At 71.2% G+C, this 54898-nt stretch carries 59 protein-coding genes and 1 pseudogene (2 of these 60 only partly in view); 40 read left to right on the top strand and 20 right to left on the bottom strand.

Annotation, left to right across the window (positions count from 1 at the left end):
* Nucleotides 1–851: the 5' portion of an Lrp/AsnC family transcriptional regulator gene (locus QRX50_RS45750; protein WP_285969291.1), read on the bottom strand. It extends 139 nt beyond the left edge of the window; the window shows 851 of its 990 coding nt (coding positions 1–851); it begins with the start codon at nt 849–851; its stop codon lies beyond the left edge, outside the window.
* Between the two features lie 97 nt (nt 852–948).
* Here QRX50_RS45750 and QRX50_RS45745 point away from each other — a divergent pair, with 97 nt between their 5' ends.
* Complete coding sequence (locus tag QRX50_RS45745) at nt 949–2289, top strand: MFS transporter (RefSeq protein WP_285969290.1); 1341 nt, start codon at nt 949–951, stop codon at nt 2287–2289.
* Here the strand turns inward: QRX50_RS45745 and QRX50_RS45740 are convergent.
* Complete coding sequence (locus QRX50_RS45740) at nt 2244–3353, bottom strand: type VII secretion protein EccE (protein WP_285969289.1); 1110 nt, start codon at nt 3351–3353, stop codon at nt 2244–2246. The genes QRX50_RS45745 and QRX50_RS45740 overlap by 46 nt on opposite strands.
* 145 nt (nt 3354–3498) lie before the next feature.
* On the opposite strand from QRX50_RS45740, the gene eccB reads away from it, so the two are divergent.
* The 3 genes from eccB to QRX50_RS45725 are packed head-to-tail and all read left to right on the top strand — an operon-like array spanning nt 3499 to nt 6279.
* Entirely contained in the window at nt 3499–4920 is a 1422-nt protein-coding gene (gene eccB / locus QRX50_RS45735) for a type VII secretion protein EccB (RefSeq protein WP_285969288.1), read from the top strand.
* 14 nt (nt 4921–4934) lie between these two features.
* The gene (locus tag QRX50_RS45730; protein WP_285969287.1) at nt 4935–5618 is read left to right on the top strand and encodes a response regulator transcription factor; all 684 of its coding nucleotides are present in this window, start codon (nt 4935–4937) and stop codon (nt 5616–5618) included.
* Between the two features lies 1 nt (nt 5619).
* Nucleotides 5620–6279: a response regulator gene (locus tag QRX50_RS45725; RefSeq protein ID WP_285969286.1), complete on the top strand. Its 660-nt coding sequence runs from the start codon at nt 5620–5622 to the stop codon at nt 6277–6279.
* Nucleotides 6280–6714: 435 nt separating this feature from the next.
* Here QRX50_RS45725 and QRX50_RS45720 read toward each other — a convergent pair whose 3' ends face one another.
* Nucleotides 6715–7509, bottom strand: coding sequence for a carbon-nitrogen hydrolase family protein (locus QRX50_RS45720; protein ID WP_285974735.1), 795 nt, complete (start codon nt 7507–7509; stop codon nt 6715–6717).
* An 84-nt stretch (nt 7510–7593) separates the two neighbouring features.
* On the opposite strand from QRX50_RS45720, the gene hisD reads away from it, so the two are divergent.
* From hisD to hisB, 3 genes are read left to right on the top strand one after another with little or no spacing between them, the layout of a single operon-like run.
* Complete coding sequence (hisD, locus tag QRX50_RS45715; RefSeq protein ID WP_285969285.1) at nt 7594–8919, top strand: histidinol dehydrogenase; 1326 nt, start codon at nt 7594–7596, stop codon at nt 8917–8919.
* A complete protein-coding gene (locus QRX50_RS45710; protein ID WP_285969284.1) occupies nt 8916–10034 on the top strand; it encodes a histidinol-phosphate transaminase in 1119 nt (372 codons plus the stop codon). Before hisD ends, QRX50_RS45710 begins: the two co-directional genes overlap by 4 nt.
* The gene (gene hisB / locus QRX50_RS45705; RefSeq protein ID WP_285969283.1) at nt 10031–10630 is read left to right on the top strand and encodes an imidazoleglycerol-phosphate dehydratase HisB; all 600 of its coding nucleotides are present in this window, start codon (nt 10031–10033) and stop codon (nt 10628–10630) included. The genes QRX50_RS45710 and hisB overlap by 4 nt, the downstream gene beginning before the upstream one ends.
* 31 nt (nt 10631–10661) lie before the next feature.
* Here the strand turns inward: hisB and QRX50_RS45700 are convergent, their stop codons facing one another.
* Nucleotides 10662–11165, bottom strand: coding sequence for a GNAT family N-acetyltransferase (locus QRX50_RS45700; protein WP_285969282.1), 504 nt, complete (start codon nt 11163–11165; stop codon nt 10662–10664).
* A 161-nt stretch (nt 11166–11326) separates the two neighbouring features.
* Between QRX50_RS45700 and QRX50_RS45695 the strand changes: the two genes are divergently transcribed.
* A complete protein-coding gene (locus QRX50_RS45695) occupies nt 11327–11485 on the top strand; it encodes a hypothetical protein (RefSeq protein WP_285969281.1) in 159 nt (52 codons plus the stop codon).
* Between the two features lie 27 nt (nt 11486–11512).
* Here QRX50_RS45695 and QRX50_RS45690 read toward each other — a convergent pair whose 3' ends face one another.
* Nucleotides 11513–13705 carry an MMPL family transporter gene (locus QRX50_RS45690; protein WP_285969280.1) on the bottom strand — a complete coding sequence of 731 codons (2193 nt, stop codon included), beginning with the start codon at nt 13703–13705 and terminating at the stop codon, nt 11513–11515.
* A gap of 207 nt (nt 13706–13912) precedes the next feature.
* Here QRX50_RS45690 and QRX50_RS45685 point away from each other — a divergent pair, with 207 nt between their 5' ends.
* The 4 genes from QRX50_RS45685 to QRX50_RS45670 all read left to right on the top strand — a co-directional run bounded on the left by QRX50_RS45685 (nt 13913) and on the right by QRX50_RS45670 (nt 16645).
* Nucleotides 13913–14488, top strand: a complete 576-nt coding sequence (locus QRX50_RS45685; protein ID WP_285969279.1) for a TetR/AcrR family transcriptional regulator — start codon at nt 13913–13915, stop codon at nt 14486–14488.
* A gap of 47 nt (nt 14489–14535) precedes the next feature.
* Complete coding sequence (locus QRX50_RS45680) at nt 14536–14931, top strand: transposase (RefSeq protein WP_285969278.1); 396 nt, start codon at nt 14536–14538, stop codon at nt 14929–14931.
* A 235-nt stretch (nt 14932–15166) separates the two neighbouring features.
* Nucleotides 15167–15433, top strand: a complete 267-nt coding sequence (locus QRX50_RS45675) for a transposase (protein ID WP_285969277.1) — start codon at nt 15167–15169, stop codon at nt 15431–15433.
* A gap of 87 nt (nt 15434–15520) precedes the next feature.
* Nucleotides 15521–16645 (top strand): IS701 family transposase, encoded by a 1125-nt coding sequence (locus tag QRX50_RS45670; protein ID WP_434533376.1) that lies wholly within the window; start codon nt 15521–15523, stop codon nt 16643–16645.
* A gap of 169 nt (nt 16646–16814) precedes the next feature.
* Here the strand turns inward: QRX50_RS45670 and QRX50_RS45665 are convergent, their stop codons facing one another.
* Both QRX50_RS45665 and soxR read right to left on the bottom strand, forming a co-directional pair.
* Nucleotides 16815–17360, bottom strand: coding sequence for an RNA 2'-phosphotransferase (locus QRX50_RS45665; RefSeq protein ID WP_285969276.1), 546 nt, complete (start codon nt 17358–17360; stop codon nt 16815–16817).
* 44 nt (nt 17361–17404) lie between these two features.
* The gene (soxR, locus tag QRX50_RS45660) at nt 17405–17866 is read right to left on the bottom strand and encodes a redox-sensitive transcriptional activator SoxR (RefSeq protein ID WP_220238007.1); all 462 of its coding nucleotides are present in this window, start codon (nt 17864–17866) and stop codon (nt 17405–17407) included.
* A gap of 54 nt (nt 17867–17920) precedes the next feature.
* Between soxR and QRX50_RS45655 the strand changes: the two genes are divergently transcribed.
* Together QRX50_RS45655 and QRX50_RS45650 are read left to right on the top strand one after the other, a co-directional pair.
* Complete coding sequence (locus tag QRX50_RS45655; protein ID WP_285969275.1) at nt 17921–18607, top strand: thiamine pyrophosphate-binding protein; 687 nt, start codon at nt 17921–17923, stop codon at nt 18605–18607.
* A gap of 5 nt (nt 18608–18612) precedes the next feature.
* The gene (locus QRX50_RS45650) at nt 18613–19512 is read left to right on the top strand and encodes a transketolase family protein (protein WP_285969274.1); all 900 of its coding nucleotides are present in this window, start codon (nt 18613–18615) and stop codon (nt 19510–19512) included.
* 51 nt (nt 19513–19563) lie between these two features.
* Here QRX50_RS45650 and QRX50_RS45645 read toward each other — a convergent pair whose 3' ends face one another.
* Both QRX50_RS45645 and QRX50_RS45640 read right to left on the bottom strand, forming a co-directional pair.
* The gene (locus QRX50_RS45645; RefSeq protein WP_285969273.1) at nt 19564–20736 is read right to left on the bottom strand and encodes an acyl-CoA dehydrogenase family protein; all 1173 of its coding nucleotides are present in this window, start codon (nt 20734–20736) and stop codon (nt 19564–19566) included.
* 44 nt (nt 20737–20780) lie between these two features.
* Complete coding sequence (locus tag QRX50_RS45640) at nt 20781–20975, bottom strand: hypothetical protein (RefSeq protein ID WP_285969272.1); 195 nt, start codon at nt 20973–20975, stop codon at nt 20781–20783.
* A gap of 140 nt (nt 20976–21115) precedes the next feature.
* On the opposite strand from QRX50_RS45640, the gene QRX50_RS45635 reads away from it, so the two are divergent.
* The 3 genes from QRX50_RS45635 to priA all read left to right on the top strand — a co-directional run bounded on the left by QRX50_RS45635 (nt 21116) and on the right by priA (nt 23488).
* On the top strand, nt 21116–22009 hold the full coding sequence (locus QRX50_RS45635) for a hypothetical protein (RefSeq protein WP_285969271.1): 894 nt from the start codon (nt 21116–21118) through the stop codon (nt 22007–22009).
* Between the two features lie 42 nt (nt 22010–22051).
* Nucleotides 22052–22672: an imidazole glycerol phosphate synthase subunit HisH gene (gene hisH, locus QRX50_RS45630; RefSeq protein ID WP_285974734.1), complete on the top strand. Its 621-nt coding sequence runs from the start codon at nt 22052–22054 to the stop codon at nt 22670–22672.
* An 84-nt stretch (nt 22673–22756) separates the two neighbouring features.
* Nucleotides 22757–23488: a bifunctional 1-(5-phosphoribosyl)-5-((5-phosphoribosylamino)methylideneamino)imidazole-4-carboxamide isomerase/phosphoribosylanthranilate isomerase PriA gene (gene priA, locus QRX50_RS45625; RefSeq protein ID WP_285969270.1), complete on the top strand. Its 732-nt coding sequence runs from the start codon at nt 22757–22759 to the stop codon at nt 23486–23488.
* A gap of 452 nt (nt 23489–23940) precedes the next feature.
* Here the strand turns inward: priA and QRX50_RS45620 are convergent, their stop codons facing one another.
* From QRX50_RS45620 to QRX50_RS45610, 3 genes are read right to left on the bottom strand one after another with little or no spacing between them, the layout of a single operon-like run.
* A complete protein-coding gene (locus QRX50_RS45620) occupies nt 23941–24327 on the bottom strand; it encodes a PPOX class F420-dependent oxidoreductase (RefSeq protein WP_285969269.1) in 387 nt (128 codons plus the stop codon).
* Between the two features lie 19 nt (nt 24328–24346).
* On the bottom strand, nt 24347–25276 hold the full coding sequence (locus QRX50_RS45615) for a hypothetical protein (RefSeq protein WP_285969268.1): 930 nt from the start codon (nt 25274–25276) through the stop codon (nt 24347–24349).
* Nucleotides 25273–25782 carry a SigE family RNA polymerase sigma factor gene (locus QRX50_RS45610; RefSeq protein WP_285969267.1) on the bottom strand — a complete coding sequence of 170 codons (510 nt, stop codon included), beginning with the start codon at nt 25780–25782 and terminating at the stop codon, nt 25273–25275. Before QRX50_RS45610 ends, QRX50_RS45615 begins: the two co-directional genes overlap by 4 nt.
* Nucleotides 25783–25860: 78 nt before the next feature.
* Here QRX50_RS45610 and QRX50_RS45605 point away from each other — a divergent pair, with 78 nt between their 5' ends.
* The 9 genes and pseudogenes from QRX50_RS45605 to QRX50_RS45570 all read left to right on the top strand — a co-directional run bounded on the left by QRX50_RS45605 (nt 25861) and on the right by QRX50_RS45570 (nt 31704).
* Nucleotides 25861–26301 (top strand): GbsR/MarR family transcriptional regulator, encoded by a 441-nt coding sequence (locus QRX50_RS45605; protein ID WP_285969266.1) that lies wholly within the window; start codon nt 25861–25863, stop codon nt 26299–26301.
* A pseudogene (locus tag QRX50_RS50185) lies at nt 26298–26549 on the top strand (FAD-dependent oxidoreductase); the annotation flags it as partial. The gene QRX50_RS45605 and the pseudogene QRX50_RS50185, both read left to right, overlap by 4 nt.
* A gap of 200 nt (nt 26550–26749) precedes the next feature.
* Entirely contained in the window at nt 26750–27406 is a 657-nt protein-coding gene (locus QRX50_RS50180) for an FAD-dependent monooxygenase (RefSeq protein ID WP_353074197.1), read from the top strand.
* A 58-nt stretch (nt 27407–27464) separates the two neighbouring features.
* Nucleotides 27465–28238, top strand: coding sequence for an imidazole glycerol phosphate synthase subunit HisF (hisF, locus tag QRX50_RS45595; RefSeq protein ID WP_285969264.1), 774 nt, complete (start codon nt 27465–27467; stop codon nt 28236–28238).
* Entirely contained in the window at nt 28235–28600 is a 366-nt protein-coding gene (gene hisI, locus QRX50_RS45590; protein ID WP_285969263.1) for a phosphoribosyl-AMP cyclohydrolase, read from the top strand. The genes hisF and hisI overlap by 4 nt, the downstream gene beginning before the upstream one ends.
* On the top strand, nt 28597–28959 hold the full coding sequence (locus QRX50_RS45585) for a DUF1304 domain-containing protein (RefSeq protein WP_285969262.1): 363 nt from the start codon (nt 28597–28599) through the stop codon (nt 28957–28959). The genes hisI and QRX50_RS45585 overlap by 4 nt, the downstream gene beginning before the upstream one ends.
* Before the next feature lie 51 nt (nt 28960–29010).
* A complete protein-coding gene (locus tag QRX50_RS45580; protein ID WP_285969261.1) occupies nt 29011–29772 on the top strand; it encodes a DUF3592 domain-containing protein in 762 nt (253 codons plus the stop codon).
* A gap of 72 nt (nt 29773–29844) precedes the next feature.
* Nucleotides 29845–30582 (top strand): DUF3592 domain-containing protein, encoded by a 738-nt coding sequence (locus QRX50_RS45575; protein WP_285969260.1) that lies wholly within the window; start codon nt 29845–29847, stop codon nt 30580–30582.
* A gap of 123 nt (nt 30583–30705) precedes the next feature.
* Nucleotides 30706–31704, top strand: a complete 999-nt coding sequence (locus QRX50_RS45570) for a DUF3592 domain-containing protein (protein ID WP_285969259.1) — start codon at nt 30706–30708, stop codon at nt 31702–31704.
* On the opposite strand, the gene QRX50_RS45565 is transcribed toward QRX50_RS45570, so the two are convergent.
* Nucleotides 31701–32309, bottom strand: a complete 609-nt coding sequence (locus QRX50_RS45565; RefSeq protein ID WP_285969258.1) for a TetR/AcrR family transcriptional regulator — start codon at nt 32307–32309, stop codon at nt 31701–31703. The two genes, QRX50_RS45570 and QRX50_RS45565, sit on opposite strands and share 4 nt — an antisense overlap.
* A gap of 96 nt (nt 32310–32405) precedes the next feature.
* Here QRX50_RS45565 and QRX50_RS45560 point away from each other — a divergent pair, with 96 nt between their 5' ends.
* The 7 genes from QRX50_RS45560 to QRX50_RS45530 all read left to right on the top strand — a co-directional run bounded on the left by QRX50_RS45560 (nt 32406) and on the right by QRX50_RS45530 (nt 38637).
* Nucleotides 32406–33968, top strand: coding sequence for an anthranilate synthase component I (locus QRX50_RS45560; RefSeq protein WP_285969257.1), 1563 nt, complete (start codon nt 32406–32408; stop codon nt 33966–33968).
* 367 nt (nt 33969–34335) lie between these two features.
* Nucleotides 34336–34848, top strand: a complete 513-nt coding sequence (locus tag QRX50_RS45555) for a Trp biosynthesis-associated membrane protein (RefSeq protein WP_285974733.1) — start codon at nt 34336–34338, stop codon at nt 34846–34848.
* 154 nt (nt 34849–35002) lie between these two features.
* Nucleotides 35003–35812: an indole-3-glycerol phosphate synthase TrpC gene (trpC, locus tag QRX50_RS45550; protein WP_285969256.1), complete on the top strand. Its 810-nt coding sequence runs from the start codon at nt 35003–35005 to the stop codon at nt 35810–35812.
* Complete coding sequence (gene trpB, locus QRX50_RS45545) at nt 35809–37029, top strand: tryptophan synthase subunit beta (protein ID WP_285969255.1); 1221 nt, start codon at nt 35809–35811, stop codon at nt 37027–37029. Before trpC ends, trpB begins: the two co-directional genes overlap by 4 nt.
* A complete protein-coding gene (gene trpA / locus QRX50_RS45540) occupies nt 37026–37820 on the top strand; it encodes a tryptophan synthase subunit alpha (protein WP_285969254.1) in 795 nt (264 codons plus the stop codon). Before trpB ends, trpA begins: the two co-directional genes overlap by 4 nt.
* A gap of 145 nt (nt 37821–37965) precedes the next feature.
* Nucleotides 37966–38325 carry a peptidoglycan recognition protein family protein gene (locus QRX50_RS45535; protein WP_285969253.1) on the top strand — a complete coding sequence of 120 codons (360 nt, stop codon included), beginning with the start codon at nt 37966–37968 and terminating at the stop codon, nt 38323–38325.
* 3 nt (nt 38326–38328) lie between these two features.
* Nucleotides 38329–38637, top strand: coding sequence for a peptidoglycan recognition protein family protein (locus QRX50_RS45530; protein ID WP_285969252.1), 309 nt, complete (start codon nt 38329–38331; stop codon nt 38635–38637).
* A gap of 2 nt (nt 38638–38639) precedes the next feature.
* On the opposite strand, the gene QRX50_RS45525 is transcribed toward QRX50_RS45530, so the two are convergent.
* The gene (locus tag QRX50_RS45525) at nt 38640–40004 is read right to left on the bottom strand and encodes a type I glutamate--ammonia ligase (RefSeq protein WP_285969251.1); all 1365 of its coding nucleotides are present in this window, start codon (nt 40002–40004) and stop codon (nt 38640–38642) included.
* Between the two features lie 89 nt (nt 40005–40093).
* Here QRX50_RS45525 and QRX50_RS45520 point away from each other — a divergent pair, with 89 nt between their 5' ends.
* Nucleotides 40094–41533, top strand: a complete 1440-nt coding sequence (locus QRX50_RS45520) for an APC family permease (protein WP_285969250.1) — start codon at nt 40094–40096, stop codon at nt 41531–41533.
* 121 nt (nt 41534–41654) lie between these two features.
* Here QRX50_RS45520 and QRX50_RS45515 read toward each other — a convergent pair whose 3' ends face one another.
* The gene (locus QRX50_RS45515; protein WP_285969249.1) at nt 41655–41885 is read right to left on the bottom strand and encodes a hypothetical protein; all 231 of its coding nucleotides are present in this window, start codon (nt 41883–41885) and stop codon (nt 41655–41657) included.
* 69 nt (nt 41886–41954) lie between these two features.
* Entirely contained in the window at nt 41955–42302 is a 348-nt protein-coding gene (locus tag QRX50_RS45510) for a helix-turn-helix domain-containing protein (RefSeq protein WP_285969248.1), read from the bottom strand.
* A gap of 67 nt (nt 42303–42369) precedes the next feature.
* Between QRX50_RS45510 and QRX50_RS45505 the strand changes: the two genes are divergently transcribed.
* The 5 genes from QRX50_RS45505 (at nt 42370) to lgt (ending at nt 47013) form a co-directional block, all read left to right on the top strand.
* A complete protein-coding gene (locus tag QRX50_RS45505; RefSeq protein WP_285969247.1) occupies nt 42370–43296 on the top strand; it encodes a helix-turn-helix domain-containing protein in 927 nt (308 codons plus the stop codon).
* A 68-nt stretch (nt 43297–43364) separates the two neighbouring features.
* Nucleotides 43365–43472 carry a DUF397 domain-containing protein gene (locus tag QRX50_RS50175; protein WP_353074060.1) on the top strand — a complete coding sequence of 36 codons (108 nt, stop codon included), beginning with the start codon at nt 43365–43367 and terminating at the stop codon, nt 43470–43472.
* 82 nt (nt 43473–43554) lie between these two features.
* Nucleotides 43555–44685, top strand: a complete 1131-nt coding sequence (locus QRX50_RS45495; RefSeq protein WP_285969245.1) for an amidohydrolase family protein — start codon at nt 43555–43557, stop codon at nt 44683–44685.
* Nucleotides 44682–45857, top strand: coding sequence for a M20 metallopeptidase family protein (locus QRX50_RS45490; RefSeq protein ID WP_285969244.1), 1176 nt, complete (start codon nt 44682–44684; stop codon nt 45855–45857). The genes QRX50_RS45495 and QRX50_RS45490 overlap by 4 nt, the downstream gene beginning before the upstream one ends.
* Before the next feature lie 91 nt (nt 45858–45948).
* On the top strand, nt 45949–47013 hold the full coding sequence (gene lgt / locus QRX50_RS45485) for a prolipoprotein diacylglyceryl transferase (protein ID WP_285969243.1): 1065 nt from the start codon (nt 45949–45951) through the stop codon (nt 47011–47013).
* A 261-nt stretch (nt 47014–47274) separates the two neighbouring features.
* Here the strand turns inward: lgt and QRX50_RS45480 are convergent, their stop codons facing one another.
* The 4 genes from QRX50_RS45480 to QRX50_RS45465 form a co-directional block, all read right to left on the bottom strand.
* Complete coding sequence (locus QRX50_RS45480) at nt 47275–48093, bottom strand: hypothetical protein (RefSeq protein ID WP_285969242.1); 819 nt, start codon at nt 48091–48093, stop codon at nt 47275–47277.
* A gap of 14 nt (nt 48094–48107) precedes the next feature.
* Nucleotides 48108–49502 (bottom strand): hypothetical protein, encoded by a 1395-nt coding sequence (locus QRX50_RS45475; RefSeq protein ID WP_285969241.1) that lies wholly within the window; start codon nt 49500–49502, stop codon nt 48108–48110.
* A 41-nt stretch (nt 49503–49543) separates the two neighbouring features.
* On the bottom strand, nt 49544–49882 hold the full coding sequence (locus QRX50_RS45470) for a hypothetical protein (protein WP_285969240.1): 339 nt from the start codon (nt 49880–49882) through the stop codon (nt 49544–49546).
* Between the two features lie 142 nt (nt 49883–50024).
* Nucleotides 50025–50819: an SDR family oxidoreductase gene (locus tag QRX50_RS45465; RefSeq protein WP_285969239.1), complete on the bottom strand. Its 795-nt coding sequence runs from the start codon at nt 50817–50819 to the stop codon at nt 50025–50027.
* A gap of 373 nt (nt 50820–51192) precedes the next feature.
* Between QRX50_RS45465 and gltB the strand changes: the two genes are divergently transcribed.
* Nucleotides 51193–54898 carry the 5' portion of a glutamate synthase large subunit gene (gene gltB / locus QRX50_RS45460; protein WP_285969238.1) on the top strand. The gene runs 836 nt beyond the window's last position, so the window shows 3706 of its 4542 coding nt (coding positions 1–3706); it begins with the start codon at nt 51193–51195; the stop codon falls past the right edge of the window.

Below are 54898 nucleotides of genomic sequence, written 5' to 3'. Positions count from 1 at the left end.
TATCGGTGCAGGTCGGACGCGTCGGTGCAGAGGGCGTGGGCGAGCAGATTGGTGGGACCGGTCGTCGCGGCGACGACCGCGAGCTCGCGGTGCCCGGCGAGCGTCGTGCCCACCGCGTCGAGGTCCGCCGGCGCGACGGCCATCCACAGCAGCGCCTGCGTGGTGGCGCCGAAGAGTCCCGCGTCGATCTCGACGTCGAAGAACAACGCGCCGGCCGCCCGCAGGTCCGCGAGCCGCCGCGCGACGACGGCGGGGGAGCGGCCGGTGGCGGCCGACAGCTCGGCCTGGCCCGCGCGCCCGTCCTGGCCGAGTGCGGTGAACAGCGGTCCGTCGGCTTCGGTGAGCGGGACCGGGCTGGGACTGACCTTTCGGGCCAGCCGCGCTTGCTGCTCCTCGGTGAGCCCGTCGACGCGGCCCTGCCACGCGGACGGGCCGCCGAGGTAGGTGCGGAGCATCCGGTGCGCCGAGACGCCGGTGATGCCCGCCGTGCGCGGGATGTCGCGCAGCAGCAGGGAATGGTCGCGGTCGGTCGAGGTGACGACGACCGTGCAGATCTCGGTGCCGCCGCCGGCGAGCTTCACCCACGTCGTGTCCCTGCGGCGCGCGAGCGCGGTGGCGACGCGCTGGGCCACCCCGGGCACCACCGTCAGCCGCACGAGCCACTGCGCCTGCCCGGTGCGATGCGGGTCGGCGAGCCCGACCACGCGCAGGCCCGCCTCGGCGCGCAGCCGCCGGTAGCGGCGCGCGACGGTCTGCGTCGAGACGCCCAGCACCGCGCCGATCCGGGCGAACGGCGCGCGGCCGTCGAGCTGGAGGGCGTGGACGAGAGCGCGGTCGAGGTCGTCGAGCATGGAGCGATTCTGCGCTCGGTCGGGCCTGGGTGGAATCTTTGTCCACAAATCGGCTTGTGGCTGGAACGTCGTCCCGGCCTTTCGCAAGCTCGGTGACATGCCGAACCACCACCGCTGGGCCGCGCTCGCCGTCCTGCTCGTCGCCGAGGCGATGAACCTGCTCGACGCCACGATCGTCCAGGTCGCCGCACCCGCGATCCACGCCGAGCTGGGCGGCCCGGCGACCACGATCTCCTGGTACAGCGCGGCGTACACGCTGCCGTTCGCACTGCTGCTCGTGACCGGCGGCCGCCTCGGCGACATCGCGGGCCGGCGCCGGGTGTTCCGGATCGGCGTGGCCGTGTTCACGCTCGCGCCGGCGGCCTGTGCGCTCGTGCCTTCGCCGGTGCTGCTGCTGGTGTTCCGCGCGATCCAGGGCGCCGCGGCCGCGCTGGTGATCCCGCAGACGATCGGCCTCATCCGCGCGATGTTCGACGCCCCGGACCGTGCCAAGGTGCTCGGCGCGATCGGTCCCGTGATGGGCCTCGCCGCCGTGTGCGGCCCGGTTCTCGGCGGCGTCCTCACGCAGGCCTGGTCGTGGCGCGCGGTGTTCCTCGTGACGGTGCCGCTGGGGCTCGCGGTGTTCTTCGCCGCGGGGCTGCTTCTCGAAGACCGGGCTTCGGCGCGGCCGCGCCTGGACCTCGTGGGCACCGCGCTCGTCGCGGTGGGTGCGGGCCTGGTGGTCTACCCGCTCGTGGCCGGCTGGCACGTCGGGATCTTCGCGGGTGGCTTGGTGTTGCTCGTGGTGTTCGGCTTCCACCAGCGTTGGCGTCGCGACCGCAGCCCGCTGATCGAAGCCGGCCTCTTCCGCGACGCGGGTTTCTCCGCCGCGCTGCTCACGTCGGTGCCGTTCTTCGCGGTGATGAACGGCCTGATGCAGGTCGTCGTGCTCCACCTCCAGGTCCCCGAACACGCCGGCGCCCGCAGGGCCGGTCTGACGCTGCTGCCGTGGTCGGCCGGTCTCGCGGTGTCCTCGTGGGTCGCGGGCACCTACCTCGTGCCCCGCTTCGGTGGCCGGTTGCTGTTCGCCGGCCTCGCCCTCCTGGCGGCCGGCGTGACCGGTCTGGCCGCGGCGTTCGCGGCGGGTCGGTCACCGCTGGTGCCCCTCGCCGTGGGCGGGTTGGGGATCGGGCTGTTCACCGTGCCGTTCTTCACCGTGGCGCTCCACCGCGTGCGGCCCGAGGAAACAGGGTCGGCCGCGGGCCTGCTCAACGCGGTGCAGCAACTGGGCGCCACGCTCGGCGTTGCGTCGCTCGGCAGCGTGTTCTTCGCCGAGGGCGCGCCCACCGCGTGCTGGGTCGCGGTGGCACTGCTGGCCGCCGCGGCGGTGACCGGCTTCGGGATGGCCCACGATCAGGTCAGCGCGAGCGGCAACGTCCGCCGTACCGCCGCCTCGTGACCCCCGTGCAGCGGAACGGCCGAAACCCCTTGCACCACCGGCGTTACCGCACCCGAGCGGGCCCCAACGCGCAAGGTCACGTCGATGCGTTCGCGGCCGCCCGGGGTGCGGCGCAGGGTGGCGGATGTGGCGGTGAACGCGGCGTCCGGCACGGAGAGGCCGAGGATGTGGGCCAGGCCGCGGGTCGAGCGGGGGCGGTAGCAGGACTGGGTGGCGCCGGACCAGGACCAGGCGCGCCAGCCGTCGCCGTCGGTTTCCAGGGGTACGGGGGAGGCGGGGACGCCGAGGGCCACGCGCAGTTCCGCGGTCAGCTCGCCGGCTTCGAGCACAGTGGACGGATAGCCCGCCTCGGCCAGCGCGACCATGAGGCTCAGCGCCGCGCTCGCCGTGCTGCGCAGTGCGCCGAGTTCGCCGCCGCCGCGGGCGAGGGCGGCGATGGGGGCGTCTTCGGGGCGGTAGCGGACGGCGAGCCAGCGCGCGCGGTAGACCTGCGCGCCGCGGGGCACGGCCCAAATGAGCAGCTGCACGGCGGCGAGCGGGATGTCGGTGCCGTGGAAGGACTTGCGCAGGATGGTGAGCAGCGCCTCGGCCGGGGGCTCGCTCGCACCGGGCGTGAGGCGGACGATGGCGCTCCAGTCGCCGTCCACCTCGGCGACGCCGAAGCGGTTGCCGGCGCGGTCCACGTGCTGGCGCACCCGCACGGGCCCGGCGACGCGGTGCAGCGGATCGGGACTGTCGCGGCGGCTGTCGTGGCGCCGCAGCCGGTAGCCGAGCCACGCGCCGGCCCACGCGGCGAAGTGGCGGCCCCCGACGCGCACCGACGTGGTCAGGACCAGCACCCCCGCGACCGCGGCCACGGCGATCCGCACGGGCGGCGCGACCCCGTCGACCAGGAACACCAGCAGCACCGCGATCCCCGCGAGCTCCCACAGCGCGGCCTGCAGCGGCCGGACCGGCAGCAGCCACGGCAACGCGGCGGTGCCGGTCCGCGAAGCCGGCACGGTCACGGCCGTCGGTCCGGACGGTGCCTGCGCGGGCGGCGCCGGCGGTGCTGACACGGACACAGGCGTCCCCTTCCCCGGGCGGTACCGGCGACGCTAGCGCCCCACACACCGGGGCGTGGGCGTAAAAATTACCCTCGTCGTCCGCGTCCGGGCGCTCCTACGCTCGCGCCCGGAAGAGGCGCGAAGGGCAGGGGGCCGGGGCACCGTGTGGACGCAGCGGGACCAGATCCAGGCCTACCAGTTCCTCCGGCGCAGGCTCGTCTCCGCGCTCGTGGCCGCCGACGCCAACCACCCCGTCTCGCCCAGCCGCCGGCTTGTTCTCGGCACGGTGCTGGGCCTGGCCGCCGCGCTGCTCGTGACGGCCGTGTTCGGTGTGATCGGCCTGCTCAACCCCTCGGGCGGCAAAGACTGGCTGGCCGGCGGGCACGTGATCGTCGAGGAGGGCACGGGCGCGCGGTTCGTGCTCGGCGCCGACGGCGCGGTGCACCCGGTGCTCAACTACGCCTCGGCCCGCCTGCTCGCGGGCGGCAACGGCGACGCGACCGTGTCCGTGTCCTCCACCGACCTCGGCACCGCCCCGCGCGGCACGGAGATCGGCATCTCCGGCGCCCCCGACTCGCTGCCCGCCACGACCGCGTTGGTCTCGGCCCCGTGGACCAGCTGCAGCCGCACGACGCAGGACGCGCCCGCGTCGGCCGAGCCCCTCGTGGCGGTGGTGCTCGGCGCACCGGCCGCGGGGACGGACCTGCCACGCGGCTCGGGCGTGATCGTCCGGCTGCCGGCGGGCCAGCGCTATCTCGTCGCGGACGGGCGCCGCTACCAGCTCAGCGACGAGGCCGCGGCCGCGTTGCAGTTCGACAGCTACCCGACCATCGCCGTGTCGTCGCGGTGGATCGACACCGTGCCCGCCGGACGCGACCTCGGCGAGATCGCCGTGCCCGGCGCCGGCGGCCCCGGTCCGCGCGTCGGCGGCGTGAACACCCGCGTGGGCGAGGTCCTCGGCGTGGTCGACGCGATGGCCGGCGCCGGCGACGCCACGTCGTACTACCTCGTGCACTCCGACGGCCTCGAGCCCGTCGGCCAGACGGAGGCGAGCCTGCTCGTCACCACGCCCGGCAACGAGTCCGCGTACGAGGGCAACCCGTCGCCGGTGCGCGTGCGCGCGGCCGACGTCGCTGCGGTGCCGAAGGTCGCGGCTTCGCGGGCCGGCGGCGCGGACCCGGCCGCCTACCCGGACCGGATCCCCGGCAAGGCGGCGATCACCGGCTCGTCGGTGACGCTGTGCGCGCAGGGCGGGCGGATCTTCGTCTCCGCCGACGTCCCGGTGCCGCCAGGCGGGCGCGCGCTGCCCGTCACGACGCGGCGCGACGCCCGCGTGGCCGACGAGGTGTTCGTGCCGCCCTCAGGTGGCGCCGTGGCTTCCGACACCGGTTCCGGCACGACCTACCTGGTCACGGACCTGGGGCGAAAATATCCGGTCACGACCGCCCCGGCGCTCGCCTCGCTCGGTTACGGTTCCGTGGCCAGGCAAGCGCTCGCGAGCGGTCTCCTGGCACTGGTGCCGACGGGACCCGCGCTGGATCCGGCCACGGCCGGGCAGCCGGTGCCGTCGGGTGGAACGGGGTGAGCGAGTCGGTGCACATGACAGAGGAACGGCCACGCGCCGAAGACACGCAGTCCACCCGGATCCGGGTGGCGGTGATCGAAGACCACCCGCTCTACCGGCGGTCGCTGGAGCGCGTGCTCGCCGAGTCGCCGGACATCGAGCTGGGGGCGGTCGTCGACTCCGTCGCGCGCTTCCACGTGGAACGCCAGCCGCCGGGCTCGGTCGTGCTGCTCGACCTCGGGCTGCCGGGGGTCGCGGGCGCCGCCGCCGTGCTGGAGGTGTGCGAGCTCGGGCACCACGTGCTCGTGGTCTCGGCGCAGGCCGAGTCGGAGCAGGTGCTCGCCGCGATTTCCGCCGGGGCCAAGGGGTTCCTGTCCAAGGACGTGGATGTCGACGAGCTGCTCACGGCGATTCGAGCGGTCGCCGAGGGTGGTTCGTACGTGTCGGCCGTGGTCGCCGGGATGATCATCAAGGACAACACCGAACGGCCGGTGGCGCGGCCCGAGATGGAGCTCTCGCCCCGCGAGGAGCAGGTCCTGCGCTTGGTCGCGGCGGGCGAGCGGGACATCGACATCGCCGCCATCCTCGACATCGGCGTCCGCACCGTGCGCGGCTACCTCGACCGCATCCGCGACAAAACGGGCGAACGCCGCCGGCCGGGCCTGGTGAAGGAAGCCATCCGGCGAGGCCTGGTGGGCGGCGCGGGAAGGACTTCGTGACATGACCGACGCTGGGGGAGCCTCGGAGGGTGCCGCCGATCTGATTCGCGTCGGCGTGATCGAAGACCACCCGCTCTACCGCGACGCCGTCGCCCGCGTGCTCACGGAGGCCCCGGACATCGAGCTCGGCGCCGTCGCCGACTCCGTTGCCCGCTTCGCCGTGCAAGAGCAGCCCGCCGGCAGCGTGGTCGTCCTCGACCTCAAACTCCGCGGCGTCCAGGACGCGGCCGCCGTCCTCGAGGTCGGCCACATGGGCCACAAGGTCCTCGTCGTCTCCGCCCACGCCGAACAACCCGAAGTCCTCGGCGCCATGCAAGCCGGCGCCAAGGGCTTCCTCTCCAAGGACGTCGACGGCGACGAACTCCTGCGCGCCATCCGCACCATCGCCCAGGACAACGCCTACGTCTCACCCACCCTGGCCGGCATGATCATCCAGGACAGCGAAGACCGCCACGCGGGCCCCAAGATCGTCCTGTCGGAACGCGAAAAGCAGGTGCTCCGCCTCGTCGCCGCCGGCGAACGCGACGTCGACGTAGCCGAGATCCTCAACATCAGCGTCCGCACCGTCCGCTCCTACCTGGACCGCATCCGCGACAAAACGGGCGAACGCCGCCGCGCCGGCTTCGTCCGCGTAGCCATCCGCGAAGGCCTACTCCGCTAGCCGCCCCCGCCCCGCCTCCCGGCCCCGCCCACCCCACCCCAATGCGGCGTTGGTTGCGTTCAACGCACCGAACGCCACATTGGGTGCGCCCAGCGCACCGAACGCCACATTGGGGCGCTTTGGCCCCATCCAAGCGCCGCCCACCTGCTCAACTTACGACGCATCCAGGCCGCGTAGGCCTGCGCAACCGCCGCCTACCCACCTGCGGAACCTGCACCCAGTCCCGCCCCGGCACCCCGATCCGAAGCCTTTTTGCAGGCGGCGAGCCGTGTCAAGGCACGCTTTCCCGCCTTGACAGCGGTTCACCGGCCGTCGACACAATCCAGCTTCGGGGTGCACGCCTGCCGCAACACGCCCCCGCGAGGACCGCATCACCCGACAACCCCACCGCAACACGCCCCGCGAGGACCGAGCCCCCAGCCCCCAAAACAGACCTCACAACCTCCGATTAGCCAACGCCCCAGTAGCCCCCCGAGCCTTCCCCGCCACCCCCGGATCCAGCTCCACCACCACCATCTCCGGTCCATCCCCCAACTCCACCAGCACCCGCCCAAACCCGTCCGCCACCACGGAATGCCCAATCCCCGTCGGCGCCTTCGGGTTCACCTCGATCCCGGACACAGCAGGATCAGCCTGCCCACACCCCACAACCCAACACCCGGAATCCAACGCCCGCGCCCGCACCAGCACCCGCCACTGATCCAGCTTCCCCTCACCCGCACCCCACGACGTCGGAACCAGCACGATGTCCGCACCGTCATCCGCCAGCCGCCGGAACAGCTCCGGAAACCGCATGTCGTAACACGTCGCGACCCCGAACACCGTGCCCTCGACCTCAAAGGTCACCGGCACCTCCCCCGGCGCCACCGTGTCCGACTCCGCGAACCCGAACGCGTCGTACAGATGGATCTTGTCGTACCCCAGCCGCTGCCCGAGCCCGGTGATCAGCAGCGTGTTGCGGACCCGCCCGTCGTCGGCCGGCGTGAACATCCCCGCCACGATCAACACGTCATGATCCGAAGCGATCGCCGACACCGCCGAGGCCCACGGCCCGTCCAGCGGCTGCGCGACCGGCGCCAGGGGCCGGCCGAAGCGCGCCATCGTCGCCTCGGGGAACACGACGATCCGGGCGCCGTCCGCCGCGGCGGCCTCGACGCCGGAGCGAACCAGTTTCAGGTTGTCCTCCGGATCGTCGCCCGAGTTCAGCTGGCACAACGCGATCCGCGGCACGGCGTTCTCCCTCATCGTGGGACGGCAGGTCACCACCGAGTATCCCTGCCCGGACGCCGAGAGCCACCTCGTACCCTGGTCACCATGCTGAACCGCACCGACCTGCGTGGGCAGGTCCCGACCGCCGCCGAACTGCGCGCCGCCCTGCCGCGCGCCGAATACGACGTGGACGCGGCGCTGCATCACGTTCGGCCGGTGGTGGAGGCGGTCCGCGACCGCGGTGTGGAGGCCGTCCTCGAGTACACCGAGCGGTTCGACAAGGTCCGGCCCGCCTCGGTGCGCGTGCCCGGGGGCGAGCTCACCAAGGCCCTCGAAGCGCTGGACCCGCAGGTGCGCGCCGCGCTCGAGGAGTCGATCACGCGCGCCCGCAAGGTGCACGCCGACCAGCGCCGCCAGGACGTGACCACGCAGGTGGTCCCCGGTGGCACCGTCACCGAGCGCTGGGTGCCGGTGGAGCGCGTGGGGCTGTACGCGCCGGGCGGGCTGGCCGTGTACCCGTCCACCGTGGTCATGAACGTCGTCCCCGCGCAGCTCGCGGGGGTGCGCTCGCTGGTGGTCTGTTCGCCCCCGCAGGCGGCCTTCGGCGGCCTGCCGCACCCGACGATCCTCGCGGCCGCCGCGCTGCTGGGCGTCGACGAGGTGTGGGCAGTCGGCGGCGCGCAGGCCGTGGCGCTGCTCGCGTACGGCGGCACGGACACCGACGGCGCCGAGCTCGCGCCCGTGGACATCGTCACCGGTCCGGGCAACATCTACCTCACCGCCGCCAAGCGCATGGTGCGCGGCGTGATCGGCATCGACTCCGAAGCCGGGCCCACCGAGATCGCGATCCTCGCCGACGAGACGGCCGACCCGGTCCACGTGGCGGCCGACCTGATCAGCCAGGCCGAACACGACCCGCTCGCGGCCAGTGTGCTGGTCACCACGTCGGAGGAACTGGCCGACGCCGTGGACAAGCAGCTCGCCGAGCGCGTCGCGGCCACCAAGCACAGCGAACGGGTCGGGCAGGCGCTGGGCGGCAAGCAGTCGGGGATCATCCTGGTGTCCACTGTGGACGACGGCCTGCGCGTGGTCGACGCCTACGCCGCCGAGCACCTCGAGATCCAGACCGCCCACGCCCGGGAGGTCGCCGGCCGCGTGCGCAACGCGGGCGCGGTGTTCGTCGGAGCCTACGCTCCGGTGTCGCTGGGCGACTACTGCGCCGGCTCCAACCACGTGCTGCCCACCGGCGGCTTCGCGCGCCACTCCTCGGGCCTGTCGGTGCAGAGCTTCCTCAAGGGCATCCACGTGGTCGACTACAGCGAGGACGCGCTGCGCGAGGTCGCCGGCCGCGTCGTCGCGCTGGCCGACGCCGAGGACCTGCCCGCCCACGGCGAGGCCGTGACCGCGCGGTTCGCGGGGGAGGGCCGATGACCGAGGAGACCCCGGCCGTGCCCGGCGCCGAAGTGACCCTCGACGCCCTGCCGCTGCGCGAGGACCTGCGCGGCAAGAGCCCGTACGGCGCGCCGCAGCTCGACGTGCCCGTGCGGCTCAACACCAACGAGAACCCGTATCCGCCGCCACCCGAGCTGGTGGCCGACGTGGCCGAGGCCGTGCGCGCCGAAGCCGCTTCGCTGCACCGCTATCCGGACCGCGACGCCGTCGCGCTGCGCACCGAGCTCGCCGACTACCTCACGGTGTCGACGCGCGTGGTGCTGTCGGAGGCGAACGTGTGGGCCGCCAATGGGTCCAACGAGATCCTGCAGCAGATCCTGCAGGCCTTCGGCGGGCCGGGCCGCAGCGCGCTCGGCTTCGAACCGTCGTACTCGATGCACCCGATCATCTCTTCCGGCACACGCACGGAGTGGGTGCCGGTGCCGCGCCGGCCCGACTTCACGCTCGACACCGCGCGCGCCGCCGAGCTGGTGGCCGAGCGGCAGCCGGACATCGTGTTCGTGACGAGCCCGAACAACCCCACGGGCGGGTCGATCCCGCTGGAGCAGCTGCGCGGGGTCCTCGAAGCCGCGCCGGGCATCGTCGTCGTGGACGAGGCCTACGCCGAGTTCTCCTCGCAGCCCAGCGCGGTCCAGCTGATCGCCGAGTACCCGGCGAAGCTGATCGTCTCGCGCACGATGAGCAAGGCGTTCGCCTTCGCCGGCGGACGGCTGGGTTACCTCGCGGCCGCGCCGGCCATCGTCGACGCCCTGCAGCTCGTGCGCCTGCCCTACCACCTGTCCAAGCTCACGCAGGCGTCCGCGCGCGCCGCCCTGCGCCACGCCGACGCCACGCTCGCCACCGTCCACAAGCTCTCCGCCGAACGCGACCGCGTGGTGGAAGCCTTGCTGGGCCTCGGGTTCACGCCGGTGCCGAGCGACGCGAACTTCGTCCTCTTCGGACCGTTCGCCGATGCGAAGGCGAGCTGGCAGTCCTACCTGGACCACGGCGTGCTGATCCGCGACGTCGGCATCGAAGGCCACCTGCGCGTGACCATCGGCACCCCGGAAGAGAACGACGCGTTCCTCGAGGCGAGTAAGGAAGTACCGCGATGACCCGCATCGGCAAGGTGGAACGCACGACCAAGGAGTCGTCGATCCTGGTCCAGCTGGACCTCGACGGCACCGGCCAGGTCGAGATCTCCACCGGCGTGCCGTTCTACGACCACATGCTCACGGCGTTCGGCGTGCACGGTTCGTTGAACCTCAAGGTCGAGGCCACCGGCGACCTCCACATCGACGCGCACCACACCGTCGAGGACACCGCCATCGTCCTGGGGCAGGCGCTGCGCCAGGCCCTGGGCGACAAGAGCGGCATCCGCCGCTTCGGCGACGCGTGGATCCCCATGGACGAAACCCTGGCCCACGCGGCGATCGACGTCTCGGGCCGGCCGTACTGCGTGCACGTGGGCGAGCCGGAGCAGTTCAACACCTTCACGATCGGCAACAACTACCCGTTCGTGCTCACGCGCCACGTGTTCGACTCGCTGTCGTTCCACGCGCAGATCGCGCTGCACGTGCGCGTGATCCACGGCCGCGACCCGCACCACATCGCGGAGGCGGAGTACAAGGCCGTCGCGCGGGCTCTGCGCGCGGCTACGGAACCCGACCCGCGCGCGGGCGGGATCCCCTCCACCAAGGGCGTTCTGTAGGAAAGCTCGCCGAGGTCGGGACACCGCCTGACTAGATCTCGAGGTGCGAGTCGACTCCGCCATCGTGCAGGTCGACATTCGCGCCGACGGATTTCATCAGGCGTTGTGCCGCCTTGTTGTCCGTGGTGGTCGAAGCGACGTACCGGCCGCCGCCGCCTTCGCGGGCCGCGTCGATCAGGGTCTCGGTGACCCACTTGCCGATCCCGCGGCCCCGGGCCCAGCGGGCAACCCAGACCTGGGCCTCGATCTCGACCGATTTGCCACGGTGGACGGGGTGCAGCCGCGCGCCGCCGACGATGGTGCTGCCGACCTGGATGGTCCAAGCGGTGGTGGTCGCCGTCTCCGGGTCGAGCGAAACCCGTCGGTGGAACACCAGGAACGCCTCGCGCCGCTCAGGGGTCCAGCCCGGTGGGCCGTCCATCGGCGGCAGCACCTCAAGTGGGTCGGCGCCCTCGACCGCGACGTCGAGCAGCCGGACCAACGCCTCCTCGTCGAGAGGGGTCAGGACGATCTCCGAATCGGGCGTTCCGCTCACCCGGAGAGCTTGCCACGTCGAGGCGCCGGACGCGACGGTCGGCCCAGGTCTGTAACAGCGAGGGAGACGTGCGTCACGTACTCGGCGTGCCCGCGCACCGGCACTGAGAGCGCCGCTGCCCAGTCCCGGCCGGGCGACGGCGGTGTGGCACGCTGAGCCACGTGAGCAAAGAGGTTGTCGCCATCCTGCTGCTGGCCCTCGCGGGCTTCCTGGCCGGTGGCGTCTACTCCACGTGGAAGACGGCGAAGTTCATCGCCGTGGCGCTGGGTGTCGCGGCACTGCTGGCGATCGGCGGTGCCGTCGCCTGGCTGGTCGGCTGAGCGACCCGCCAGGCGGACGGCACGGCCTCACACTCGAGCGGGCTCGCGCTCGTCGTCACTGCGGCTGCCGGGCGCTTCGAGCGCCGTGGCCAGGCCCTCACCTTCCACGTCGACGTTCGGCAGCACCCTGTGCAGGCCGCGCGGCAGCCACCAGGCGTGGCGCCCGAGCAGCGACATCACGGCCGGCACGATCGTCATCCGGATCACGAACGCGTCCACCAGCACACCGAACGCGAGCGCGAACCCGATCGACTGGATCAGCGTCGACTCCGCCAGCACGAAGCCCGCGAACACGCTGATCATGATCAGGGCCGCGGCCGTGACCACACGCGAGCCGTGGCGGAAGCCGGTGACCATGGCTTCGGCCGGGTCGGCGCCGTGCACGTGCTCCTCGCGCATCCGCGTCACCAGGAACACCTGGTAGTCCATCGCGAGTCCGAAGAGGACACCGATGAGCAGGATCGGCAGCATGCTCATGATCGGCCCGGTCGACGCGACGCCGAGCAGGTCGGTCAGCCAGCCCCACTGGAACACCGCGACCGCGGCGCCGAACGTCGCGACCACCGAGCCGAGGAAGCCGAGCGTCGCCTTCAGCGGCACCACGATCGAGCGGAACACCAGCATCAGCAGGATGAACGCGAGGCCGACGATCAGCGCGAGGTAGGGGATCATCGCGTCGGACAGCTTCTCGGACACGTCGCTGTTCGCGGCCGTCTGGCCGGTCACGGCGAGGCTCGCACCCGTGGTCTCGTGCAGCGGCTCGGACTGCGCGCGGATCGCCGCCACCAGGTTCTCGGTCTGTTTGCTGCTCGGCCCGCTCTTCGGGATCACGGTCAGCAGCGCGGTGTCCCCGTCGGCGTTCACGCGTGGCGGTGTGACCCCGGCGACGTCGGGCAGCGTGCCGATGCCCGCGACGGCCTGCTTCAGCGCCTCGGGGTCGTGGTTCACACCGGTGTCGACGACGACGAGCAGCGGGCCGTTGGCGCCGGCGCCGAAGCTCTCGCTCACGAGGTCGTAGGCCTTGCGCTGCGTGGAATCCGGCGGCGCGGTGCTGTCGTTGGGCAGGCCGAGCTGCATGCTCAGCGCCGGGATCGCCACCACGACGAGGCCGGCGAGCGCGGTGAGCAGCACGGGCCAGCGGTGCCGGGCGACGAACCGCGCCCAGCGCTCGCCGTGCGAAGCCCTGTCCGTCTTGCGGCGCAAGCGAATGCGGCCGCCCAGCACCCGGGTACCGGCGAAACCGAGAATGGCCGGCAGCAGCGTGAGCGCGATGAGTACGGCGATCGCGACGGTCGCGGCCGCGGCGATGCCCATCTGGCCGAGGAACGGGATGCCGACCACGGTGAGCCCGGCCAGCGCGATGATCACGGTGAGCCCGGCGAACACCACGGCGGACCCGGCCGTGCCCGCGGCCCGGCCCGCGGCCTCCTCGGGTTCTCGCCCGATGCTGAGCTCGTGCCGGTAGCGGGAGACGATGAACAACGCGTAGTCGATGCCCACGGCGAGCCCGATCATCAGGGCCAGCACCGGAGTGTTGGAGTTCAGCTCGAGCGAGCCCGAGGCCAGCATGATGCCCGCCATGCCGATGCCGACGCCGATCAGCGCGGTGAGCAACGGGATGCCGGCGGCCAGCAGTGACCCGAACGTGATGATCAGCACGACGGCCGCCACGGCCACGCCGAGGCCCTCGGTGGCGCCGGTGGCGGGCATCGCCTGCACCGCGTCGCCGCCGAACTCGACTTCGAAACCGCGCTGCTTGGCCCCGTTCGCGCTCTCGAGCAGCGCCTGGCGGTCGCTGTTCGTGAGCTCGAAGCCCTTGACCTGGTAACTCACCTGGGCGAGCGCCACGCGGCCGTCCGGTGAGATCGACTTCGCCTGGAACGGGTCGGCCACGCTCGCGACCTTCGGGGCCGTCTTGAGGCTCGCCACCGTCGACTCGACCGCGGCCTTGCCGGCGGCGTCGGTCACGGTGTGGCCCTGCGGGGCCGCGATCACGACCCGCGCGGTCGCGCCACCGGCCGCCGCCTGCGGAAACTTCGCCTGGAGCTGGTCGATCGCCTGCTGGGACTCGGTCCCGGGAATCGTCACCGAGTCCGAGAGCTGGCCGGACAGTGTGAGCGCACCGACGCCCAGCGCCACGAGCACGGCCGCCCACACGGCCGAGACGAGGGCGCCGCGCCGGAACGACAATCGGCCGAGCCGGTACAGAAATGTCGCCACGAGTGTTTCTCCGTTTCGCCCGGATGGGGCCTTCGTCACACGAACCAGTGATTCCGAAGCTAGCCGATCGGCAAGGAAGCTTCCAAGTCGATCGGCAAGTATGTGACTAGCCGCACGGCTAGGAGTTTGCTTGTCGATCGGCAAGTATCTCGGTTTGCCGATCGACAAGTGGTCACGTACGCTTCCTGGGCTTGACGAGGAGGAACGATGACTACCGCCGCCCCGGCAGAGGACACTCGGACGCGGCTGCTCGGCACCGCGCTGCGGCTGTTCGCCGAACACGGTGTGGAGGGCACGTCGCTGCAGATGATCGCCGACGCGCTCGGGGTGACCAAGGCGGCCGTGTACTACCACTTCAAGACCAAGGCGGAGATCACCGAGGCCGTCGCGGCGCCCGCCATCCGCGAGCTCGACCACATCGTGTCGGAGGCCGCGAAACAACGCCGCCGCGGCACGCAGGTCGACTACCTGCTCGAGGGCTTCGTGGATCTGGTGGTGCGCCACCGCGTGCTCGTCGCGCTGTTCTCCAGTGACCCGGGTATCAACCGTGCGATCGAGAACTCGACGCGCGGGATGGAGGGCTTCAAGAACGCCCTCATCGACATCCTGGCCGGGCCTGAGCCCGACATCTCCTCACGGGTGGCGGCGCTGGTCACGCTCACCGGCCTCGCCATGACGGGCGGCTCGCCGGACATCGCACAGCTCGACGACGAAAGCCTGCGCCGCGAGCTCGTCGACGTCGGTCGCCGGCTGCTCGGCCGGCCCCGTCGCCACCACGACTAGGGCGTGTCTGACAAAGGTTTCGGCTGGTAGCTGGGATGCTGCCCGGTGTGTCGCGGTTTCAGTTGCTCTCAGACGACCAGTGGGCCCTGATCGAGGACCTGCTCCCGGTCCGCACCGGCAAACAAGGCAGACCGTTCTCCGATGCAAGGTCAATGGTCGAAGGGATCATCTACCGCTATCGCTGCGGGATCGCGTGGCGGGACGTGCCCGAGGGTTTCGGTCCGTGGCAGACGATCTGGACCTGGCACCGCAGGATGGCCGGCGACGGAACCTGGGACACCGTGCTGCAACGCCTGCTCACCGCAGCAGACGCGGCCGGACTGGTCGACTGGTCAGTGTCAGTGGATTCCACGATCGCGCGGGCGCATCAGCACGCCACCAACATCGCCCGCCCCACAGGGGGCTGGGTCGAACTACACGGATCTGCTGAGCGAGCCGCCTGATCATGCGATCGGTCGCTCCCGCAGCGGCTGGAACACCAAAGTGCACCATCTCGTCGACGGTAACGGCCGATCGTTGGTGACGCTGGTCGGTCCCGGCCAGGCCGGGGACGCGCCGATGTTCCCGCACCTGATGCGGCATCTGGCGATCCGTCGGGCCGGGCGTGGTCGAGCCCGCACCCGGCCCGACCGTGTCCGCGGCGATTAGGCCTATTCCTCGAGGGCGATCCGCGGCCACTTGCATGACCGCGGCATCACCGCGGTGATCCCCGAGCCGGCTGATCAGGCCGGGCACCGCACACGCCCCGGTTCCCGCGGCGGGCGTCCACCCGCCTTCGACTCGGTTGACTACCGCGGCCGCAACGTCGTCGAGCGACGGTTCAACTTGCTCAAGCAGTGGCGGGGTCTGGCTACTCGCTACGACAAGCTCGTCATCGTCTACCGATCAGCGGTCGTCCTGCATGCCGTGGTCACTTGGGCCAAGGCATTGTCAGACACGCCCTAGTACTGCAACGACACTTCGTTATGAAGCGACCGGCGTGTCGGTTAGGCTCTGGTTCGACGGTCGTGTAGTTGATCTTGTGTGCTGGAGATGGTGACGGACTGGTCGGCGCGTTTCGCTGCGTTCGCGGGGCGGTTCGCGGAGCGGTTTTCGCGGGTGGAGCCGCGGCGGCAAATGGTTTTCTACCTGCGGGGACTGCTGGCGGAAGCCGAGCGTAAGAACGGCTGGACCCTGGCAGAGATGGCGGGCGAGACGGGTCCGCAGGGCATGCAGCGGCTGCTGAACTTCTATGCCTGGGACGCCGAGGGCATGCGTGATGATGTGCGCACTGCGGTGGTCGACGTGCTCGGGGACGCCGAACGCGGCGTGTTGATCGCCGACGAGACCGGATTCGTGAAGAAGGGCACGAAATCCGCCGGCGTGGCGCGCCAGTATTCGGGCACGGCCGGGCGGATCGAGAATTCGCAGATCGGCGTGTTCTTGGCGTACGCCTCGGATCGGGGGCGGGCTTTGATCGATCGCGAGTTGTACCTGCCGAAAGAGTGGATCGCGGATCGGGGAAGGTGCGCTGCAGCCGGTATTCCGGACGACGTCGGATTCGCGACCAAGCCCGAACTGGCACAACTGATGGTGGAACGCGCGCTCGCCGCGAGAATCCCGTTTGCATGGTTCACCGCCGATGAAGCCTATGGGCAGGTCGGGCGGCTACGGCTCTGGCTGGAAGAGCACGACATCGCGCATGTGCTGGCAGTACCCAAGTCCCAAATGGTGATTTCCATGGATCTGCGGCAACGACGCGTCCACGCCGTCATCGCGGACGTCGACCCGGCCACCTGGCAGCGTCTGTCCTGCGGCGATGGCGCCCACGGGCAACGGATCTACGATTGGGCCGCCGTCGACATCCGCCCCCTGCGCCGACCAGGAGTCGACCACTGGCTGCTGGCCCGCCGCTCAGTCAGCGACCCCACCGAGACCGCCTACTACATTTGCTTCGGCCCCGCCGACACCGACATCCACGAACTGGTGCGCGTCGCCGGAAGCCGCTGGGCAATCGAAGAAAGTTTCCAAACCGCGAAGAACGAAACAGGGCTCGACCACTACCAGGTCCGCCGATACCAAGCATGGTATCGGCACATCACCCTCTCCATGGCGGCGGCGGCATTCCTCGTCATCACCCGAGACGCCGCGAAAAAAGGGGATCTGCACCCGGTCTGATACCGCTAACGTCCAACGAAATCCGCAAACTGCTCAACCGCGTCACCGCACCGATCCGCCACACAATCCAGCATGCGATGCACTGGTCACGATGGCGACGCACCAGCCAAGCCCGAGCACGTACCAGCCACTACCGACGACGCGGCCATCACGAAGTGTCGTTGCAGTACTAGTTCTCCGTCAGGTACTCCGGCGCGACGGCGGCGGTCAGCCACACGCCGTTCTCGCTGCGCTGGAACTCGTGCCCCGCGGCGGCCATGTCGGCTGCAGCAACGCGGAGCACCACCGGACGCCCGTGCCGGGCGCCGACCGCGAGCGCGGTTTCGACGGCGGCCGACAGGTGCACGGCGTGGCGGCGCATCGGCCGCAGTCCTTCCGAGTAGATCGCGGGCAGGAAGCGCGTCGCGGTGCCGTGGTAGAGGACCTCGGGCGGAGCGAGGCGCTCCAGACCCAGCTCGACGCTGACGCTGTGGCCCTGGTTCGCGCGGATCCGTTGTCCGCTCCCGTCGAAGGCGAAGCGCTGTTTGTTGTTGCGCTCCACCACTTCCGCCAGATCGGCCCGGCTCACCCGCGCGCCGTGGGTGCCCAATGCTGCCAGCAGCTCGTCGACCCCGACCCAGCCGGCGGCGTCGAGCGTGAGGCCGATCGCTTCGGGTTCGTGACGGAGGTGGTGGGAAAGCCGCTTGGAGACGCGGATCATGTGTTTCTCGTCCATAACGACACCAGTGACCCACATCCCGGCCCGCACCACAACGGGAATTAGATCCCGCCCTCGGACACCGGACGCAGCTTGCTCGCCCCGGGCCCGAAGCGGGCCAGCTCGTCGTCGGCGTTGTACAGGCTGCAGCTGCGCAGCGACAGGCAGCCGCAGCCGACGCAGCCGGTGAGCCGGTCGCGCAGGCGCTGCAACGCGTCGATGCGCGCGTCGAGCTCGTGCTGCCACTCGCGCGAGAGCCGCGCCCAGTCGGCTTTGGTGGGTGCGTGGTCGGCGGGCAGCGTCGCGAGGGCGCCGCTGATGTCCTCCAGTGAAAGGCCGACGCGCTGCGCCGCCCGGATGAAGGCGATCCGCCGCAGCACCGAACGCGGGTAGCGGCGCTGGTTGCCCGCCGAGCGCTCGGACGTGATGAGCCCCTTGTCCTCGTAGAACCGCAGGGCCGTGTGCGGGACGCCGCTGCGTTCGGCGACCTGCCCGATGCTCAAGTGCTCCGCCAACCTCGTCATTGGTTCAGGTTAGCGCTTGACCTCGACAATGGTCGAGGTTGCACCGTGGGGGGCATGACCACCACAGCAACGGCCTACGCGGATCTGCCCCGGCTGATCTCGCTGATGACCGGCGACGACAAGCACCAGGCCGCAGCAGAGTCCACAGTGGACGTTCTCTGGGTGCTCTACGACCGCGTGCTCGACCTCTCGCCCGAAAACTTCCACGACCCCGGCCGGGACCGGTTCCTGCTCTCCAAGGGACACGGGCCGATGGCCTACTACGCCGTGCTCACCGTCAAGGGTTTTCTCGACGAGGCCGAGCTCGCCGACTGGTCCTCGGCGCGCTCCCGACTCGGCCATCACCCGGACCGCAAACGCGCTCCCGGCGTCGAGATCTCCAGCGGTTCGCTGGGCCACGGCCTGCCGATCGCCCTCGGCACCGCGCTCGGCCTGCGCGCCCGCGGCCACTCCAGCCGCGTGGTGACGCTCGTCGGCGACGCCGAGCTCGACGAAGGCTCCAACACCGAGGCGATCGTGGTCGCCGCGCGCCTGGGCCTGGAAAACCTGACCGCGGTGGTCGTGGACAACCAGTCGTCCACGCACGGCTGGCCCGGCGGCCTCGCGCGCCGGTTCGAGATCGAGGGCTGGGTTACGCGCACCGTCTCCGGCCGCGCTCACGAAGCGCTCTACGACGCGTTCACCACCGAACACCCGGGGCGCCCGCTCGCCGTGGTCGCCGTCGTCGAACCGAAGGGCTGACGAACATGCCGACCACGTTGAACATGCGCGAAACCTTCCTCGCCACCGCCGAAGAGATCGTGGACGCCGACCCGGACGTCGCCGTCGTCCTCGCCGACATCTCCGCCGCCCAGCTCGCCGGCGTGGCGCGGCGGCATCCGGACCGGGTGGTGAACGTCGGGATCCGCGAGCAGCTGCTCGTGAGCACGGGCGCCGGCCTCGCGCTGGCCGGCCTGCGCCCGATCATCCACACGTTCTCGTCGTTCCTCGTGGAGCGCGCGTTCGAGCAGATCAAACTCGACCTGGTCCACCAGGACGCGGGCGCCGTGCTCGTGTCCTACGGCTCCTCCTACGACATGCCGGCCGAAGGACGCACACACCAGTCGCCGGGCGACGTCGCGCTGATCGACTCCCTGCCGTGCTGGTACGTCCACGTGCCCGGCCACCCCGACGAGGCCCGCCGCCTGCTGCTCGACTCCGTGCCCGGCGACAGCCGCGTGTACGTGCGGCTCTCGGCTGACCAGAACGCCGAACCGCATCTGGGCGTCGGATTCCAGCGAGTGCGCACCGGCCGCAACGGCGTTGTGCTGGCCGTCGGCCCGATGCTCGACCGGGTGCTCGCCGCGAGCGAAGGCCTCGACGTGACGGTGCTGTACGCCTCGACCATCCGCCCGTTCGACGCCGCGGGACTGCGAGCCGCGGTGGGGGAGGTCGCCGACCTTGTGCTCGTGGAGCCGTACCTCAAGGGCACTTCGGCCCACCACGTGAGCGAAGCGCTGCGGGATGTTCCACACCGCCTGCTGTCGCTGGGCACCCTGCGCGACACGGAAGTGCGCACCTACGGGACGCGGGCCGACCACGATCTCGCGCACGGCCTCGACGCGGGCTCGATCGCGTTGTCCCTCAAGGACTTCCTGCGGCCGTGAGCTTCGGGTCGCCGGGGCTGGGGGTCCCGGCGACCCGAGGCTCACCCAAGATCAGCGGAACGCCGCGATGCCCGTCACCGACTGGCCCAGCGACAGCGCGTGCATCTCCTCGGTGCCCTCGTACGTCAGCACCGTCTCGAGGTTCGCCATGTGCCGCATCACCGGGTACTCCAGCGAAATGCCGTTGGCGCCCAGCATCGAGCGGGCCGTGCGCGCGACGTCGAGCGCCGAACGGACGTTGGCCAGCTTGCCGAAGCTCACGTGGTTGTGGTGCAGCGCGCCGGCGTCCTTGAGCCGGCCGATCTGCAGCGCGACGAGCCCCGAACGGTTGACCTCGACCAGCAGGTCGGCCAGCTTGCGCTGCGTGAGCTGGAAGCTCGCCAGCGGCTTGCCGAACTGCTCACGCGCGAGTGTGTATTCGAGCGCCGATTCATAACACGCGCGGGCGGCGCCGACGACACCGAACAGGATGCCGTAGCGCGCTTCGTTGAGGCAGGACAGCGGCCCGCGCAGGCCGCGCACCTCCGGGAACGCCGCGGATTCCGGCAAGCGCACACCGTCGAGCACGAGCTCGGCCGTGAGCGACGCGCGCAGCGAAAGCTTGTGCTTCACCTCGTTGGCGGTGAACCCCGGCGTCGACGTCGGGACCACGAAGCCTCGGATGCCCTCGTCGGTCTGCGCCCAGACCACGGCCACGTCGGCGACGGTGCCGTTGGTGATCCACATCTTCGTGCCGTTGAGCACCCAGTCGGAGCCGTCGCGCACCGCGCGGGTGCGCATGCTGCCCGGGTCGCTGCCGGCGTCGGGTTCGGTGAGGCCGAAGCAGCCCAGCGCCTCGCCCGCGGCCATCTTCGGCAGCCATTCCTGCCGGTGTTCCTCGGTGCCCCAGCGGTGGATCGCGAACATCGCGAGCGAGCCCTGCACGGAGACGAAGCTGCGCAGGCCGGAGTCGACGGCCTCCAGCTCGCGGCACGCGATGCCGTAGGCCACCGCGCTCGTGCCGGCGCAGCCGTAGCCCTCCAGGTGCATGCCCAGCAGGCCGAGTTGTCCGAAACCCTTGGCCAGGTCGCGCGCGGGCAGCGAGCCCGACTCGTACCAGTCGGCCACGTGGTCGAGGAGCTGGTCGCGCGCGTAGTCGCGCACGGCGTCCCGGATGGCCCGATCCTCTTCGGCCAGACCGGCGTCGAGGTCGAGGAAGTCGTGTGGATCCGGGTTCTTGCTCATCGGTTGCTCCTACTGGCTCGCGTCGACGCGGTGCCAGCAGGAAATCACAGATGACCCCGGTTCCGGTGCATGGGATTCATCACGTTCTCTTTGCGAGCGTCACGAGAACGACATGCGTCCACCTGTGCACGGGAGGGCTGCGGAGGGATGACCAGGTTCGTGAACTGCGGAAACGGCACGCTGTCGATGTCGTCCCGCAACGCTTCGAACATCTGGCAGAGGAGGTCCGACTCGGACATGTCTTCCTCTTCCCTCGTCCGGGGGCGCCGGCGGCGCCTCAGCCGAACGGGTGAATACCCAGCGGGGCCACCGGTGAAACGGGGTCGCGTGCAAAAATTCGCGGGCCGCCGCCAAGGTCACGTTCGCGAAGGAGCGAACCATGCGTCTGTCGACGTCGGCTCGGGCGAAAGCCCTCGCACTTTCTCTGATGGTCTCGGCTTTGCTGAGCTGCGCTTCGCTTGCCGCGGCGAGCCCCGCCGCCGCCCTGGAAGGCTGGCGCCAGACCGGCAAGGTCTCCGTCGCCAACTCCGTCAGCGGAGAAGGCATCACCACTCTGCGGCGGCCGGGCCAGGCGCCGCAGACGGTCTACCGCAACGGCACCACCATCCCGCAGCCGCTGAAGGACGAGGGCTGGGGCCACGTCGGCGATCCCGACTCCCTCCGTGGCTACACCTTCGACGTCTACCAGGACACCGTGACCAATCCGCCGGTGTCGAAGATGTACCTGGTCACCTCGCCGTCCGGGCAGACCACGGAGTTCGTGCACCCGCTCGCGGCCGACGAACCCGCGCCCAACGCCAACGCGCAGGTCGCCGTGAGCCCCGACGGCCAGTGGCTCGTCTCGGGCGCGCTCGGCGACGCGACGGAGCTGTTCGTCTCGCCCACGCCGTTCCTCAACCGCCACGCCCCGCGTGCCGCCGGCGACCTGCCGCCGGCGGCGCGGATCCACCTCGACCACACGATCCGCGCGGCCCAGGGCTGCGACTTCGTCTCGGCGACGCGCCTGCTGTGCGCCACGTCGGACTCCGGCAACGACCTGTACCCCACGAGCTACCAGCTCCTGCAGGTCGACCTCCCGCGCGCGCTCACCGGCCACGACGTCCGCGCGCACGTGAAGGAGCTCGGCCAGCTGCCGCTGTCGAGCACGTGCGCCGGCGCCTTCACCCCGGAAGGCGTGGACTACGACGCGCCCACGGGCACGCTGCGCGTCGAGGTCGTCCCGCCCGCGCCCTGCAACACCGTGACGGACGTCTACTCCTTCCGCCGCGGCTGACGTGCACTCCCGCCCCGGGACTAGGCTTGACGTGTGTCTCGTGTGGTGATTCTCGACTACGGTTCCGGCAACCTCCGCTCCGCCGAACGCGCCGTCGCGCGCGCCGGCGCCGAGGTGGAGGTCACCGCCGACCCGCATGCCGCGCTCGAGGCCGACGGGCTGGTCGTGCCCGGGGTGGGAGCCTTCTCCGCCTGCATGGCGGGGCTGCTCGACGTGAAGGGCCAGCGCATCATCGGCAAGCGCCTCGCCGGCGACCGTCCGGTGCTCGGCATCTGCGTGGGCATGCAGATCCTCTTCGGCCGCGGCGTCGAGCACGGCGAGGAGACCGAGGGCACGGGGGAGTGGCCCGGCACCGTCGAGCGGCTCCACGCCGACGTGCTGCCCCACATGGGCTGGAACACCGTCCGCGCGCCCGCGGACTCGCAGCTGTTCGCCGGCCTCGACCCGGACGAGCGCTTCTACTTCGTGCACTCCTACGCGGCGCGCGAGTGGGAGCTGGAGTCCGGCCTCGCCGGGCGGCAGCCCAAGGTGACCTGGGCCAACCACGGCGAGGACTTCGTGGCGGCGGTGGAGAACGGCCCGCTGTGGGCCACGCAGTTCCACCCCGAGAAGTCGGGCGACGCGGGTGCGAAGCTGCTGCGCAACTGGCTGGCCACGCTCTAGGCCGGCTTGGTTCGGCGCGGTAGGTCGGCCCGGTGGCCCGGCCCTGTTGTCGGGTGCGGTGACCGGCGCCTTTACGCTGTCGCGGTGACTTTCACGCTCTTTCCCGCAGTTGATGTGGCCGATGGCCAGGCCGTCCGACTCGTCCAGGGCGAGGCCGGCACCGAGACGTCCTACGGCAGCCCGCTCGACGCCGCCCTCGCCTGGCAGCGCGACGGCGCCGAGTGGATCCACCTCGTCGACCTCGACGCGGCCTTCGGCAAGGGCTCGAACCGCGAGCTGCTGGCCGAGGTGATCGGCCGCCTCGACGTGCAGGTGGAGCTCTCCGGCGGCATCCGCGACGACGCCTCCCTGGAAGCCGCCCTCGGCACCGGCGCGCGGCGCGTGAACCTCGGCACCGCCGCCCTGGAAGACCCCTCCTGGACGGCCAAGGTCATCACCACCTACGGCGACCGCGTGGCCATCGGCCTGGACGTGCGCATCACCGACGCCGGCCACCGCGTGTCCTCGCGAGGCTGGACCTCGGACGGCGGCGACCTGTGGGAGGTCCTCGACCGCCTCGACCGCGACGGCGCGGCCCGCTACGTCGTCACCGACGTCAGCAAGGACGGCACCCTGAAGGGCCCGAACCTCGAACTGCTGCGCGAAGTCGCCGCCCGCACCGACGCCCCCGTCATCGCCTCCGGCGGCGTGTCCAGTGTGGACGACCTCAAGGCCCTGGCGACCCTGGCCTGCGACGGCATCGAAGGCGCCATCGTCGGCAAGGCCCTCTACGCCGGCGCCTTCACCCTGCCCGAAGCCCTCGCCGCCGTCCGCTGACTCCCCCCACACACCCACCCCACTCACTCGCGCCTCCCCACCCCAACGCGGCGTCGGCTCCGCTCAACCCACCGAACGCCACACCGGGGTGCTTTGGCCACCACCCACCCGCCGGCCGCGCACGCACCTCACCACCCCACCCAGCCCGGCGGCTCTTGCCCCCACCCATCCGCCGGCCGCCTGCATCACTCCACTGCCCACCGGCCCGCGCGCGCTCTTGCCTCACCCAACCCCCACCCGGCAACACACCTAAAGCTCTCCCCACCCCTCCCCGACCCCTTCCCCCGCCAGGCCCGCCGATTCTTTTCCCCAACACGGCAGAGATCGGCTTGTCAAGGTACTCTTTTCCGCCTTGACAAGCCGATCTCTGCCGTCGTGACAATCAAAAATCGGGGTGCCCGCACTCACCCGCAAACCGGCAATGGTGCGCTCCGCGCGCCGAGCCGTCCCCCTCAGCCTTCCCCCACCTTGACGGCAATACCAATCGTCCGCCTCGGCCCCCCACGCAACTTGCTGAAGAACATCGACACCGGCCCCACCAACGGATAATGGCGCCGAATAGCCTTCCGCACCCGGTCGGTCCCGTCATCATCCAGCAGCCGCGCCATCCCGACGACCGCAGGCCCATGCGTCCGCCCCCGGACATCACTCGCCTGGATCTCGACCCGCCCACTGTTGCGAATCCGCTTTACCTTGCCCGCCTTGCGTTCCGAGTACACCAGCAGCTCGTCACCATCGAGACCGAACCACACGGCCGTAGGCACAGCCCGCCCGTCCCGGCGGAACGTGGTGAGCACGACGTACTTCTCACCGGCAAAACGGTCCAGCTCGGTAGGCATGTGTCCACAGTAGCCGGACTCAGGACCCCAACCAGGCGTAATCCGGCGCCGGATCCAGCACCACCGCCGCGGCGACGGCCACCAACTCCCCGCGCGGCACCTTCCCCGACGCAGTCAGCCAACGCCCCGACGCCAACCGCACCGTCACGAGATCCGCCACCGCCGCTCCCGGCACTCCACGCACCGTGACCGGCACCGACCCCCCGAGACCAGGCGACGTCGCCCCCACCGTGACCCGCACCGGTCCGGCCTCCAACGTCGTCGTCCCGTCCGCGGCACTCATCCCGCTCACGGTCGTCGCCGTCTCCCGGAGCCCGGCCGGGAGCGGCCCGAACCGCGCTTCCCCCCGGACCGGGATCGGCTCGCTGTCCGCGACATCCTCCGCGATCCGCTGCGCGACCACCTTCGCCGACGGCACGGCATCGACCTCGGCCCGCAGCACATGGGTCTCGTCCGGCGACCAGGTCAGCACCGCCGACGTCGTGGACCCGGTCAGCATCGCGACCCGCCCGTGCACCAGCACCTGGTCCCGCACCGCGGCGATGCGCAGCGCCGTCGCCGACCACTCGGGATCCTTCGTCGAGAACGCCGACAGCTCGATGCGGCTCGGCCCGGCGAACCAGCGGCGCACCTGCGGCGTCGTGCCCGGGCCGGCCGAGCGGTACTGCTCGGTGAATCCGTCGGGCAGCCAGCCCGGCGAGTACCCCAGCACCGCTTCACCCGCGGCGGGCGGGACGCGGGAAGGCCACGTGACCACCAGCGACACCCCGATCGTCGCCACCACGACGGCGGCGGCGACCGCGGCCAACGCGAGCCGCGGGCGGCGGCGACGTGATTGGCGGGCCCGGGCCAGCGCGTTGCGGACCTCATGACCGTCGGGAGCGCGTTCGGCAAGCCGTTCGAGGCTGTCGCGCAGCAGCGTCTCGGTGTCGCGGGCGGGCTGGCTCATTCTCCGGCTCCGGTGGTCAGGGCGGTGGGCAAGGGGTAGGCCGTGGCGCGCAGGGTCGCGAGCGCGCGCGAGATCTGGCTTCGCACGGTGGAGGTGGCGCATCTGAGGACGTCGCCGATCTCCTCGTCGGAGTAGTTCTCGTAGTAGCGCAGCACCAGCGCCGTGCGCTGCTTGCGCGGCAGCGTCGCGAGGCGGGCCAGCATCTCGTCGCGCTCGTCGTAGGCCACCGACGGGTCGGCCGCCGGCGGGCTGATCGCGTCGAGCACCTCGTGGCTCGACGGCACCACGCGCCGGACCGCGCGGCGCCGCCACGACAGGTATTCGTTGGTGACCATCCGGCGCACGTACGTGGGCGGCGAGTCGATCTTCGCCCAGCGCTCCTGGGCCCGCAGCAGCACGTCCTGCACGATGTCCTGCGCCAGGTGCGGATCGTCGGTGAGGACGGTCGCGTAGCGCAGAAGCCCGTCGAGGCGTTCCGCCACGAACTCGTCGAAGCTGGTGGTCACGTTCTCTCAGACGTGCGAGAGGTCGATTCTGATGCATTCCCGTCGAATTTCAGTGATGACTAGCCTATGCTGAAAATCGTGGACGACGAGGTGATCGAGTGGATCGAGCGGGTCGCGGGCTTCCTCACGCAGGAGTACGGCCTGCCGCCGATCGCGGGGCGCGTGCTCGGCCGGCTGATGGCGTGCGACCCGCCGGAGCAGTCGGCGGCGCAGCTGGCCGCGGCGGTGGGCGCGAGCCGCGCGTCGCTCACGACCAACCTGCGGCTGCTGCTCGACGCCGGGCTCGTCGGCAAACGCCTCGGCCGCGGCGAGCGCACCGCCTACTACCGCGTGGACGACGACGCGTGGCAGCGCGTGATCCGCCGCCGCATCGCCGCCCTGGGCTCGTTCCGCGACATCACGAAGGCCGGCATCGAGCTGCTCGAACGCGACGGCGGCCGGGCGGCGCGGGTGCGCAGCGCCGACGCGGCGTTCGCCTGGCTGGCCGAGGCGTTCGCGGACGCGGGTGAACCGAAGTGAAGGCCGAAGTGAAGGCCAGAGTGAAGGCAGTGGTGGTCGGCGGCGGGATCGGTGGCCTGACGGCCGCGATCGCGTTGCGCCGCACGGGACACGAGGTCACGGTGCTGGAGCGCGCACCCGAGCTGCGGGAGATCGGCGCCGGGCTTTCGTTGGCGCCGAACGCGATGCGGGCGCTCGACGCGCTGGGGATCGGAGAGCGGGTGCGGACGCACTCGGCGCCGTCGGAGGTCTCCGGCACGCTGCGGACGTCCTCGGGCCGGTTCCTGCGCCGGTTCCGGCCTGGGCGGGACGAGCCGCTCGCCGCGTTCCACCGCGCCGAGCTGCACTCGGCTTTGCTGGCGGAGCTGCCGGAAACCGTGGTGCAAACCGGGATTGACGTAACCGATGCGGCCGAAGCGGACGCGGACGTGATCGTGGCGGCCGACGGTGTCCACAGTGGGTTTCGCCACTGGCTCTTCCCCGCCGCGCCCGGGCCGGGGTTCCGCTACACGGCCTGGCGCGGCGTCACCGAGCCCGGTGTGGGGCCGCCGGTGCGCGGCAGCTTCACGATGGGCCGCGGCGCGTACTTCATGATCCACCCCCTGCCCGGCGCCCGCGCCTGCTGGGCCCTCGGCGCGGCCGAGCCCACACCCGGCGTGCGCAATCCGAGCGAGCACGCCGAGGTGGCCCGCCGCATCGCGGACTGGCCCGCCGAGGCCCGCGAGCTCGTGGCGGCGACGCGGCCGGACGCCGTGCTGCACAACGACATCCTCGACCTCGACCCGCTGCCCGCGTCACGAGCGACCGCGTCGCGCTGCTCGGTGACGCGGCTCACGCCGTGCCGCCGGACCTCGGCCAGGGCGCGTGCCAGGCGATCGAGGACGCCGTGGTGCTCGCCGTCTCGCTGCGGGACCACTCCGTGCCCGAAGCGCTGGCCGCGTACGACGCCGCGCGCCGACCGCGTGCGGCGTACGTCACGAAGCAGGCGCGCGGCAAGGCGGCGGCCGACACGTCGTCGGCGTGGTGGCTGCACGCGCTGCTGGCGGTGACGGTGCCGCTGCTGCCCGCGTCGGTGATCCGCCGCCAGGCCGCGCCCTTGTGGGACTGGACGCCGCCCGTCCTCTGACCGCCCGTGCTCCGACCGGGCGGGCGGACCGTCGCAGGTGGACGGCTACCCTGGTGGCATGGCTGTGGCGGTGAGGGTGATCCCGTGTCTGGACGTCGACGCGGGTCGCGTGGTGAAGGGCGTCAACTTCGCCGATCTGCGCGACGCCGGCGACCCGGTGGAGCTGGCCCGGCTGTATGACCATGAAGGCGCCGACGAGCTGACTTTCCTCGACGTCACCGCGTCGTCGGGCAACCGCGAGACCACCTTCGACGTGGTCCGCCGCACGGCCGAGCAGGTCTTCATCCCGCTGACCGTCGGCGGCGGTGTGCGCTCCAACGACGACGTGAACCGCCTGCTGCGCACGGGCGCGGACAAGGTGAGCATCAACACGGCCGCGATCGCGCGTCCGGAGCTGCTGCGCGAGGCGTCGCGCCGGTTCGGGGCCCAGTGCATCGTGCTGTCGGTCGACGCGCGGCGCGTCCCCGAGGGCGGCGAGCCGACGGCGTCGGGCTTCGAGGTGACCACCCACGGCGGGCGCCGCGGCACCGGCATCGACGCGGTCGAGTGGGCCGCGCGTGGCGAGGAGCTGGGCGTGGGCGAGATCCTGCTCAACTCGATGGACGCCGACGGCACCAAGTCCGGCTTCGACCTCTCCCTGATCGAGATGGTCCGCCGCGCGGTGCGCGTGCCGGTGATCGCCAGCGGCGGCGCGGGCGCCGTCGACCACTTCCTGCCCGCCGTGGAGGCCGGCGCCGACGCGGTGCTCGCGGCGAGCGTGTTCCACTTCGGACAGCTGAAGATCGGCGACGTCAAGGGCGCGCTGCGCGAGGGCGGGGTCGTCATCCGATGAGCCTCGACGCAACCCTGTCGCAGCGGCTCAAGCGCAACGCCGACGGCCTGATCGCGGCCGTCGTCGTGGAGCACTCGACGTCCGACGTGCTGATGATGGCCTGGATGAACGACGAGGCCCTGGAGTCCACCCTCACCACCCGGCGCGCGACCTACTGGTCCCGCAGCCGCCAGGAGCTGTGGGTGAAGGGCGAGACCTCGGGCCACGTCCAGCACGTCCGCGAAGTGCGGATCGATTGCGACGGTGACACAGTGCTCCTGCGCGTGGACCAGACCGGCCCGGCCTGCCACACGGGCACCCACACCTGTTTCGACTCCGCGGAGCGCCTGCTCCTCGCCGACGAGAGTGAGAACACCCCGTGACGGTTGTCGCGAACGTGCTGGTGGGGCTGGTCGCCCTCATCCACGTTTACATCGTGGTGCTCGAAATGTTCCTCTGGACGAGCCCGCGCGCCCGCGCGGCGTTCGGCACCACCGAGTCGTTCGCGCAGGAGAGCAAGGCGCTCGCCGCGAACCAGGGGCTGTACAACGGTTTCCTCGCCGCGGCCCTGATCTGGGGCCTCATCGCGACCGACCCGACGGGCTTCCAGTTCAAGCTCTACGGCCTGGCCTGCGTGATCGTCGCCGGCCTGTACGGCGCCGCGACGGCCTCGAAGCGGATCCTGCTGGTGCAGGTGCTGCCGGGCGTCCTCGCGCTCGTGTTCGTGCTGCTGGCGCGCTGACCGCCCGAATTACCGTCGCCGCGCCCGGCTTCCGGGTCCTACGCTCCCGTCGTGAAGCACGAGACGACCGAGGCTGACACCGCCGAGTGTGATCGGGTGGTGCACGTCCGCGTCCGCCGCGCCGCCGTGATCGCGGCCGTGTTCCTGGTCGCGCTCGCGGCCTCGGTCTTCGGCGCGGTGCGGGTCTTCACGGCCTACGACGACCTGCAGCTGCGCGGCTTGGTCGCGACCGGCACGGTCACAGGCGTGCACGACAGCCGCCGCGGGCCGACCTCGTTCGACGTGGAGTACTCCGCGAACGGCGCCCACGAGGAGTCCTCCTTCAGCGTCGACTCCGCCGAGACGTACTCCGTGGGCCAGGTCGTGTCCGTGCGTTACGACCCGGCCGACCCGGCCGACCCGGCACACGCGATAGCCGACGGCCAGACGGCCGTCTTCTCCCGCGAGGGGTTGATCGCGCTCGCGGCGCTGGCGTCGCTGGTCGTGTTCGTGTGGTTCACGCTGATGAGCCTGGCCTGGGTCCGCCGGCGCCGCGCCGTGCCCGGCACGGGCTGGCACTGGGCCGAAGCCGCCCAGGCACCCCGCCGCGGCGACCCCGTGATGACCTTCCTGGCCGCCGGCAGCGGCATCAAGGCCGAGCGCACCCGCTACGTACGCCCCGGCCGGTTCGCGATCCGGCCGCGCCCGCCCACCGCGGGCTGGCTGGCCGGTGAGAGGAAAGTGCTCGTGCTCGTGGTGCCGGCGTCGCGCGAGGGTGCCAAGCCGTCCGCGTACCGCCTGCGCCGCGCGCAGAAGCCGAAGCGGCGGCGGTGACCCGGTGTTTCCCGTTGCGCTCTCTGGTGGAGTGTCATTTCCGGACTTTACGCTCGGCGAATGGAGCTGGGGATGACCGATTCGGCGACCTGGGACCGTGTGCTGCGCCGGCAGTTCTGGCGCGCGGTCGGCTGGGCCGTGCTGTGCTTGCTGGTGGTGCCGGCGTCGGCGCTGGGCATCGCGTGGCAGGGCAGCCGCGCCGACTACCTGCTCGACCACGGCACCGAGGTCACGGGCAAGGTCGTGGCGGTCGGCACGCCCCGCGACGGCGACGGCACGCCCACCGTCACGGTCGCCTACACCGCCGGCGGCGTCCCCGAGCAGGCCCAGATCAACCGCGACTCCGACCGCGACTACGAAATGGGCGAACCGGTCTCGGTGTTCTACGACCCCGACGCCCCGACCCACGTGCGGACCGCGGACGAACAGAACGTCGGCGACGGCTGGATGGCGGTCTTCTCCATCCCGCTGCTTTTCGTGCTGATCCTCGTCCCGCTGATGCTGTCGGTCGCCGTGGCGTGGGCGCGCCGTCGCCGGCTCGCCCGCCGCACGGGTTGGCGGCCCGTCCGCGTCCAGGCCCACGACCCCGTCGACCGCCCGCAGGTCGTCCGCTTCACCATCGGCGGCCGTCGGCTGGTCGCCCGCGCGACGGCGCTGACGCGCGTGCCTCCTGCGGAGGGCAATCGCCGGGCCGGCGCTAAGGTCGCGGGGTCGGGCCGCCGGTTCGTTCTGGTGCTGCCCAACGGTTCCCGCCGTGGCGGTCCGCGCGCGGTGGCGCTGAAGGCGACCGGCCCGCGCCGGACCCAGTGAACGAGGGCACGCGAGAATGAGTCATCACGCCCGGCCGGTCCGTTCGGTTGCCTTCGCCGCCGGTGTTCTCAATCGCAGCTTTTTCGCTGGTGGAACGAGATTTTCCGGTTGTACGCTCTCCTGATGGATCTGGGGATGACCGCCGCGGGTGAACCCCCGCGCCAAGAAGACGACGAACCTCTCCTACCCACTGAAGACCAGCCCGCGAGACGGCCCTGTGCCAAACGGCATCGCCTGACGCAACACGAGCAAGCCCAGCGGCAACGCGCCACACGGGGACCCGCAGACCCCGACGCGTGGGATCGCGCGCTGCGCCAGGGGTTCTGGCGCGCGGCGGCCGCGGCGACGGCGTGGTTCCTGATCATCCCCGTGGCGGTCACCGTGATTTCCTTGCTGCACAACAGATCCACCTGGCTAATCGACCACGGCACGAAGGTCGAGGGGCGAGTGGTCGCCGTGTACACACCCGTGCGGAGTGCGCCGACCATCACCGTGGACTACCCCGTCGGCGACGTTCTCGCGCAAGCGGTGATCAACCGCGACTCGGACGACGAGTACGTCGAGAACGAGCGCGTCCAGGTTTACTACGACCCGGCCGATCCGCAGCGCGTGCGCACCGACGACGAGGAGAACGTCAGCAACGTCGGGACGGCCTTCGTCGTGATCCCCGTGGTCCTGGCGTTGCTCGTCTTCCCGTGGCTGATCGCGTACGCGCTGGGCTGGGCCCGCCGGCGCCGAAGCGCGCGCAAATCCGGCTGGGAACCCGTCACCGCCGTCGTGTTCGGCTCCTCCGGCGGCTACCAGCTGCTGCGCCTCGACCTCCCCGGCGGCGCGCGGCTCGCCGTCCGCACCGTCGCGGCGGTCCGCGGGCGCTATTCGTTCCTGCGCAACGGCCCGGTCGAAGCTGGGTGCCTGTCACGATCATCGCCGCGAGCCCGGACGGCGCGCACCAGACGCTGTCGCTGCGCGTCACCGGCAGTGCGCGGCGGAAGGTCCGCACCCTCGCGATGCTGCCCGGCCGCTACTCGTTCCTCCAGCGCCACGAACCCGGGCGCGCGTGGATCGGCGGCGAGGGCCGCGAAGGCGGTCTCCGTGCCGGCGGTGTCCACGCGCTGGACCTAGAGCCCGAGATCGCCCGTCAGGTACCGCTGCAGGTTCGGCGCGATCGCCGTGACGAGGGTTTCGACCTCGGCCGACGCGATCGGCTCGAAGCGGGCGATGTAGCGGACCATGCCGAGGCCCACGACCTGCGAGGCGCACAGCGTGGTCCGCAGCCCGGCCTGGTCGGCGCCGATGTCGCCGATCACCTCGGCGAAGAAGCGCGAGAAGAACTCGCGCAGCACGGTGGCGGCCAGCTCGTGGCCCGCAACGCTGCGGATGAGCGCCTGGAACGTGTCGCCGCCGGCGCCGTCCCAGCGGGTGACGAAGACGCGGACGATGCGTTCGCCCAGCTTGTCGTCGGGGCCGTCGCGCAGGGTCGCGAGCAGTTCGAGCGGGGAGAACGGCAGCTCGAGCACGGCCTGGGCGAACAGGCCCTCCTTGCCGCCGAACCAGTGGTTGACCATGGCCGCGTCGACGCCGGCGCGGGCGGCGATCGCGCGCACGGTGGCGCGTTCGTAGCCGTGCTCCGCGAACACCGTGCGCGCGGCCTCGATCAGCGCTGTGCGGGTGTCCTGTCCGGCGGGCCGGCGGCCGCGTCTGCGGGCGGTAGTGTCTTCGGTGCTCACGGGTCCACTATGACTCGTCGCCTCCTTGAATTCAACAGGTGCTGAATTCAAGGGCCGCCCAAGGTCCGCCGGGGCCCGCGCGGCACAATGGGGCCCATGGTCAGCTCAGCAGCCGGCAAATCCGCCGGGCCCGGCCCGGTCAGCCCTTCGCGCGCCGAGTTCCGCGCCCTCGCCGAAGGCCGCCGCGTGATCCCCGTGGTGCGCAAGGTCCTCGCCGACGGGGAGACCCCGCTCGGGATCTACCGCAAGCTCGGCGCCGACCGGCCCGGCACGTTCCTGTTCGAGTCGGCGGAGAACGGCAAGTCGTGGTCGCGCTGGTCGTTCGTGGGCGTGCGCAGCCCGGCCGCGCTGACCGTGCGCGACGGCAAGGCCGTGTGGACCGGCACGCCGCCCGTCGGCCTGCCCACCGAGGGCGACCCGCTGCAGGTGCTGCGCGCGACCGTCGAGGCGCTGCACACCGAGCCGTTGCCCGGCCTGCCGCCGCTCACCGGCGGCATGGTGGGCTACATCGGCTACGACGCCGTGCGCTGGCTGGAGAAGCTGCCCGAGCTCGCTGAGCGCGACCTCGACATCCCCGAGCTGACCATGCTCCTGGCCACCGACCTCGCGGCGTTCGACCACCACGAAGGCACCGTCACGCTGATCGCGAACGCGGTCAACTGGGACGACTCGCCCGAGCGCGTGGACGCGGCCTACGACAGCGCGCTGGAGCGCCTCTCGGCCATGACCGAGCAGCTGCGCGTGCCCGCGCCGCCCACCGTCGCGACGTTCGACCGGCCGGCGCCGGAGTTCAAGCGCCGCCGCACGAAGGAGGACTTCCACGCCGCCGTCGACAAGGCCGTGGAAGCGATCAAGGCCGGCGAAGCGTTCCAGGTCGTGCCGTCGCAACGGTTCGAGATCGAGACCGGCGCCGACGCGCTCGACGTCTACCGCGTGCTGCGCACCTCCAACCCGAGCCCGTACATGTACCTGCTGCGGCTGGAGGGCTTCGACATCGTCGGCTCCAGCCCCGAGTCGCTGGTCACCGTGCGCGACGGCCGCGCGACCACGCACCCCATCGCGGGCACGCGCTGGCGCGGCGCCGACCCGGAGGAGGACGCGCAGCTGGCCAAGGACCTGCTGGCCGACGAGAAGGAACGCGCCGAGCACCTCATGCTCGTCGACCTCGGCCGCAACGACCTCGGCAAGGTCTGCCGCCCCGGCAGCGTGCACGTGGTCGACTTCTTCCAGATCGAGCGCTACAGCCACGTGATGCACATCGTGTCCACCGTCACGGGCGAGCTTGCCGAGGGCAAGACGGCCTTCGACGCGGTCACCGCGTGCTTCCCGGCCGGCACGCTCTCGGGTGCGCCGAAGGTGCGCGCGATGCAGCTGATCGAGGAGCTCGAGCCCGTGCGCCGCGCCCTGTACGGCGGCGTCGTCGGCTACCTCGACTTCGCGGGCGACGCCGACACCGCCATCGCCATCCGCACCGCGCTGATGCGCGACGGCGTCGCCTACGTCCAGGCCGGCGGCGGCGTGGTCGCCGACTCCGTGGCCGACTACGAGGACACCGAGTCGCTGAACAAGGCGCGCACGGTGCTCTCGGCCGTCGCGGCGGCCCAGACCATGGTCCCCGCGGGCGAGCTGGATCCGGCCGAGGACTCCGCCGGTGTCTGAGCAAGTGCCTGAGCAGGGAGAACCCGCGGGCACCGATCCGGGAACGACGTCGCGGCCCGACCGCACGGAACCCGCCGCGGCGCCCGGTGGTCGCCCGCTCGGCGCGGCGGGGGAAGGCACCTCGCGGGTCCGTTCGTCGGCGGACGAAGCTGCCCCGGGCGACCGATCGCGGCCCGATCCGGGCGCGGCCGAACCGCTGCGGCCGACCGGTTCGGCGCGATCCGGTGCCGATACCCCGGCCGCATCCGCGCACCCCGAACCCGGCCCGGCCGAACCACCGCCGACCTCTGGCCCGGCGCGATCCGGCGCGGAATCCTCCACCACCACACCGAAAACCCCGGCCAAGCCCTCGCGTCGTCCACTGTGGATGATCGTCGTCGGCCTGTTGCTGGGCGCGCTCGCGTTGTGGGGCGCGTCCAAGCTCGCGTGGTTCGCCGAGTTCCGCGACGGCGGCGTGCTCGGCACGCAGCTCTACACCGAAGACGGCGAACAGCGCGCCACGGCGCTCGTGCCGCTGGCGTTGCTGGCGCTGGCCGGCGTCGCGGGTGTGATCGCCACCGGCGGCTGGGCGCGGCGGATCCTGGGCGTCGTGCTGGCGCTGGCGGGCGTCGCGGGCGTCTGGACCGGCGTGAACGGCGTCAAGTTCACCGGCTGGGCACCCGGATTGCCCGTCACCGAGCTGTTGCTCGGCCGCGGGCTGGCGGTGCTGGGCGGAATTCTCCTCGTCGTCGCGGGGTTGGTCGCAGTCAAGGGTGCGGGTACCGCGCGGCGGCTCGGCACCCGGTACGCGGCGCCGGGCGCCCAGCGCGCCAAGCGTGATCCGGACATCGAGCTGTGGGAGGCGCTTTCCGAGGGTGAGGACCCCACCGCGAGCAGGTGAGCGCCGGATACCGAAGCGCATTCGGAGCAAGGCGTGCACCCGGAACGGGCCGGTCTTCGAACGGGGGTTAGCATCGTTTCGGCGGGAAGGGGAAGGTTTTTGTGAGCGAACTTGCGACAGGATCGATGATTTCGCCGACGGGCGGGTGCACCCGGTGAGCGTGCTCGAAGACATCGTCGCCGGTGTGCGGGAGGACCTCGCCGTGCGCGAGTCCGCCCTGCCTTTCGACGAGCTGAAGGCCCGCGCGGCCAAGGCGCCGGCGCCCCGGGACGTGATGGCCGCCCTGCGTGAGTCGGGCATCGGCGTGATCGCCGAGGTGAAGCGGCGCAGTCCCTCCAAGGGCGACCTCGCCCCGATCGCCGACCCCGCGTCCCTGGCCAAGGACTACGAGGACGGCGGCGCGCGCGTGATCAGCGTGCTCACCGAGCAGCGCCGCTTCGGCGGTTCGCTCGCCGACCTCGACGCGGTGCGCGCGGCCGTCGACATTCCGGTGCTGCGCAAGGACTTCATCGTCAGCCCGTACCAGGTCCACGAGGCGCGCCTGCACGGCGCGGACATGGTGCTGCTGATCGTCGCCGCGCTGGAGCAGAACGCGCTGGCCGCGCTGCTCGACCGCGTCGAGTCGCTCGGCATGACCGCGCTCGTGGAGATCCACAACGCCGAAGAGGCCGACCGCGCCCTCGAGGCCGGTGCCCAGGTGATCGGCGTCAACGCCCGCAACCTGCACACGCTGGAAGTCGACCGGGACGTGTTCTCCCGCCTCGCCCCGGGGCTGCCGTTCGAGGTGTTCAAGGTCGCCGAGTCCGGCGTCCGCGGCCCCGGCGACCTGATGTCCTACGCCGGCCAGGGTGCCGACGCAGTGCTGGTCGGCGAAGGCCTGGTGGCCTCCGGCGACCCGAAGGGCGCGCTGGTGAAGCTCGTCACCGCCGGTTCGCACCCCGCCTGCCCGAGGCCGTCGCGGTGACCGAAGAGCACAGCAAGCACGACCCGGACGAGCGCGGCTACTACGGGCCGTACGGCGGCCGGTTCATGCCGGAAGCGCTGATCGGCGTCGTCGACGAGGTCGCGGCCGAGTACGACAAGGCGCGCCGCGACCCGGAGTTCACCGGTGAGCTGCGCCGCCTGCTCAAGGACTACGCGGGCCGCCCGTCGCTGCTCACCGAGGCCAAGCGCTTCGGCGAGCACGCCGGGGGCGCGCGGGTGTTCCTCAAGCGCGAGGACCTCAACCACACCGGTTCTCACAAGATCAACAACGTGCTCGGCCAGGCGCTGCTCACCAAGCGCATGGGCAAGAAGCGCGTGATCGCCGAGACCGGCGCGGGCCAGCACGGCGTGGCCACGGCCACCGCGTGCGCGCTGCTCGACCTGGAATGCCTGGTCTACATGGGCGAGGTCGACACCGAGCGCCAGGCTCTCAACGTCGCGCGCATGAAGCTGCTCGGCGCCGAGGTCGTGCCGGTCAAGACCGGTTCTCGCACGCTCAAGGACGCCATCAACGAGGCCTTGCGCGACTGGGTGACCAACTCCGAGACCACGCACTACATCTTCGGCACCGCCGCGGGGCCGTACCCGTTCCCGATGATGGTGCGCAACTTCCACAAGGTCATCGGCGAGGAAGCGCGCGAGCAGATCCTGGAGCAGACCGGCCGGCTGCCCGACGTCGTCGCCGCGTGCGTCGGCGGAGGGTCCAACGCCATCGGCATCTTCTCGGGCTTCTACGACGACCCGTCGGTGCGGCTGGTCGGCCTCGAGCCGGGCGGCGAGGGCATCGACGGCAACCGCCACGGCGCCACGCTCACCAAGGGCACCCCGGGCAACCTGCACGGCGCGATGTCGTACCTGCTGCAGGACGAGGACGGCCAGACGGTGGAGTCGCACTCCATCTCGGCCGGGCTCGACTACCCGGGCGTCGGCCCGGAGCACGCGTGGCTCAAGGACTCCGGCCGGGCCGAGTACCGCCCGGTGACCGACGCCGAGGCCATGGACGCGTTCCGGCTGCTCTCGCGCACCGAGGGCATCATCCCGGCGATCGAGTCGGCCCACGCGCTGGCCGGCGCGCTGGTGCTCGGCCGTGAGCTCGGGCCCGAGGGCCTCATCGTCGTGAACCTCTCGGGGCGCGGCGACAAGGACATGGACACCGCGGCCAAGTGGTTCGGCCTCGTGGACGGGGAGGACCAGTGAGCGCGCTCGACGACGTCTTCGCGGCGACGCGGTCGGAAGGCCGGGCGGCGCTGGTCGGCTACCTGCCCGCCGGCTTTCCCTCGGTCGACGGCTCGAAGGAATTGCTGGCCGCCACGATCGACGGCGGCGCGGACCTGCTCGAGATCGGCGTCCCGTACTCCGACCCGGTGATGGACGGGCCCACCATCCAGGCCGCCGCCGAGTCGGCGCTGGCGAGCGGGTTCAAGCTCAAGCACCTCTTCGAGGTCGTCGAGTCGGTGTCGGCGCGCGGCGGCAAGGCCGTGGTCATGACGTACTGGAACCCCGTGCACCGCTACGGCGTGGACCGCTTCGCGCGCGACCTCGCGTCGGCCGGCGGGCTGGGCATGATCACGCCGGACCTGATCCCCGACGAGGCCGCCGAGTGGACGGCCGCGTCCGAGGCCCACGGTCTGGACCGCATCTTCCTGGTGGCGCCGTCGTCGTCGGAGGAGCGGCTGGCACTGACCACCGCCGCGTCGTCCGGCTTCATCTACGCCACCGCGGTCATGGGCGTCACGGGCGCCCGCGACGCGGTGGGCGTACACGCGGAAGACCTGGTCCGCCGCACGCGGGCCCACACGCACCTCCCGATCGGCGTCGGCCTCGGCGTCCGCTCCGGCGACCAGGCCGCCCAGGTGGCCGGCTTCGCCGACGCGGTGATCGTCGGGTCCGCCCTGGTAACGGCCGCGGCCGAGGGCAGCGTCGACGGGGTGCGGAAGCTGGCGGAGGAGCTCGCGGACGGCGTGCGCCGGGCTCCGGCCCGGGCCTGACCCCTCTCCTCCTCCCTGCCCACCTCACCCCAATGCGGCGTTGGTTGCGCTCAACGCACCGAACGCCGCATTGGGTGCGTTGAGCGCAACCAACGCCACATTGGGGCGCTTTCAGCCGGGCCGAGCCGCGCCCACCCTTCGGCGCATGGAATTCACCCACCTTCCCCGGCGCTCGTTCCTTCGTGGCGCCGCCGGCCTCACCGCCGTGACCGCGGCCGGGCTGCTCCTGCCCGGACGGGCCGGAGCCCAAGCCCGGGCCCAAGCGGCCACCGAACCCCGCGTCTACAGCTGCGCCGAGTGGGGCGCGCGGCCGCCCGCCGATCCGTTGACGACGCTCGACCACCGGGCCGACCGTGCGCTCGTCCACCACATCGCGTGCCCCAACAGCACGGACTACTCGCCGGCCCACGCGTTCCAGGTCGCGCGCGACGATCAGGCCGACCACATCGACAACAACGGGTGGTCCGACACCGGCCAGCACTTCACGGTCTCCCGCAGCGGCTAGCGCATGGAAGGCCGCCACGGCAGCCTCGACGCCCTGCGCAACGGCAACCAGATCGTCCGCGCCGCCCACTGCCCGGGCCAGAACGACAACGCGATCGGCATCGAGAACGAAGGCACCTACACCTCGGTCGAACCGCCGCAAACGCAGTGGGACTCGCTGGTCGTCTTCATCGCGTACGTCTGCGAGCAGTACGGCTTCCCCGTCGACGAGATCAAGGGCCACCGCGACTACTACAACACCGAATGCCCGGGCGGCAGGCTCTACGCCAAGCTGCCGCAGCTACGTGAGGAAGTCGCCGCCCGGCTCGGCTGAGCTCAGTGGAGCCAGCGCATCACGGCGCACAACGAGTCGGCGTCAAGCCCGCCCAGTTCGTTGATCTCGCCACGGCGCACGTCCATCAACGTCGTCGCCAGTTCCGCGCCGAAGGCCGTTTTCAGCACGTCGTCGGCGACGAACGCGGCCACGGCCTCCTCCAGTGAACGGGGGAGGCGCGCCACTCCCGCGGCGGCGGCGTCACCGGCCGACAACGTCCCCGGATCCACCTCCACCGGCTCCGGCAACCGCGCGGCGGAGTCGAGCCCCGCGATTCCCGCGAACAGCAGTCCGGCCACGACCAGATACGGATTGGCCGTGAGATCAAAGCACTTCACTTCGAAATTCGCGGCCGTGTCCCGTTTCCCCGCCGGGCCGCGCACCAACCGCAGCGGCGTTTCCCGGTTCTCCAGCCCCCACGCGGTGAACACGCCGGCCCAGTGGTGCGGTTCGAGCCTCAGGTAACTCACCACCGACGGCGCCCCGACGGCCAGCAACGCCGGCAACCGCCAGAAAATCCCCGCGGCGAACGACTCGGCCGACTCACTCAGCCCGAACACCCCGTCGCCGCCGGCGCACAGGTTCCGCCCGCCCGCCCACAGGCTGCAGTGCACGTGCCCGCCGTTGCCGACCCCGCCGGGCTCGAACTTCGGCGTGAACGACGTTTTCAACCCGTGGCTCGTCCCCACCGCGCGGATCGTCTCCCGCGCCAGCACCGCGACGTCCGCCGCGCGCACCGGATCGTCGGCCGACACGGAGACCTCGAACTGCCCCGCCGCGTACTCCGGGTGCACCTGTTCGACCCCGACGCGCTGACTGTCCAAAGCGGACACCAGGTCCCGCACGTACGCCGACTGCTCGGCCAGCCGCGAATACCCGTACGCCGGCCCCGCCACCGGCGCCCCGCTCGGCCCGGCGACCACCCACTCGAGCTCGAACGCCATCCGCGCCGAATACCCGCGTCCGGCCAGCTTCGCCACTGCCGTCGCCGCAAGCGCCCGCGAGTCCTGCGGGTGCGGCTCGCCTTCCTGGTCGTAGCGCAGCGCCGGCGCCCAGGCCCATCCCGGCTGCGCGGCGAGCACCGTGAGGGCGTCGAGGTCGGGGTGCAGCCGCAGGTCGCCGACGGGGCCGAGCGAGTATGCGCCGGACGTGATCGTGTCCGTGCACAGGAAGAAGTCGAACGAGTTCGACGCGCCCACGCCCCACGCCGCGACCTCGGCGAGCCGGCTCACCGGAACCGCCTTCACGCGCGAGATCCCGGAGTTGTCGACGAAGGTCAGCGCCACCACCTCGACCTCCGAACGGCCCAGCCGCGCCGCTTCCTCGGCACCTCGCCTGGAAAGTTCAACCCGATCGAGCTGGCTCATCCTGCCCCCGCGATGTTCACTGTGTACTTCACGCCGTCGTCCTCGCCGGCCGTGGAACCACCTGCTGCCTCCGGACGAAGGAGCGCATCGTGTCAGACATCGTCGAAACCCGTCCAGCGCTGCGGCGCACCCTCTCGGTGTGGCAGGCCGTGGGCCTGTCCGTGGCGCTGATGGCGCCGAGCATGGCCGCCAACATCAACCCCCAGCAGACCGCGGCCGCGGCCGGACGCGCCGTGCCGCTGGCCTTCCTGCTCTCGGCCGCCGGCGTGCTGCTGGTCGCCTACGGCTTCGTCCGCCTCTGCCAGCACTACCACCACGCGGGCTCGGTCTACGCGTTCGTCGGCGCGACGCTCGGTCCGCGCGCCGGAGTGGTGTCGGGCATCGGGCTGCTCGGCACGTACACCTTCTACGCCGTGGTCACGAGCTCCGCCGCGGGCGTGCTCGGCACGGCGTTCCTCACGCAGGTGGGGATCTGGCCGAACCCGCCGTGGTGGGGGCCGTTCGTGCTCACGGCCGTCGCGCTCGTCGGCAGCTGGCTGCTCGCGGTGGCGCCCGCGCGCCGCGGCACGTCGACGCTGCTCGCCGTGGAGGGCGCGACGATCGCGGTCATCCTGCTGGTCACCGCCGTGATCCTGGTCCGCCTGATCGCGGGCAACGCACCCGGTGACGCCCACTTCACGATGTCGGTGTTCACCTTCACCCCGGACATCGGCCTGTCCGGGGTGTTCCTCGGCGCCGTGTTCGGCTTCCTGTCCTTCGCGGGCTTCGAAGCCGCCGCGACGCTCGGCGAGGAGACCCGCGACCCGCGCCGCAACATCCCGCGCGCCATCCTCGGCACGGCCATCTTCGGCGGCGCCTTCTTCGTGATCGTGACGGCCGTCGAGATGATGGCGTTCGGCTCCGACGCCCAGGCCTTCCACGACTCGTCCTCGCTGCTCGGCGACCTGGGCAGCACGTTCGTCGGCTCATGGGCCGGTGACGTCATCAGCGTGGGCGCGGCGATCTCCGCGTTCGGCTGCTGTCTCGCCTGCGTGGTCGGCGGCTCGCGCCTGCTCTTCGCCCTGGGCCGCGACGCCTTCGACGGCCGCGGCATCGGCCGCACGTCCCCCAAGGGCACGCCGGTCATCGCCGTCACGGCCGTGGCGTCGGCGGCCGCCCTGATCATCGTCGTGTGCGCCGTCTTCTTCGGCGCGACGGCGGCGGACACCTTCGCGTGGAGCGGGTCGATCGGCACGCTGATCCTGCTGGTCATCTATCTGCTGACCACTCTCGGCGCCATCCTGCTGCTCTTCGTGCGCCGCCGCATGCACGTCCCGTGGTGGCACCTGATCTTCCCGCTCGGCGCGCTCGCGCTGCTGGGCTACACCGTCTACGTCAACGTCGTCCCCTACCCGACCGAAGGCCCGGCCCGCTGGTTCCCCGTCACGGCGGGCGCGGTGCTCGTGCTGGCCATCGTCCTGGTCCTCGCGGCGCCCGGCTTCGCCCGGAGCGTGGGGGAGAGGCTGGGCGTCGCCGCCTCGGACGGATAGCCGCACGACGACGCCCCCGGAGCCCGAGAAGCCACCGGGGGCGCCGGCCTCCGCCGCCACGCGGCGAAGCTGGAACCCGGCCGCCGCGCCCGCTCGGGGTACGGCCACGGCGGCCGGGAGATCATTCGCCCGGCAGGTGCGGTTCGTCGTCGCCGGTTTCGGGGTTGCCGTCGTAGACCACGGAATCGTCGTCGCTGATCCACCAGCCCACGTCCATCACCTCGGGCCCGACCAGGTACAGCCGCACGGTGTAACCGAAGAAGCGCGCCAGCATCATCACGTTCGTCACCGCGTGATCCACGAACACCGGCGCGTTCTCCTTGCGCCACAACGCGATCGCGTCGATCCCCAACGCCGCCGCGACCTCGTCGCACGTGTACCCCGCCCGCTGCCGCAGCCGGCGCAGCTGCCGCTGCAGGCGTCACAGCTCGGTCATCGCGTGCGCGTCGGCGGGGTTGTCGCCGTGGGGCATCCGCTGCCGCCACGGCGGCTGCCGCTGCCCCGGGTCGTCCTCGACGAGCAGCACCCGCAGCGAACAGCCGAGGTACCGGGCGTACGCATCGAGTAACGGCACCGTCGTACTGGTCACCGCCCGCGTCTTCATCACGAGCACGTTCGCCGCCCGGATGCCCAGCATCCGCCCGGCTTCGCGGAAGGTCAGGCCCTCCTCGCGGCGGATCTGGTCGAGCCGCTCGGCCACGGTGACGAGCTGCTCGAGGGCGGACAGCGGGATCGGCGCCGCCTCCTGCTCCGCGAGTTCCACTGTCATGTCCTCTCCCGTCTCTCCGCCCGGTGCCGTCCTGGTGCCATTTGGTGCCGCTGAAAGCCGAAGAACTATGAACCCGGGCACCGATCAGCACAATGCACCGATCGAGTTAATTGGTGGCACCAAAAGATGTGCTTTGCTGTGGTGCATGGCTGGCACCACTCCCCGGGCGCGCGCGATCGGCGCCGAACTCCGCAGGGCCCGCGAAGACGCCGGGCTGAGCGCACGCACGCTCGCGACCCGGCTCGGGGTCGCGCACACCACGGTCGGTCGCTGGGAGTCGGGCGAGCGCAGCCCGCGCCCGACCGATGTCGCCGCGGTGCTCGGTGCGCTCGGCGCGGATCATGAGCTGCGCGAGGAACTGATCGAGCTCTCCCGCAACACCGATGGGCGGCATTGGGTCGCCTCCGGCCTCCCGGAGCAGAAGCGCCAGCTCGCGGCACTGCTCGAACTGGAGCGCGATGCGGCGCGGATCGTGAACGTCTCGTCGCTGCTGATCCCGGGGCTGCTCCAGACCTCGGGCTACGCGCGCGCCATCATCGGCGGCGGGGGAGTCCCTTCCGGCGAGGTCGAGACCCGGGTCGCAGTCCGGATCGGCCGCCGCGACGTGATCATGCGGCGCTCGCGACCGGCCGAACTGCTTGCGGTGATCGATGAGACCGCGCTGCGCCGGAACATCGGCGGGCCGGCCGTGATGGCCGAGCAGCTGCAGGCGCTCGACGAGGCGAGCCGCTGGGGCAACGTGACATTGCGGGCCATCCCCGAGTCGGCCGGCTGGCACCCCGCACTGGAAGGCCCGTTCGATCTGCTGGAGTTCTCCGACCGCACATCGGTGGTGCAGATCGAGAACCGGCGATCCGCCTTGTTCTTCCACGAAGCCGTCGATGTCGAGGCGTACCAGCAGGCGCTCGATAGAGTTCAGGACATTGCGATGAGCCCGGAAGCGACACAAGAGCTCATCGCCGATGTCCTCGGCGACTTGGAGACGACGGGATGAAACAACCCTTCACCGACTGGCGGAAGTCAAGTCGGTCGCAGAACACCTCGAATTGTGTGGAAGTCGCGGTGACAGCCGACCTCGTCGGTATCCGTGACACGAAGCAGCGGGAGGCCGGTCACCTCATGGCCACGCGTGACGGTTGGTCGGCGTTCCTGGCGCAGCTCGGACGTTGACCACCCAGCACTGAACCGCGGAAAGCCCTCAGCGACCCGAGAACGCTGAGGGCTTTCCGCTGTCCGCCCTTATGGTGGGGACATGCTGGACTTCGTCGCCGACGTACCGCTGGTCGACCACCACTGCCACGGCGTGGTGACCGGCAACCCCCAGCGCGAGCGCTTCGAGCGGATGCTCACCGAGGCCGACACCGTCTCGCCGCTGGGGACGTCGTTGTTCGACTCCCTCGTCGGGCTCGCCGTGCGCGAGCGGTGCGCGCCGGTGCTCGACCTGCCGAAGCACGCGCCCGCCGAGGACTACCTCGCGCGGCGCGCCGAGCTGGGCGCCGAGGAGGTCAACCGGCGGTTCCTCCACCGCACCGGGACCACCGACTTCCTGCTCGACGGCGGTTTCCAGCCCGACGAGCTGACCGGCACCGCCGAGTTCGCCCGCCTCGCCGGCGCCCGCGCGCACGACGTGGTGCGGCTCGAGCAGGTCGCCGAGGACGTGGTGCGCGCCGGCACAACCGCGAGCCGGTTCGCCGCCGACTTCGGGGTGGAGCTGGAAAAGCGGACGAAGCACGCGATCGCGGTGAAGTCGATCGCGGCGTACCGGGTGGGGCTGGAGCTGTCGGGGGAGCGGCCCGACGCCGTCGAGGTGGTCGACGCGGCCGGGCGGTGGCTCGGGCGCGTCGGCGCCGGGCTGGGGCTGCGCCTGGCCGACGAGGTGCTGCACCGCCACCTTGTGTGGGCCGGGATCGACCTCGGGCTGCCCGTGCAGTTCCACGTGGGCTACGGCGATTCCGACGTGGACCTGCACCGCTGCGATCCGTTGCTGCTCACCGGGTTCCTGCGGGCGACGCGCGAGACGGGCGTGCCGATCCTGCTGCTGCACAACTACCCGTTCCACCGCAACGCCGCCTACCTCGCACAGGTCTTCGAGCACGTCTTCGTGGACACGGGCCTGATCACGCACAACGCCGGCTTCCGCGCGCCGGCGATCTTGGCCGAGACGCTGGAGCTCGTGCCGTTCGGCAAGCTGCTGTTCTCCACCGACGCGTTCGGCCTCGCGGAGCTCTACCACCTCGGCACAACCCTGTTCCGCCAAGGGCTTTCCGGCTTCCTGCAGTCGGCGCTCGAAGCCGACGCACTGTCCGAAGTGGACGCCCAACGCCTCGTGCGCCTGGCCGGGCACGAGAACGCGACCCGGATCTACCGCCTGGAGCCCCGATGACCGACCTGGCCGCGCGCTGGCGTGCCGCCCTCGTCGACGAGCTGCCGGGTGCCGTCGAGCTGCGCCACCGGCTGCACGCCGACCCGCGGGCGTCCGGTGACGAGGAGGACACCGCGCGCGTGGTGGCCGCCGCGCTCGGCGCCGGCGAAGGTCTGCGCGTTGCCAAGACGGGACGCCTGGTCGAGGTGCCCGGCGAGCGCGCCGGCCCCGCGGTGGCACTGCGGGCGGAGCTGGACGCATTGCCGATCGTCGAGCGCACGGGTGCGGCGTGGGCATCGGACTCCGGGCTGATGCACGCGTGCGGCCACGACGTGCACCTGGCCGCGCTGGTCGCCGTCTGCCGGGCGGCGCAACGCGTGGAAGTGCCGCGACGGCTGGTCGCGGTGCTGCAGCCGCGCGAGGAGACGGCGCCTTCGGGTGCGCTGGACATCGTCGAGTCGGGGGCGCTGGAAGAGCTCGGCGTGGACACGGTCATCGGCGCCCACGTGCAGCCGCGGCTCGCGCACAACGTCGTCTCGGCCGCGCCCGGTCCGGTGAACGCGTCGACCGACGAGTTCGAGATCGTGCTCCACGGCCAGGGCGGCCACGCGGGTTACCCGCACCTTGTGCGCGACCCGGTGCTGGCGTTGAGCCAGCTCGTGGTGAGCCTGCAGCAGCTTGCGAGCCGCCGGATCGACCCCGTGCACGGCGCCGTCTGCACGGTCGGGCGCATCCACGCGGGCACGGCCGCCAACGTGGTCCCCAACACCGCGACCGCGCTCGGCTCGCTGCGGCTCATGCGCGCGAGCGACCGCGAGCACGCGCTGGACGTGCTGCACGAGATCGTGCACTCCACCGCCCGGGCGTACGGCTGCAGCGCCGACCTGCAGATCAGCCCGTGCGAGCCCGTACTGGTCAACGACCCGGCGCTGGCGACGGCCGCCCAGACGTGGCTGCTCGACGGCGGCGCCGACGTCGACGTGGACTTCCGCTCCTTCGGCGCCGACGACTTCGCCCACTACTGCGGCACCGGCACCCGCGGGCTGATGCTGTTCGTCGGCCTCGGCGACACCGCGGGCGCGCCCAGCCTGCACGACGAGGTGTTCCTGCCCGAGGACGCCGCCGTCGGCCAGATCGCGCGGGCGCTGATGGCTGGGTACCTCGCCGCTCTGCAGCCGGGTGGCTACGAGTAGTCACCGTCGCGACCGGACCGTGACCGGTCCTTCACGAACCCTTCGGCAGCGCCCTCACCACACCGGAGCATTGACGCGCTACGGTGACCGCGTGTATTCCGCCTCGGCAGCCTTCCTGGCCACGATCCCGAGCCCCGACCGCGGTGTGTGGCACCTGGGGTTCATCCCGATCCGTGCCTACGCACTGTGCATCATCGCCGGCATCATCGTGGCGATCTGGTGGGGCGAGCGCAGGTGGGCCGCGCGCGGGGGCACCAAGGGCACCGTGATCGACATGGCGGTGTTCGCGGTGCCGTTCGGCCTCGTCGGCGGCCGCCTCTACCACGTGATCACCGACCCGGAGCTGTACTTCACGGCCGGCAAGAACCCGTGGAACGCCTTCGCCATCTGGGACGGCGGCCTCGGCATCTGGGGCGCCATCGCCCTGGGTGGCGTCGGCGCGTGGATCGCCTGCCGCCGCAAGGGCGTCCCGCTGCCGGCGATGGCCGACGCGATCGCCCCCGGCATCGTCGCGGCGCAGGCCATCGGCCGCATCGGCAACTACTTCAACCAGGAGCTCTACGGCGCGCACACCGACCTGCCGTGGGGCCTGGAGATCTACCAGCGCATCGACCCGACGACCGGGCTGCCCAACGAGCTCACCGGCATCGCCACCGGCCACATCCCGCTGCCCGACAGCCCCGTGCACCCGACCTTCCTCTACGAGCTGATCTGGAACCTGCTCGTCGCACTGGTCGTCGTGTGGGCCGACCGCCGCTTCAAGCTCGGCCACGGCCGCGCGTTCGCCCTGTACGTGGCCGGCTACACCCTCGGCCGCTGCTGGATCGAGCTCATGCGCACCGACACCGCCAACCACATCCTCGGCCTGCGCGTGAATGTGTGGACCTCGATCCTCGTCTTCGCCGGGGCGGTGATCTTCATGATCGTGGCCAGGAAACGTGGTCCTCGCGAGCTGCCCGAGACCTTGCGCAGCCGGGGCGATGAACGGGACGCGGTGGAGGCCGCGCCGGATTCCGGCCCTGCTTCGGACTCCGCCCCTGCCTCGTCGGACGCCGACTCGCCTGAGGACGGCGGCTCTGAGGCGGAGGCCCGCGACGAGATCACCGTGGACGCCGGTTCCGCCGGCTCGGACGCGGACAAGCCCGAGAAGTCCTGACCCGGTTTTTCACGCACTCACGCACGAGGTCCCCGGCTCGAATTCGAGGCGGGGACCTCGTGCGTTTATCGGTCCGGGTGAGTGGTGACGAGCTGCCTCGACCGCGGTGTGCTGCTCGCGCTGGGCACTTGGGCGGGCGGGTGTCGACGGTTGCGGGTTCGGTGCGGTCGCCGGGCCGAGGTGAGCCGGGTTCCCGGTACCCGGTCCAGCTCGTGGGTGGTGATGCCGGTTCGCGCCGACACCGCCAACCACGAGCGGGATTCAGCCGAGTGGAGAGCCGCCGAAGTAGTCGTCGTCGCCGGAGGGGCGGTCTTCGCTGCGGGGGCGGCGTGGGGAGGGCGGGTCCTGGCGCTTCGGGGTGCCGCGGTCGGCGAGGGGGTTGGTGAACTCGTCGTCGTCCGGGGTGGTGAAGCGCAGGCGCGGGTCCTCGTGCCGGGGTGCGGCATGTCGGCCCTGGTCCGGTTCGGGCGAAGGCGAAGGAGGCGCGGGCGGTGCCGGCGGCTTGCGGTCGGCCAGCGGGTCGGCGAAGTCGTCGTCCGGCGGGGGAGCGCTGTGGCGGCCAGGCGGCGGAGCCGGGCTGGACGGTGAAGCGCTGCTCGCCAGTGGGTCGTCCGTCGAGAAGCCCTTCGGCTCCTCCGCGGCGGCCGGGTAGGTCGAGCGGTTCGAGTCGGCGAGGAAGTCGCGCGAGCCCGTGCGGGCTTCGAGGACCTCCTCGGGCGAGAGGCCCTCTTGCATCTCCTCGTACATGTCCTTCGCGTCGCCGAGCTTGGCGTCGGCCAGGGCGCGCACTTCGGGGTCGGCGAAGGCCTTCCCGGAGGCGACGTCCTTCCACGTCAGCTCGCCGGCGTCGACCTTGCGCTTGACCAGGCGCAGCGCGGCCGGGGCGTCGGGCTTCGAAGCGGCGTTCTTGAGCGCCTCGATGCGTTCGGGGGAGTCGGTCTGCGGCAGCGGCTTCAGGCGGATCTTCTCAAGGTCCTTCAGCAGCTGCCGCGACTTGCTCACGGTGCTGTCGAGCGCCGACTCCGCCTCGCGGATCTCCGGCGTCTTCCACACGTCCTGCGCGGGGGTGGGCCGTGACATGGCGGCGGGTCCTCTCAGTCGTCGATGCGGCCACTGATCCGGCCGCTGCCGGAGTGCGCCGGGGTCCGGCTCTTGCGGCTGTCCCAGTAGTCCTTGTTGTCCTGGTGGTTCTCGCGCGTCTCTTTCACGCCGTCCTTCACGGAGTCCTTGATGTCGCCCACGTCGCCGGCGATGTCCTTGGCGTTGTCCTTGATGTCGCCGACGTCGCCCGCGATGCCCTTGCCGATGTCGACCACGTCGGAGATGCTGCCGACGTCTTTGATCTTCGCCAGCTGCGACCCGATGTCCTTCACCGAGTTCCACAGGTCGCCGACCTTCTGCACGATGTCCTTGATCATGTCGATGATCGAGATCAGCGCGTTGATCAGCGGCAGGATCTCCGACAGCCCCGTGATCGCGTCGGCGATCCAGCCCGCGATGGGCACGCACGCCTCGGCCGCCATCACCAGCAGCCGGTCGATGAGGCTCTTCAACAGGTCGAGCGCCTTGGCCGCCAGCTTCTGCGACGTGTCCGACAGCAGCTCGAAGCCCTTGGCGATCAGCTCCGCGATCCCGGCCTCCGCGGCCAGCCCCGCCCGCCACCCGAGGTCCACGTAGGCCTTGTGTGCCAGCGCCGCCGGGCCGCTCCAGCTGTCCCCGAGGATCTTCTCGTTGCCCACCATCACGGTCGAGAACGCCTTCATCGCCTCGGCGATGTTGCGCCACGCCTCGGCGTCGGCGGAGATCTTCGAGAAGTCACCCGTGATCGGCTCGATGAACTTCTGCGTGAGCGTCTCGCCGGTCAGCTGCTGGAAGATCCACTCGACCGCCATGACCTCCACGCCGGCTTCCTTGACGAGGTCCTGGATGTCCTCGCCGGACGTGTCCTCGGGCGGCTGCAGCTGTTCGCTGATCGAGCTGCCCTCGTCGAACCCGCTCGGAGACGTTGTCGGCGCGGCGCCGGGATCCCCTCCGGACGACGACGGGGAATCGCCACCGTCATCCGAATCATCCTCGTCTGAGTCGTCGTCCTCGTCGTCTTCTTTCTTCTTCTTGGGCTTTTCCTCGTCGTCATCATCGTGGTCGTCGGGCGGCTCCGGAGGCTGACCGCCGGACCCGTGCCCACCCGGACCGTTAGGAGGCCACGGCCCGTTGCCCCCGGGAGCTGCGCGAGGACCGTCCTCTCCACCGTGTGGTTGAGGTGAGCCACTGTGTCCTCCGGCCGGGGTGCCCGGGTTGCCCTGCTGCGGCGGCGAACCCGGCCGGTTCGGCGGCGTGTTCGGGTGCTGGGGCGGCGTGTTCGGGTGCTGCGGAGGTGTGTTCGGGTGCTGCGGAGGTGTGTTCGGGTGCCCTTGCTGCGGCGGGGCAGGGTGCGTCGGCGTGTGGTGCGTCGTTCCGCCGGACCCGCCCGGGTGGCTGTGCCTGGCCATGTCGTTCCCCCTCAGTGGTGGTCGGAGTCAGTGGTGGGTGGTCACTTCGCGCCGGGCGCGCCGACCTCGTCGATCGCGATGCCGAACTCCTTGAGGGTCGCCGCGACCTGGCCGTCGTGGTGGTCGTAGGAGTCGGCGGCGGAGCGGACGCCCTGGCTCAGCGAGGTGAGGCGGTTGTCGCCGAAGTCGAGGGTGCTGCCGTAGAGGTTGCCCACCAGGTCGACCACGGGCTGCAGCAACGCGAACAGGCCGGTGAAGCCCGACTTGTCGCACGCGGTCGTGCGCATGTAGTCCTTGATCTTGCCGACCTGGGCGTGCAGCCCGTCGACGACGTCCGCGTACTCGCGCATGACGTCGGTGTGTACGTCGAAGTCCGACACCGATTCCCTCCCCGTGATCGCCGGCCGACGGACACTATGGCAGGAAGTGATCACCCAGCGTGCGGTGTTTGGGGAAATCCACCGGTTCGGAAACGGCAAGCCGACAAAACGGGTAAATCAGTCACCAGTCCACAAGGGACGATCAGAGGTCCGGCAGTCCGAGCTCGAGGTTCGGCGCCTGGAGGCCACCGTCCACTTCGAGCACCTTGCCCGTCACGTACGCCCCGGCCGGCGAAGCCAGGTACAGCACCGCCGAAGCCACATCCTCGGCGGAACCGATGCGCTGCAACGGGGTCGCGTTCTCCATCTTCACGCGGATCTCTTCGTTGCCCGCCACCAGTTCCAGCGCCGAGGTGAGCACCGAACCGACGCAGATCGCGTTCACGCGCACCTTCGGCGCGAGGTCCACGGCGGCCAGCCGCGTGTAGTGCGACAGCGCGGCCTTCGCCGTGCCGTAGGCGAGAAATCCTCGGCCCTGCACGCGGCCCATGATCGACGAGATGTTGACCACCGCGCCGCCGCTGCCGCCGCTTTCCAACAGTGCCGGGGTCGCGGCGACCGTCAGCGCGTGGGCTGTCGCGACGTTGAACCGGAACGCTTCCTCGAGGAAGTCCGTCGTCGACTCGACGAACGGCCGCGGGTAGGTGCCGCCGACGTTGTTGACGACGATGTCAAGCCGCCCGAACGCGTCCAGGGCCGCCGAAGCCAGCGCGCCGGCCGCGGCCGGGTCCGACAGGTCGGCCGCCACCACGTGCGCGCGGCGCCCGGCGGCAGCCACGCGGGCGGCCACCTCGTTCAGCTGGGACTCCGTACGCGAGGCAATGACCACGTCGGCGCCCGCTTCGGCGAGCGCTACGGCGGTGGCCGCACCGATGCCGCGACCGGCGCCGGTGACCACCGCGACCCGGTCCGTGACGCGGAACCGATCAAGGATCATGCGGCGGACGCTAACACGCTCCACCGGCGAGCGGCATCGGTCACACGGGTGGTCGCTCGCGCCCGCCGGACCCCCAGGAAAACGGCCGGAAACGGCTGTGTCAGGCCGGATGCGTAAAACCCCGGTTACACTTGACGGAAACCGCCCAGATCCGATAGTTAGCTAAGCGAACGACCTGGGTGCCATCAGGAACTACGTCGTTCCGCGCAGCCAGATCGTTACCGTTCACCGCTGTCTGGGGCGCTCTGAGGTGCTGCTCCGGTGTTTCCCAGGTGTTAAAGTCGCGCTAACAAGCGGGCCATCGTCGTCCCGTGCGCTTCCCACGGCCGGTCCGCCGGCCTCGCACGTAGACGACGAAGGAGGTCCCTTTTCCATGATCTTCTCCGCCATTCCCGGCAAGCAGGGTCTCTACGACCCGGCGACCGAGCTGGACTCCTGCGGTGTGGCCATGGTGGCCGACATCAAAGGGCGCCGCTCCCACGGCATCGTCGCCGACGGGCTGACCGCGCTGGCGAACCTCGAGCACCGTGGCGCCGCGGGCGCCGAACCCACGAGTGGTGACGGCGCGGGCATCCTGCTGCAGCTGCCCGACGAGCTGCTGCGCGCCGAAGCCGGCTTCGCCCTGCCCGCCGCGGGCGCCTACGCGGCCGGCATCGCGTTCCTGCCCGGCGAGGCCGAGCAGCGCCGCAAGGCCGTGGAGCTGGCCGAACGCGTCGCCGCCGAAGAGGGCCTCGACGTCCTCGGCTGGCGCGAGGTCCCCGTCGACGTGGACCGGGCCGGAATCGGTCCCACCGCGCGTTCGGTGATGCCGCACTTCGCCATGCTGTTCCTCGCGTCGCCGGACGGGGAATCCGGACTGGAGCTCGAACGGCTCGCCTTCTGCCTGCGCAAGCGCGTGGAGCACGAGAGCGTGGCCTCGGGCTGCGGCACGTACTTTCCGTCGCTGTCGGCGCGCACGATCGTCTACAAGGGCATGCTCACCACCGCGCAGCTGCCCGGGTTTTTCACCGATCTCACCGACCCGCGGCTCGAGAGCGCGATCGCCCTGGTGCACTCGCGCTTCTCCACCAACACCTTCCCGTCGTGGCCGCTCGCGCACCCGTTCCGGTTCGTGGCGCACAACGGCGAGATCAACACCGTGCGCGGCAACCGCAACCGCATGCGCGCCCGCGAGGCGCTGCTCGAGTCCGACCTGATTCCGGGCGACCTCACGCGGCTGTACCCGATCTGTTCGCCGGACGCGTCGGACTCCGCGTCGTTCGACGAGGTGCTGGAGCTGCTGCACCTCGGTGGCCGGCCACTGCCGCACGCGGTGCTGATGATGATTCCGGAGGCGTGGGAGAACCACGCCACCATGGACCCGGCGCGGCGCGCGTTCTACCAGTTCCACGCGAGCCTGATGGAGCCGTGGGACGGTCCGGCGTGCGTCACCTTCACCGACGGCACGCTCGTCGGCGCGGTGCTGGACCGCAACGGCCTGCGCCCCGCGCGCTGGTGGCAGACCGCCGACGGCCGCGTGGTGCTCGCCAGCGAGGCCGGTGTGCTCGACGTGGCTCCCGGCGACGTCGTAGCGAAGGGCCGCCTGAAGCCGGGCCGGATGTTCCTCGTGGACACCGAAGCCGGCCGCATCGTCTCCGACGACGAGGTGAAGTCCGCGCTCGCGGAGGAGCTGCCGTACGAGGGCTGGCTGCACGCCGGGCTGCTGAAGCTGGCCGACCTGCCCGACCGCGACCACGTGGTGCAGAGCCACGATTCCGTGCTGCGCCGCCAGCTCGCCTTCGGCTACACCGAGGAAGAGCTCAAGATCCTGCTCGCGCCGATGGCCGCCAAGGGCGCCGAGCCCATCGGGTCGATGGGCACCGACACCCCGGTCGCCGTGCTGTCGCAGCGTTCGCGACTGCTGTACGACTATTTCAAGCAGAACTTCGCGCAGGTCACCAACCCGCCGCTCGATGCGATCCGCGAAGAACTCGTCACGTCGATGTCGCGCATCATGGGTCCGGAGCGCAACCTGCTCGCGCCCGGCCCCGCGTCGTGCCGGCACCTGAACCTGCCCTACCCCGTGATCGACAACGACGAGCTCGCCAAGCTCATCCACGTCAACGACGACGGCGACCTGCCGGGCTTCGCGTGCAGTGTCCTATCCGGACTGTACGAAGTGGACGGTGGCGCCGAGGCGCTGGCCGCCGCGGTGGAGCGCGTGCGCCGCGAAGCGTCCGAGGCGATCGCCGCCGGGGCGCGCACGCTCGTGCTGTCCGACCGCGACTCCGACCACCGGATGGCGCCGATCCCGTCGCTGCTGCTGGTTTCCGCGGTGCACCACCACCTGGTGCGCACCAAGGAACGCCTGCGCGTCGCGCTCGTCGTGGAGACCGGTGACGCCCGCGAGGTGCACCACATCGCGGTGCTGCTGGGCTACGGCGCCGCCGCGGTGAACCCGTACCTCGCGTTCGAGACGATCGAGGACATGATCGCGCAGGGCGCGGTCACGGGGATCGAGCCGGGCAAGGCGATCCGCAATTACGTGCAGGCGCTCGTGAAGGGCGTCCTGAAGATCATGTCAAAGATGGGCATCTCCACCGTCGGCGCGTACACGGCGGCGCAGGTGTTCGAGTCGCTCGGCCTGAGCCAGGACCTGCTCGACGAGTACTTCACCGGCACGTCGTCGAAGCTCGGCGGCGTGGGGCTCGAGGTGCTCGCCGAAGAGGTCGCGGTGCGCCACCGCCGCGCCTACCCGGACAACCCGACCGACCGCGTCCACCGTGGACTCGACACCGGCGGCGAGTATGCCTACCGCCGCGAGGGCGAGCTGCACCTGTTCACACCGGAGACGGTGTTTCTGCTGCAGCACGCGTCGAAGACCGGCCGCGAAGAGGTCTACCGCAAATACACCGAAGAGGTGCACCGCCTCTACCGCGAGGGCGGCGCGCTGCGCGGGCTGTTCAAGTTCCGTGACGGCGAGCGCGAGCCGGTGCCGCTCGACGAGGTCGAGCCCGTGGAGGCGATCTTCAAGCGCTTCAACACCGGCGCCATGTCCTACGGCTCCATCTCGGCCGAGGCGCACGAGACGCTCGCCATCGCGATGAACCGCATCGGTGGCCGCTCCAACACCGGCGAGGGCGGCGAGGACCCGGAGCGCCTCTACGACCCCGAGCGGCGCAGCGCGATCAAGCAGGTCGCGAGTGGCCGGTTCGGCGTCACGAGCGAGTACCTGGTCAACGCGTCCGACATCCAGATCAAGATGGCGCAGGGCGCGAAGCCCGGTGAAGGCGGCCAGCTGCCACCCAACAAGGTGTACCCGTGGATCGCCCGCACCCGGCACTCGACGCCGGGCGTCGGGCTGATCTCGCCGCCGCCGCACCACGACATCTACTCCATCGAAGACCTGGCGCAGCTCATCCACGACCTGAAGAACGCCAACGAGCAGGCCCGCGTCCACGTGAAGCTGGTCTCCTCGCTCGGCGTCGGCACGGTCGCGGCGGGCGTGTCGAAGGCCCACGCCGACGTGGTGCTCATCTCCGGGCACGACGGCGGCACCGGTGCTGCCCCGATGAACTCGCTCAAGCACGTCGGCACCCCGTGGGAAATCGGCCTCGCCGAGACCCAGCAGACGTTGCTGCTCAACGGTTTGCGCGACCGCATCACCGTGCAGGTCGACGGCGCCATGAAGACCGGGCGCGACGTGGTGATCGCGGCGCTGCTCGGCGCCGAGGAGTACGGCTTCGCGACGGCCCCCCTCGTCGTCGCGGGCTGCGTGATGATGCGCGTGTGCCACCTCGACACCTGCCCGGTCGGCGTCGCGACGCAGAGCCCCGAGCTGCGCAAGCGTTACACCGGCCAGGTCGACCACGTCGTGCGCTTCTTCGAGTTCGTGGCCGAGGAGGTGAGGGAAACGCTGGCGCAGCTGGGGTTCCGCACCCTCGACGAGGCCATCGGGCACGCCGAGGTACTCGACACGGCCGAGGCCGAGGAACACTGGAAGTCGGCGGGGCTCGACCTGAAGCCGATCTTCGAGATGCCCACCGAGACCCCGTACGGCGGGGCGAAGCGGCGCGTGCGGGCCCAGGACCACGGCCTCG

This window comes from Amycolatopsis sp. 2-15, from assembly GCF_030285625.1.
In the GTDB taxonomy this organism is placed as follows: domain Bacteria; phylum Actinomycetota; class Actinomycetes; order Mycobacteriales; family Pseudonocardiaceae; genus Amycolatopsis; species Amycolatopsis carbonis.
Note: the sequence above shows the minus strand (reverse complement) of the source record. Positions and strands in the feature narration are given on the sequence as shown.

What these genes read in the sequence shown, in the direction of transcription:
- QRX50_RS45510 (WP_285969248.1), bottom strand. Translation starts at nt 42,302, where the DNA reads ATGACAGTGGAACTCGCGGAGCAGGAGGCGGCGCCGATCCCGCTGTCC.
- QRX50_RS45555 (WP_285974733.1), top strand. Translation starts at nt 34,336, where the DNA reads ATGATCGTCGTCGGCCTGTTGCTGGGCGCGCTCGCGTTGTGGGGCGCG.
- QRX50_RS45670 (WP_434533376.1), top strand. Translation starts at nt 15,521, where the DNA reads ATGGTGACGGACTGGTCGGCGCGTTTCGCTGCGTTCGCGGGGCGGTTC.
- QRX50_RS45495 (WP_285969245.1), top strand. Translation starts at nt 43,555, where the DNA reads ATGCTGGACTTCGTCGCCGACGTACCGCTGGTCGACCACCACTGCCAC.
- QRX50_RS45490 (WP_285969244.1), top strand. Translation starts at nt 44,682, where the DNA reads ATGACCGACCTGGCCGCGCGCTGGCGTGCCGCCCTCGTCGACGAGCTG.
- QRX50_RS45615 (WP_285969268.1), bottom strand. Translation starts at nt 25,276, where the DNA reads ATGAGCCAGCCCGCCCGCGACACCGAGACGCTGCTGCGCGACAGCCTC.
- hisB (WP_285969283.1), top strand. Translation starts at nt 10,031, where the DNA reads ATGACCCGCATCGGCAAGGTGGAACGCACGACCAAGGAGTCGTCGATC.
- QRX50_RS45535 (WP_285969253.1), top strand. Translation starts at nt 37,966, where the DNA reads ATGGAATTCACCCACCTTCCCCGGCGCTCGTTCCTTCGTGGCGCCGCC.
- QRX50_RS45650 (WP_285969274.1), top strand. Translation starts at nt 18,613, where the DNA reads ATGCCGACCACGTTGAACATGCGCGAAACCTTCCTCGCCACCGCCGAA.
- QRX50_RS45745 (WP_285969290.1), top strand. Translation starts at nt 949, where the DNA reads ATGCCGAACCACCACCGCTGGGCCGCGCTCGCCGTCCTGCTCGTCGCC.
- QRX50_RS45710 (WP_285969284.1), top strand. Translation starts at nt 8,916, where the DNA reads ATGACCGAGGAGACCCCGGCCGTGCCCGGCGCCGAAGTGACCCTCGAC.
- QRX50_RS45665 (WP_285969276.1), bottom strand. Translation starts at nt 17,360, where the DNA reads ATGGACGAGAAACACATGATCCGCGTCTCCAAGCGGCTTTCCCACCAC.
- hisD (WP_285969285.1), top strand. Translation starts at nt 7,594, where the DNA reads ATGCTGAACCGCACCGACCTGCGTGGGCAGGTCCCGACCGCCGCCGAA.
- QRX50_RS45505 (WP_285969247.1), top strand. Translation starts at nt 42,370, where the DNA reads ATGAACCCGGGCACCGATCAGCACAATGCACCGATCGAGTTAATTGGT.
- QRX50_RS45645 (WP_285969273.1), bottom strand. Translation starts at nt 20,736, where the DNA reads ATGAGCAAGAACCCGGATCCACACGACTTCCTCGACCTCGACGCCGGT.
- QRX50_RS45730 (WP_285969287.1), top strand. Translation starts at nt 4,935, where the DNA reads ATGACAGAGGAACGGCCACGCGCCGAAGACACGCAGTCCACCCGGATC.
- QRX50_RS45525 (WP_285969251.1), bottom strand. Translation starts at nt 40,004, where the DNA reads ATGAGCCAGCTCGATCGGGTTGAACTTTCCAGGCGAGGTGCCGAGGAA.
- QRX50_RS45530 (WP_285969252.1), top strand. Translation starts at nt 38,329, where the DNA reads ATGGAAGGCCGCCACGGCAGCCTCGACGCCCTGCGCAACGGCAACCAG.
- soxR (WP_220238007.1), bottom strand. Translation starts at nt 17,866, where the DNA reads ATGACGAGGTTGGCGGAGCACTTGAGCATCGGGCAGGTCGCCGAACGC.
- QRX50_RS45620 (WP_285969269.1), bottom strand. Translation starts at nt 24,327, where the DNA reads ATGCCTACCGAGCTGGACCGTTTTGCCGGTGAGAAGTACGTCGTGCTC.
- QRX50_RS45475 (WP_285969241.1), bottom strand. Translation starts at nt 49,502, where the DNA reads ATGGCCAGGCACAGCCACCCGGGCGGGTCCGGCGGAACGACGCACCAC.
- QRX50_RS45480 (WP_285969242.1), bottom strand. Translation starts at nt 48,093, where the DNA reads ATGTCACGGCCCACCCCCGCGCAGGACGTGTGGAAGACGCCGGAGATC.
- QRX50_RS45725 (WP_285969286.1), top strand. Translation starts at nt 5,620, where the DNA reads ATGACCGACGCTGGGGGAGCCTCGGAGGGTGCCGCCGATCTGATTCGC.
- QRX50_RS45575 (WP_285969260.1), top strand. Translation starts at nt 29,845, where the DNA reads ATGACCGATTCGGCGACCTGGGACCGTGTGCTGCGCCGGCAGTTCTGG.
- QRX50_RS45685 (WP_285969279.1), top strand. Translation starts at nt 13,913, where the DNA reads ATGACTACCGCCGCCCCGGCAGAGGACACTCGGACGCGGCTGCTCGGC.
- QRX50_RS45570 (WP_285969259.1), top strand. Translation starts at nt 30,706, where the DNA reads ATGGATCTGGGGATGACCGCCGCGGGTGAACCCCCGCGCCAAGAAGAC.
- hisI (WP_285969263.1), top strand. Translation starts at nt 28,235, where the DNA reads ATGAGCCTCGACGCAACCCTGTCGCAGCGGCTCAAGCGCAACGCCGAC.
- QRX50_RS45560 (WP_285969257.1), top strand. Translation starts at nt 32,406, where the DNA reads ATGGTCAGCTCAGCAGCCGGCAAATCCGCCGGGCCCGGCCCGGTCAGC.
- QRX50_RS45640 (WP_285969272.1), bottom strand. Translation starts at nt 20,975, where the DNA reads ATGTCCGAGTCGGACCTCCTCTGCCAGATGTTCGAAGCGTTGCGGGAC.
- QRX50_RS45635 (WP_285969271.1), top strand. Translation starts at nt 21,116, where the DNA reads ATGCGTCTGTCGACGTCGGCTCGGGCGAAAGCCCTCGCACTTTCTCTG.
- QRX50_RS45465 (WP_285969239.1), bottom strand. Translation starts at nt 50,819, where the DNA reads ATGATCCTTGATCGGTTCCGCGTCACGGACCGGGTCGCGGTGGTCACC.
- hisF (WP_285969264.1), top strand. Translation starts at nt 27,465, where the DNA reads ATGGCTGTGGCGGTGAGGGTGATCCCGTGTCTGGACGTCGACGCGGGT.
- QRX50_RS45655 (WP_285969275.1), top strand. Translation starts at nt 17,921, where the DNA reads ATGACCACCACAGCAACGGCCTACGCGGATCTGCCCCGGCTGATCTCG.